The following is a 56938-nucleotide window of genomic DNA, read 5'->3' on the forward strand; positions in this document are numbered from 1 at the left end:
GCGCAGGCTCTCCTCGGTGCGGATGGCCGTGGGCGCCTCCGCGTCGTCGGCCGGGTAGGCGGGGCGGTCGAGCGCGACGAGGAGCGGAGCTCCTCCGGTCTCGTGCGCCGCGAACCACAGCTCCGCGGAGGCCTCGACGAGATCGTCCTCGTGCGCGCTCTGGTCGAGCGCGGCGGCGCTGAGCACCTCGGAGATGGCTTCGTCGTACACGAGCGCGCCCTCGGCGCGCGCGGGCACGGCGGCTCCTCCGGCTCCCTCGGCGGTCGACGTCGAGGGGATGAGCGTGGTTGCTCCCTCCACGGCGAGAGCGGACACGACGTCGGGTCCCGCGGAGCCCTCGGCCGGCCAGTACACGCGCGCCGCCTCCTCGCCGATGGAGAGGAGCTCCTCGAGGGAGGGGTAGGCGGGCTCATCCGGCGCGGCGGGTTCCTCCTCCGCGGCGGGCGTGGCCGACGGCGTCGGCTCCGGTGCCGCGAAGTTCTCGCCGCTCTCGAACGCGCGCAGGCTCGTGGGCGCGAGCGGCGCCGTGAGGCCGGCCTGGATCTGCGGCGTCACGTCGGCGTCGCCGAACTGGAGGGCGAAGCGCTCGTTGGGCAGCTCCTCGAGCCGCTCGAGCCACTCGAGGGCGGCAGCGGGCGCTGCCGTGCCGAGCGCGCGGATCGCCGCCGGGATGGCCGGATCGACCGCGAGCACGGCCGTCGTGCCGGCGACGGCCTCGAGCGCCTGCGACAGCGCGCCGTCGGGGCCGGTCAGGGTGCCGATCTCGTCGGCGGTGAGGAGCCCCGCCGCGGTCGGCGGCGCGGTGATCGGGACGATGACCGAGACCGGCGCGCGCTCGCCGTCGGCGACCACGACGACGCTGCGGCCCTCGACCGCGGACGCGCCTGCGCCGAGCGTCGCGCGCAGCGGGTAGACGCCGGCTGCGAGGCCCTCGAGGCCAGCGACATCCGCCGCGACCGAGAGCTCCTCGGTCGCGCTCGCGCCTCCGCCGACCTCGTCGACCGGTGCGGTCTGAAGCGTCGCGAAGTCTCCGTCGGCGTCGCCCGACGTCAGCCAGGCGTCCAGCGCGGCGCGGTCGCCGAGTGCCGAGCGCGCGATGTCGAGGCGGAGCGTGCCCGCCGGCAGCGCCTCCGCGCCGGGGTTGGCGATCGTCGCCGTCGCGTTAAGGGCGGCACCGGCGCCGAGCACTCCCTGCTGTGCGGGGAGGAGCGAGAGAGCGGGCGCCTGGTCGTCGTCGTCCGCGTCTGCGGGAACGCCGACCCGAGCCTCCTGCCCGCTCTCCTTCGGAGCGGTCACGTGCCGGCGGGGCGCATCGGATGGCTCGGAGGTCGCATCGGGGACCGACGCGAGCGCGGGCTGTGCGCCCAGGAGCAGTGCGAGCAGGACCGCGGTCGGCGCGCCCAGACGTCGCAGACAGCTGCGTGCCTCGGCCGTGCGGCGGTGGGTCATGGACATCCTGCTCATCGGGTCGTGCGAGGGCGCACGGGACCGTTCAATCCTACGAACACGGCTGGACGCGCCCTGCGAGGCGTGCCGCAGTGGTCACCGGGGCCGCAGCGAGCTCTCGCGGACGATGAGGCGCGTCGGCACGATCGTGCGGTCGGCCACGACGTCGCCCGCGAGCAGCGCGAGGAGCAGGTCGACCGCGGTCGAGCCGAGCTCGTCGAAGTCCTGCGCCACCGTCGTGAGCGGCGGCCAGTAGTCCGCCGCGTCGACGACGTCGTCGAACCCGGCGACCGCGAGGTCGTCGCGCCCCGCTGCGTGGGCGGCGTGCAGGGCGCCGAGCGCCATCTGGTCGTTCGCGGCGAAGACCGCGGTCACCGCGGGGTCCGCGACGAGCTCCTCCGCGAGATCGCGGGCGGTCGCGGCCGTCCAGTCTCCGCGCAGAGGACGCGGCGCGGTCGCGCCTCTCGCCGCGAGGGCGGCGCGCCATCCCCGTTCGCGCTCGGCGGCGGCGAACGAGCCCGCGGGACCGGCCAGGTGATGCACGGAGGCGTGCCCCTGCGCGAGGAGGTGCGCCGTGGCGCTCTCGGCGCCGCCGGCGTGATCCGACGAGATGACGGTGAACCGCTCGCTCGTGTCGGCGTCGACCGCGACCACGGGGAACCCGGGCTCCGCGGCCTCGTGGATGCTCGGTGTCGCCTCGTTGAGGACCACGGCACCGTCGACGCCGTGGTCGGCGAGCGCCGCGAACGCCGTGTCGGCGCGCTCGGCGTCCTCCGAGAGCGTCACCACGAGGACCGCGTGGTCGCGGGCCGACGCGGCCTGCGTGACGGCCTCGAGCATGCGGGTGTTGCCGACCGAGGCCAGCGTGCGCACGACGACGCCGATCGTGCGGGTGCGGCCGGTCCGCAGGGCGCGCGCGGTGCGGTTCGGCCGGTAGCCGAGCTGAGCCATGGCCGCCTCGACCCGCGCGCGGGTTGCCGGGTCGACGCGAGGAGACCCGTTGGCGACGCGCGAGACGGTCTGGCCCGAGACCCCGGCGAGTCGGGCGACGTCGGCGGCCGACACCTGCGCCATGGGGTCTCCCTTCTCCTGCGACCCACTTTGCACTAGCATCCATGTTGACGTCAACACGCGCGGCATCGCGCAGGAACGGAGGAGCCATGGTGGCACCGGGGACGACGCTGGGCGCCGGCGTGGTCAAGCGCGTCGCGCGTCTCGCCGACGGGCGCGAGCTCATCTACTACGACGACCCGGGCACGACGCTGCCCGAGGAGAGGCGCATCGACGAGCGCGAGCTCGGTCCGCGGCCCGAGACGGCGACGATGCGTCGCGACGTGCTCACGGGCGATTGGATCTCGGTCGCCGCCGCGCGCCAGAACCGGGCGTTCCTGCCGCCGGCCGAACTCGACCCGCTCGCCCCGCAGACGCCGACGAACCCGTCGGAGGTGCCGAGCCTCTACGACGTCGCGGTCTTCGAGAACAAGTCGCCGTCGTTCGGCCCGGCACTCGACGTCGCCACGGGGGACGCGCCCGCCGCCGTCGACCCGCCGCTCGGCCTCGAGGACCTCGAGGCGCCGGGGCTCGGCCGCAGCCGCACGTCGGTCGGCCGCTGTGAGGTCGTGTGCTTCAGCCCCGAGCGCGAGGGCTCCTTCGGCACGCAGACGGAGACCCGCGCTCGGACCGTCATCGAGGCATGGGCAGACCGCACCGCCGCGCTCTCGGCCCTGCCGGGCATCCGCCAGGTCTTCCCGTTCGAGAACCGGGGCGAGCAGATCGGCGTGACGCTGCACCATCCCCACGGCCAGATCTACGCGTACCCCTACATCACGCCGCGCACGAAGCTCCTGCTGCAGGCCATCGAGCGCGAGGGCGCCGATCTGTTCGAGAGGATCATCGCCTTCGAGCAGCAGGGCCCGCGCGTCGTGCTCGAGGCCGAGCACTGGATCGCGTACGTGCCGTTCGCCGCGCGATGGCCCGTCGAGGTGCACCTCGCGCCACGGCGCCACGCCCCCGACTTCGCCGCTCTCACGGACGTCGAGCGCGACGAGCTCGCCTCGGTGTACCTGCGTCTGCTGCAGGGCGTCGACCGTCTCTACGACACCCCCACGCCGTACATCGCGGCGTGGCATCAGGCGCCCGTCGACGTCGCGAGGGACACGGCGCGGCTGCACCTGCAGCTCACCTCGCCGCGTCGCGCGGCCGACAAGCTCAAGTACCTCGCCGGATCGGAGGCCGCCATGGGAGCGTGGATCGGGGATGTCCCGCCCGAGCAGACCGCAGAGCGACTGCGCGAGGCGGTGGGCGCATGACCGCGCAGCACGAGGCGATCGAGCTTCTCCGCTCGCTCACCGGCGGAGACCCGGTGGGCGTCTGGTCGGCGCCGGGGCGCGCCAACCTCATCGGGGAGCACACCGACTACAACGAGGGCTTCGTGCTCCCGTTCGCGATCGAGCACCGCACGTATGCCGCGGTCGGCATGCGAGGCGACCGCATTCTCCGGGTCGTCTCGACCCTCGACCGGGCCCCGTTCGAGCTGTCGATCGACGCGCTCGCGGCCACCTTCGACGGCGCAGCGGGTCACGCCGTGCAGAGCGGATCGGTGCCCGAGTGGGCCGCCTATCCCCTCGGCGTCGCCTGGGCCGCCCTCGCGGCGACCGGGCGCAGCGCATCCGACGTCGGCGGCCTCGACATCGCCCTCGCATCGGACGTGCCGGTCGGCGCGGGACTGTCCTCGTCGGCGGCGATCGAGGGGGCGACGGCGTCGGCGCTCAGCGATCTGTGGGAGCTCGGGCTCGACGGCCTCTCGATCGCGAAGATCGGGCGGACGGCGGAGAACGAGGCGGTCGGCGCGCCGACGGGCATCATGGACCAGGTGTCGTCGACGCTCGGCCGGCCCGACGCCGCGACCTTCCTCGACTGCCGGACCCTCGCGACGGAGTCCGTCGACCTCGGCTTCGCCCGGGAGGGGCTCGCCCTGCTGGTCATCGACACCCAGGTCACGCACGCGCATTCGACGGGCGGCTATCGCGAGCGCCGGGCCTCGTGCGAGAAGGGCGCGGCCGACATGGGCGTGCCCTCGCTGCGCGACCTGTCGGTCGACGACCTCGCGCGCGCCGAGGAGACGCTCGACGAGGTGACCTTCCGCCGGGTGCGGCACATCGTGACGGAGAACCAGCGTGTGCTGGACACCGTCGCCACGCTGCGCTCGGCCGGGCCGCGGGCCATCGGCGACCTCCTCGTCGCGTCGCACGCGTCGATGCGGGACGACTTCGAGATCTCGGTCCCCGAGCTCGACACCGCCGTCGAGGCCGCGCTCGCGGCGGGTGCGATCGGCGCGCGGATGACCGGCGGCGGCTTCGGCGGCGCGGCGATCGCGCTCGTGGACGCCGATCGGGTCGACGTCGTCGCCGAGGCGGCCCGTGCGGTCTTCGCGGAACGCGGCTTCCGGGCGCCGCACACCTTCACGGTGACGCCGTCGGAGGGCGCGCGTCGCGACGCATAGCCAGCGCATAGGGAGAGGGGCAGATGCGTCGCATCTGCCCCTCTCCCTATGCGCGCGGATGATCCGGGGGATCAGGAGGTGAGCTCGGGGGCCGTCAGCGTCTGGCTGCTGTCGCCCGAGCGCTGCACCTCGATCTTGCGCGGCTTCGCCTTCTCGCTGATCGGGATGAGCACGCTCATCACGCCGTTCTCGTAGGTCGCCGTGATGCGCTCGGTATCGATGCCCTGGCCGAGGTTCAGCTGACGCATGTACGCGCCCGTCGGCCGCTCGCGCGTGATCCACTTCACGCCCTCTTCGCTGCGGCCCGTCCGCTGGGCGCGGATGGTCAGGAGCTGGCCGTCGACATCGATGTCGACGCTTCCGGGATCGATGCCGGGAAGGTCGGCGCTCAGCACGTAGTGGTCTCCATCGCGGTAGAGATCCATCGGCATGAGGCGGGGGCCCTGGCGGTCGAAGAGCTGCTCGGCCACTCGGTCGAACTCACGGAACGGATCGAAGAACATCGCCATCGTGATCGTCCTCCTCTGTTCGCTCGGCGCTGTTCGCAACATCACCTTGAGTCGTATCGACTCATGTTTCAAATTAGCACTCTCAGGTGGAGAGTGCTAAAAGTGCGCTGTGAGCTCCCTTCGAGCTCGCTCGGAGCGGCGCGGGGAAGCGGATGACACGAGCGCGCGGTTGAATGGTCGGGTGAGCCCGCACCCCGATCCCGCCCTGTGCCGCGACCTCGCCGCCGACCTCTCGGCCGCCCGGTTCCGATCCGAGGCGCTGCGCGCGATGTGGGGAGTCGAGGCCGATGACGCGATCGGGCGCGGGCTCCGCGCCCCCGCCCTCCGGGCCATCCGCGAGCGCGACGACGCGCTCGCCGTCCTCGCGCGGCTGCTCGTCTTCGGCGTCGGGCAGCCGCTCGCTGCGGTCGACGCCGCGCTCCCCCGGGTCGGCGCCAGCGGGCTCGTCGCACTCGGACTCGCCGCGGTCGACGCCGACGTCGTCGCGCCGCTCGCGGTCATCCGCCCCCAGTCCTTCCATGACGACCGCGGTCCGGGCGAGTGGCTGCTCGCGAGCGACCTCGACGAGATCGCCCTGGGCGGGGGCGCGCTCGCGGAGGATCACGTGCTCGGCGCGGGCGGCGCATCCCTCACGCTGGCCGGTCTGCAGCTTCCGACTCCCGTGCGGACGGTCCTCGACCTCGGCACGGGGTGCGGCATCCAGGCCCTGCGCGCCCGTCGCTTCGCCGACCGGGTCGTCGCGACGGACATCTCCCGGCGCGCCCTCCGCTTCGCGGAGCTGAACGCGGCGCTCGCGGGCGCGACGGGCATCGAGACGCGGGCCGGGTCGCTGTTCGACCCCGTCGCTGGCGAGGTGTTCGACCGCATCGTGTCGAATCCGCCGTTCGTCATCACGCCGCGGGTCACGGGCGTGCCCGCGTACGAGTACCGCGACGGCGGGCTCGTCGGCGATGCGCTCGTGCAGCAGGTCGTCGCGGGCGTCGGCCGCCACCTCGCTCCGGGCGGAACCGCGCAGTTCCTCGCGAACTGGGAGACGAAGGACGGCGTGCCCGGGCTCGACCGCATGCGCGCCTGGGTCGAGGCGTCCGACGTCGCTCTCGAGGCGTGGGTGATCGAGCGCGAGGAGCTCGACCCGATCGCCTACGCCGAGATGTGGATCCGCGACGGCGGCACGGCCCCCGGCAGCCCCGAGCACGACCGACTCCTCGACGCCTGGCTCGACGACTTCTCGGAGCGAGGCGTCACGGCGATCGGCTTCGGCTACGTGCTCCTGAGGAGGGCGGATGGCGCGCCGCGGCTCGCGCGCTATGAGCGCGTCACGCAGGCGATCCCGTCGGAGGGCGCGCTCGGAACGCACCTCGCGGCGGTGCTCGCGGCGCACGACCGCATCGCGCCCCGCGCCGACGCCGAGCTGCTCGCCCTGCACCTGCGGGCGGCGCCCGACGTCACCGAGTCTCGTCACCACCTCCCCGGCGCCGCGGACCCCAGCGTGATCGAGCTGCGTCAGGGCGGCGGCTTCGGGCGGTCCGTGCAGGCCGACCCGGCGCTCGCCGCGCTCGTCGGCGCGTGCGACGGGGAGCTTGCCCTGGGTCAGATCGTCGCGGCGCTCGCGCAGCTGCTCGAGACGGACGAGGACGCGCTGCGTGCGGGGCTCCTGCCCGCCGTCCGCGAGCTCGTCCTCGACGGCTTCCTCGCCCCCGCCTGACCCCGCCCCCGGGCCCGGGCCCCGCCCCCTGGGTCCCCCGGGTCCGTGAGACTAGCGCTCGTCGCCGAGACCAGTGCACCGGGCGCTGGTCTCGACGACGGACGCTAGTCTCGAGGGCCGCCCTGCGACCGCCCGGTACCCTGGAAGCCATGCTCAACATGGCCGCCGGTCTCGCGCGCCTCGGCGACCTCGCGGCGTCGCCCGTGGTCGCGACCCTCGCGCAGGCGTTCGCCGATGCGGGCCACGACCTCGCGGTCGTCGGCGGACCCGTGCGCGACGCCCTCCTCGGGCGGACGACGAACGACCTCGACTTCACGACCGACGCGCGCCCCGACGACATCCTGCGGATCGTCACGCCGGTGTCCTCCGCGCAGTGGGACATCGGCCGGGCGTTCGGCACGATCGGCGCGCGCGTGCAGGGCGAGCAGGTCGAGATCACGACCTACCGGGCCGACAGCTACGACGGCGAGACGCGCAAGCCGACCGTCGAGTTCGGCGACACCCTCGAGGCCGACCTCACGCGACGCGACTTCACGGTGAACGCGATGGCGCTGCGCGTCCCCGACGTGCGGCTCGTCGACCCGACCGGCGGCGTGGAGGACCTCGTCGCGGGCGTCCTGCGCACGCCGATCGATCCGCGGGTCAGCTTCGGAGACGACCCGCTGCGCATGCTGCGCGCCGCCCGCTTCTCCGCGCAGCTCGGCTTCGCGATCGAGGAGGGCACGCTCGCGGCGATCGCCGACCTGCGCGAGACGCTCGCGATCGTGAGCCCCGAGCGCGTCCAGGGCGAGCTGACCCGCCTCCTCCAGACCGACGACCCCGTGCGCGGGCTGCGCGTCCTCGTCGAGACGGGCCTCATCGACCAGTTCCTCCCCGAGATCCCCGCGCTGCGCCTCGAGGTCGACGAGCACCACCACCACAAGGACGTCTACGAGCACTCCCTCACCGTGCTCGCGCAGGCCATCGAGCACGAGCGCGCGCGCCATCCGGACGCCGAGCCCGATGTGAAGCTGCGCCTCGCCGCCCTCCTGCACGACATCGGCAAGCCGCGCACCCGCAAGCTGGAGCCCGGCGGAGCCGTCTCGTTCCACCACCACGACCTCGTCGGCGCGCGGATGGCGAAGAAGCGGCTGCAGGCGCTGCGCTACGACGGCGAGACGATCGGCTCGGTCTCGAAGCTCATCGAGCTGCATCTGCGCTTCTTCGGCTACGCCGAGGGCGCGTGGACGGATTCCGCCGTGCGCCGCTACGTGCGCGACGCGGGCGACGAGCTTGAGCGCCTGCACATCCTCACCCGCGCCGACGTCACGACGCGCAACCGCCGCAAGGCCGCGCGTCTCGCGCACGCGTACGACGACATCGAAGCGCGCATCGCGGCTCTCCGCGAGCAGGAGGAGCTCGACGCCATCCGGCCCGACCTCGACGGGAACGAGATCCAGCGGATCCTCGACGTGGGCCCGGGCCCGGTGGTCGGCCAGGCGTACCGGTTCCTGCTCGACCTGCGCCTGGATGAGGGCGCGCTGGGCCCCGAGGAGGCCGAGCGACGGCTCCGTGCGTGGTGGGCCGAGCAGGGCTGAGCCGCGTCGGCACGCCTCACAGTCAGCTCCAAACTGGTGCAATAGGCTCGGGAAGACTTCCCCCAGGCCGCATGGCGCCGCCACGAACTGCACTGTGAGGCATCCGTGACCACTTCCGCGTCCGACCGACTGACCATCCTGCTCGGGTGCGACACGTTCTCGCCCGACATCAACGGGGCGGCCCGGTTCGCGGAGCGCCTCGCCGCGGGTCTCGTCCAGCGCGGACACGACGTGCACGTGAGCGCGCCGAACACCGCGTGGAAGCGCACGGCGCCGCGCACCGAGGTCATCGAGGGCCAGCCGATGACCCTGCACCGGCTGCCGTCGGTGCACCTGTGGTGGCACGAGTGGCTCCGATTCGTGTGGCCGTGGCGCTCGAAGCACTACGCGCGCCAGGTCCTCGACGCCGTGAAGCCCGACGTCGTGCACATCCAGTCGCACATCGTCATCGGCCGCGGCCTCGCCCGCGAGGCGCGCAAGCGCGGCATCCCCGTGATCGCCACGAACCACGTGATGCCCGAGAACATCGTCGACTCGACGAAGCTGCCGCCGGCCCTCAACCGCCTCCTCGTCAAGCTCGCGTGGGACGACGCCAAGCGCACGTTCGACCTCACCGCGGCGGTCACGACCCCGACGCGCAAGGCCGCCGACTTCCTCGAGACGACGATCGACATCGCCGGCGTCATCCCCATCAGCTGCGGTATCGACAAGTCGCAGTACACGGCCGACCTCTCCCCCCGCACCGAGAACCGCGTCGTGTTCGTGGGGCGCATCACGACCGAGAAGCACGTGGACGTGCTCCTCCGCGCGATCGCGCGTCTCGATCCCGCCCTCGACGTCAAGCTCGACCTCGTCGGCGACGGCGACCAGCGCCCGCTGCTCGAGCGGCTCGCCGACGAGCTGGGGATCGCCGACCGCGTGACGTTCTTCGGCCACACGACCGACGAGGTGCTGCGCGACGCGCTCACGCGCGCCTCGGTGTTCGCGATCGCCTCGATCGCCGAGCTGCAGTCGATCGCCACCATGGAGGCCATGGCGTCCGGTCTGCCCGTCGTGGCGGCGAACGCGGTCGCACTCCCGCACCTCGTGCACGAGGGCGAGAACGGCTACCTCTTCGAGCCGGGCGACGTCGACGCGCTCGCGGCGCGGCTGACGGATGTGCTCACCGCAGCTCCCGAGGAGCGCGAGCGCATGCAGAGGGCATCCCTGCGGATGGTCGAGGCCCACGACATCACGCGCACGCTCGACACGTTCGAGGCGCTGTACCGGGGCGAAGCGCTCCCCGCCTGACGCCGTGCACATCGTCATCTTCGGCGACCAGCACGTCGAGACGCTGGGCGGGGCGCAGGTCTCGACGCGGCTGCAGCGCAGCTTCCTCGAGCGGGCGGGTCACGTCGTCACCGTCGTCGCGCCCCGGCGCTGGTCGCGCGACCCCGTGAACCGCGACGACCCCGCCTACCTCGACCTGCCGTCCGTGCCCGTCACGTGGGACCGTGAGTACTCGTTCGCCTGGCCGGGTGCCTCGGCCGACGCGTTCATCGACCACGCGCTGACCCGCCGGGTCGCCCAGGGCACGCCGCTGCCCGACCTCGTGCACGTCCAGGCCGACTTCTGGGGCGCGTTCCTGGGGCATCGCCTCGCGCGCCGGCTCCGGGTTCCGGTCGTGCACACCATGCACAACCGGGTCGACGTCGGCATCGAGGCGACCGCGCCCTTCCCGGGTCTCGTCCTCCGGGCGCTCAACGCGTGGCGACGGCGCGCCCTGCCCGGCTCAGGACCGGGCGACGACGGATGGGCGTACCTGCGCGGCCTCGCGCGCGGTGCGTCGGCGGTGACGGCGCCGTCGCGCCACTTCGCGCGGCGGCTCGAGGAGCACGGGGTCTTCGCGCCCGTCGACGTCGTGTGGAACGGCATCGACGACGACGTCCGCGCGCGCGTGCTGCAGGCCGCCCCGATCCTCCGCGCCCCCGGGCGTCCGCGCTTCGTGTGGCTCGGGCGCATGTCGCCCGAGAAGCGGCTCCTCCCCGCGCTCGAGGCCTTCGCCGACGCCGGCGTGCGCGCCGAGCTGGAGGTCATCGGCGGGGGCTTCGAACTTGAGAAGGCGCGGCGACTCGTGGCGCAGCGGGGGCTCGGCGACCGCGTGCGGTTCGCCGGCCGGCTCCCCTACGAGCAGACTCTCGCGCGCATCGCTGCCGCCGACGCCCTCATCCAGACCTCGATCGGCTTCGAGACCCAGGGCATGACGCCGTTCGAGGCAGCGACCCTCGGCACGCCGTCGATCATCAGCGACCCCGACATCGCGGGCGAGTTCGACGGCGGCATCTGGGCGGTGCCCGCGCCCGACGACGAGCCGGGCCGGATCGCGGCGCTCGCCGCGGCCATCCGCACCGCCGCCGACGACATCGCGGCCGGGACCGCGCCCGTCCCGACCGAGCGCGTCGCCCACGAGTTCCTGCAGTCGTCGCGCACGGCGGCGATGGTCGAGGTCTACGAGCGCGTGCTCGGCCGCTGACTCATCCCTGCACGGGGTTCACGCCGGCCGTGTGCGCACGGGTCGCGTCGGCTTCGGACCCGTCCGAGGGCGCGCCGCCGCCCGGGAGCACCGCCGCGGCGACGGCAGCTCCCGCGGCGACGACAAGGGCGGTGACGATGATGACGACGAGCATGGCAGGAACGCTACGGTTGTGCGATTCCTGCCGCGAGTGGCAGGATGGCCACAGATCGTCGCATTTCTGCCAACCGGAGCGCTCATGAAGACCGTCGCGTGCATCGTCCAGGAGGGGTTCGCCCCGTTCGAGTTCGGGCTGGCGTGCGAGGCGTTCGGCCTCGACCGCAGTGCCGACGGCGTGCCGAGCTTCGACTTCCGTCTCGTCTCCCCGACGCCCGGTCTTGTGGCATCCAACCTCGGGTTCTCAATCACGGTCGACGCCGACCTGTCCTTCGCCGACGAGGCCGATCTCGTCGTCGTCACCCCGATCCCCCGGTCGTCGTGGGGCGCGGTCGACGAGCGCGTGTGCGAGGTCATCCGTCGCGCCGTCGCACGCGGAGCGTGGGTGCTCACCGTCTGCAGCGGCTCGTTCGTCGTCGCGGCTTCGGGCGTGCTCGACGGGCGCAGGGGGACGACGCACTGGATGTACGCCGACACGATGCGGCGCATGTACCCGCGCATCGAGGTCGACCCCGACGTCCTCTTCGTGCAGGAGGGCCGCATCATCACGAGCGCGGGCACGGCGGCGGGTCTCGATGCCTGCCTGCACCTCCTTCGACAGGAGATCGGGGCCGAGCTCACGAACCAGATCGCGCGGCGGATGGTCGTCCCGCCGCAGCGCGACGGCGGCCAGGCCCAGTTCATCCTGAACCCGCTGCCGGCGGAGGCGAGCCTGTCGCTCGCGCCGGTCGCCGACTGGGCTCTCGAGAACCTCCACCGCGAGCTGCCCGTCGACGAGCTCGCGCACCGTGCGCACATGTCGCCGCGCACGTTCGCGCGGCGGTTCAAGGCCGATTTCGGCACGACGCCGGCCGCGTGGCTCGCGCGCCAGCGGGTCATCCAGGCGCAGCGCCTGCTCGAGCGGACGGACTGGGGGCTCGACCGCATCGCGGCCGACTGCGGCTTCGGCTCGGCCGCGGTGCTGCGCCAGAACTTCTCGCGCGTGCTCGGGATCTCGCCGGCCGCGTATCGCGCGCGCTTCGCGTGCCCCGAGATGGCAGACGGCGACGAGCGGATGGCCGCAGGGGCCGATCCGCTCGTCGCCGCGTAGCGCGGGGCGTCAGCTCGCGATCGAGATGATGCCGGTCAGGGCGAGCGTGATGAGGGTCGTCCAGCCGACGATCGCGATGCCCTGCCAGAAGAGGATGCGCGCGCGGCCCACGCCGGCGGCGGCGAGCATCGTCGCGGTGAACTGCGTCGGCAGGAGGAGCGGGCCGAGGAGGCTCACGCCAGGGACGCCGTAGCGCACGAGCGCCCGCTGGAACTTCTCCCTGCGGGGCGACGCAGCGGGGGCCGCGACGGCGGTGCCGCCTTCGGTGATCGCGCCGCCGCCCGCGGCGACCGCCACGCGCTCGCGGTGCCGCGTCACGATCGCGCGTCGGGTGCCCGAGCCGAGGAGCACGAGCGCGGCGACGCAGAGGAAGTTGCCGATCGCGCCGGCCGCGGCGGCGATCGCCGGGTGGATGCCGCCGATGATGCCGATCGCCGCGGCGCCCTCGCCCTCGATGAACGGGACGGCGCCCGCGAGGGCGACGATGAGCGGCTGGACGAGCTCCGGGACCTGGGCGACGAGGTTCTGGAAGGTCTCGATGAGGTTCATGCTGTGCTCCTGTCGGCTGTGCTGCGGAGGGGTCTCTCCGGCGATGTCTCCACTCCATCGCGCCGCGGCCGATCGCGGCAGTGCCGAGGTGTCACCGGAGTGCGGGCGAGCTGCACGCGCAGGGGGTGACATCTGTCACGGCCGTACTGTGGTGAGAGTGAAGGCGACATCGGGGGACGCGCGTCGGGGCGCGATCGATCTGACGCGCGGCATCGCCGCGACATGGTGGTACACGATCAGCGCGGTGATCTTCTTCGAGGCCGTGATCGCCCTGCTCTGGACGACGACCTGGGCTGTCGCGAGTGGGGCCGCGTGGCAGGGGCTCCTCGCCGGAGCCGTCGGCGTCGTCTGGGTCGCGTGCACCGTGCCCCTCCTCCTCGTGCATCGGTCGCGCAGCGAGTCGGACCCGCTCGTGGCGAAGCGCCTCGTGCCGCTCGTGCTCGTCGCGGCCGCATCGGGCGCGGTCCTCGGCGTCCTGACGCACAGCTGGCTCCTCGGCCTCCTGCTCCCCGCGCACGCCGTGGTCCTGCTCAACTGGTCTCGCGGCGTCCGCCTGCGACTCGTCATGGCGCTGACGGCTGCGCTCGCGGCGGCATGGTGGGTCGACGCGCGCGGCGGCGGGGGCATCCTCGCGGTCGAGGGGGCGCCGATGCTCGCGGCCTTCTGCGTCATGCTGCCGGGCATGGCCGTCCTGTCGCTGTGGTGGTGGGATGTGCTCGTCGCGCTCGACCGCGCGCGCGTCGCGGAGTCGCGGCTCGCGGCGACGCAGGAGCGGCTCCGAGTCGCGACCGACGTGCACGACCTCCAGGGGCACCACCTCCAGGTGATCGCGCTGCAGCTCGAGCTGGCCGAGAAGCTCATGGACCGCGGCGAGACCGGCGCGGCGCTCGAGCAGGTGCGAGCCGCGCGGGTGAGCGTCGCGGATGCCACGCAGGGCACGCGCGACCTCGCGACGCGCTTCCGGTCGGCGCCGCTGTCGGATGAGCTCGCCAACGCGCGCGACCTCCTGCAGGCCGCGGGGGTCGCGGCGGCGCTCGAGATGCCCGCGGATGCCGACGAGGCGCCCGGCGCCGTGCTCGGGCCCGTCATCAGGGAGACCACGACCAACGTCCTGCGGCACGGCGGGGGGCGGATGGCGCGCCTCTCGCTCGCGCGCGTCGACGGCGCATGGCGCTACGAGATCGCGAACGACCGCGCAGGGGCCGCCGAGGCGCGCGACGGCGCCGGCCTCGAGGGGATCGGACGCCGTGTCGCCGAGGTCGGCGGGCGTCTCGACGTCCGACGGGACCCCGACGCGTTCGCCGTCGTGGTGGAGGTTCCCGAGGAGGTCGTCCGATGATCCGCGTGCTGCTCGCCGACGACGAGGCGATGATCCGCTCCGCGCTCGCGGCGCTCCTGCGCCTCGAGGACGACATCGAGGTCGTGGCCGAGTGCGCCGACGGCTCCGAGGCGGTCGCGGAGGCGCTGCGCGTCGAGCCGGACGTCTGCCTCCTCGACCTCGAGATGCCGGGTCTGGACGGCGTCGAGGTCGCCGCGCAGTTGAGCCGGCGCATCGCGACGCGGTGCGTGGTCGTCACGCGCCATGCGCGGCCGGGCGTGCTGCGCCGCGCGCTCTCCTCGGGCGTCGCGGGGTTCCTGCCGAAGTCGCGCGGCGCGGGCGAGGTGGCCCAGGTCATCCGGCGAGTCGCAGCCGGTGGCCGGTACGTCGACCCGGAGATCGCGGCCGACGCCCTCGCGGACGAGCGCTGCCCGCTCACCCCGCGCGAGCTCGACGTGCTGCGCGTGGGACGACGCGGCGAGACCACGGGGCAGATCGCGCGCTCGCTGTCTCTCGCGCCGGGCACGGTCCGGAACCACATCTCGGTGATCCTCGGCAAGCTCGGGGTCGAGACACGGCAGCAGGCCGTGCTCGTCGCCGAGGAGAGCGGCTGGATCTGAGCCGCGCCCTTCCCCGCGGGTCGGGTGGCTGATAAACTTGAGTCACTTCGACTCAGGTTTAGAGTCACCGTGACTCAGGGAGGACAGGAATGCAGGCGAACCAGATGCCGCAGCAGGAGGAGCAGCAGAGCGCCCTCGAGCAGTTCGGCATCAACCTCACCGAGCGCGCCAAGCAGGGCAAGCTCGACCCCGTGATCGGCCGTGACAGCGAGATCCGCCGGGTGAGCCAGGTGCTCACGCGGCGCACGAAGAACAACCCCGTGCTGATCGGAGAGCCCGGTGTCGGCAAGACCGCGGTCGTCGAGGGGCTCGCCCAGCGGATCGTCGCCGGCGACGTCGCCGAGAGCCTCAAGGGCAAGGAGCTCATCGCCCTCGACATCTCCGCCCTCGTCGCGGGCGCGATGTACCGCGGCCAGTTCGAGGAGCGCCTCAAGAAGGTGCTCCAGGAGATCACGGAGTCCGAGGGTCGCGTCATCACGTTCATCGACGAGCTGCACGTGCTCATGGGCGCGGGCGGCGGCGAGGGGTCGGTGGCCGCGGCGAACATGCTGAAGCCGATGCTCGCCCGCGGCGAGCTGCGCATGATCGGCGCGACGACGCTCAACGAGTACCGCGAGTTCATCGAGAAGGACGCCGCTCTCGAGCGCCGCTTCCAGCAGGTCTACGTGGGCGAGCCGAGCGTCGAGGACACCGTCGCCATCCTCCGCGGTCTCAAGGAGCGCTACGAGGCGCACCACAAGGTCGCGATCTCGGATGGCGCGCTCGTCGCGGCTGCGGGGATGTCGCACCGGTACATCCCGAGCCGGCAGCTGCCCGACAAGGCCATCGACCTCATCGACGAGGCCGCGTCGCGGCTGCGCATGGAGATCGACTCCGCGCCGCTCGAGATCGACGAGCTGCGCCGGCACGTCGACCGCCTGAAGCTCGAGGAGCTCGCGCTCAAGAAGGAGAAGGACGCCGCGTCGAAGGACCGGCTCGAGAAGCTCCGCGAGACGCTCCGCGAGGAGGAGGCGCACCTGAAGGGGCTGCAGGAGCGCTGGGAGGCCGAGCGCGCGTCGCTCAACCGCGTCGGCGACCTCAAGACCCGGCTCGACGCCGCACGCAGCGAGGCCGAGCGCGCGCAGCGCGAGGGCAACCTCGAGCGCGCGTCGCGCCTGCTCTACGGCGAGATCCCGGGTCTCGAGCGCGAGCTCGCGGATGCCGAGAAGGCAGAGCGCAGCGACGAGCGGATGGTCGGGGACCAGGTCACCGACGCCGACATCGCGTCGGTCATCGCGGCGTGGACGGGCATCCCCGTCGGGCGCCTGCTGCAGGGCGAGACGGAGAAGCTGCTCCACCTCGAGGCCGAGCTCGGCAGGCGGCTCATCGGTCAGAAGGAGGCCGTGAAGGCCGTGTCGGATGCCGTCCGCCGCTCGCGTGCGGGCATCAGCGACCCGAACCGGCCCACGGGGTCGTTCCTGTTCCTCGGCCCCACGGGCGTGGGCAAGACCGAGCTCGCGAAGGCGCTCGCCGAGTTCCTCTTCGACGACGAGCACGCCATGGTGCGCATCGACATGTCGGAGTACGGCGAGAAGCACTCCGTCTCGCGCCTCGTCGGCGCCCCTCCGGGCTACATCGGCTACGAGCAGGGCGGGCAGCTCACCGAGGCGGTGCGCCGGCGACCCTACAGCGTTGTGCTGCTCGACGAGGTCGAGAAGGCCCACCCCGAGGTCTTCGACGTGCTCCTGCAGGTCATGGACGACGGGCGGCTGACGGATGGCCAGGGCCGCACGGTCGACTTCAAGAACGTCATCCTCATCCTGACCTCGAACCTGGGATCGCCGATCCTCATCGATCCGACGATCTCGGCCGAGGCCAAGCGCGAGCAGGTGATGCTCCTCGTGCGGCAGGCGTTCAAGCCGGAGTTCGTGAACCGTCTCGACGACATCGTGATGTTCCAGGCCCTCAGCCAGGACGACCTCGCGCAGATCGTCGAGCTGCAGGTCGACGCGCTGCAGGAGCGGCTGGGCGACCGTCGGCTCACGCTCGCGGTGACGCCGGATGCCCGCGCCTGGCTCTCCGAGCGCGGCTACGACCCGGTGTACGGTGCGCGGCCGCTGCGCCGCCTCATCCAGCAGGAGATCCAGGACCGCCTCGCCATGGCCATCCTGTCGGGCGGCGTGCATGACGGCGACACGGTGCGCGTCGACGTCGACGCCGCCGGAGACCATCTCGCCCTCGTGAGCGAGGGCCAGTAGGTCCGGCCGAACGCACGGAGCCGGCCCCGGGAGGATTCCCGGGGCCGGCTCCGTGCGCTCGTCAGGTCAGCGCGCGTCGACGATGACCGTCTCGGCGAGCGGACGGCGCTCGCGCGGCGCGGTCTCGCGCTCGCGGAGCGCCTCGGGGAGGGCGTCGACGTCGCCGAGCTCGCCGAGCGCGACCACGGTCGTCGGGGCGAAGCGCGCGTCGAGCGAGAAGCGCTCGCGCACGACCTCGGGGTCGAAGCCGCTCATCTGGTGGACGACGAGGCCGTCGTGGTGGGCCTGCACCGAGAGGTGCGCGACGGCCTGGCCCAGGTCGTAGACCGCGTGCGTGTTCGCGCGGCCCTCCTCGTTCGCCGTCTCGGCGACCGCGACGATGAGGACGGCGGCGTTCGCGGCCCAGAGCTGGTTGAACTCGACGAGCGACTCGACAACCGACGCATGCTCGGCCGTGCCGCGGCGCGCGACGATGAACCGCCAGGGCTGCACGTTGTAGGCCGACGGGCTCCAGCGGGCGGCCTCGAGGGCGCTCGCGAGCTTGGCCTCGTCGACGGCGCCGGTCGCGTCGTAGGCGCGCGGGCTCCAGCGGTCGGCGAGGACATCGAGGACGGGGTGGTCGGTGGCCGCGGTGCGGTCGAGGGTCGTGGCGCCCATGGCGTGCTCCTTGCTGGTCGGTGGACTCGGTGGGCGCCGTTGCCCGATGGGAGAGGGAACCTCCGCGGGGACGATTGTATTCCGGCGCATGCTCTTCGCCGCGAGCCGACGCAACACGCGGAAACGCGAGACGCCGCCGCCCGCGAGGGCGACGGCGTCTCGCGCGTCGGGCTCAGCCCTTCAGAGCGTCCTTGAGCTTGACGCGCGCGCCCATCCGCAGCAGCGAGTTCTCGTAGATCTTGGCGCCGAGCGCGATCACGAGCACGCACGAGCCGAGCAGCACGACGAGCGAGAGGAGCGGCTCCCACCACTGCGCCTCGTTGAAGAAGAGGCGCAGCGGCATCCCGACCGCGGCCGAGAACGGCACGTACGACAGGATCGTCATGACGAGGGGGTTGTCGCCGAGGAAGATGACGAGGAAGTACGGGATCATCGTCAGGTAGATGAGCGGCGTGAGGGTCGGACCCGAGTCCTCCTGCCGGGAGACGAGCGAGCCCGCAGCGGCGAACATGGCCGCGAGCAGGATGAATCCGAAGAGGAAGAACACGGCGAACCAGACCATGGGCGCGCCGAGCCCCTGGAGGAACTCCGTCTGCCCCGTCACGATGAGGCCCACGACGGCGACCGCGATGAGCACCACGATCTGCGCGAGGGCGAGGATGGTGTTGCCGAGCACCTTCCCCGCGAGCAGCACGCGGGCCGGGATCGCCGAGATGAGGATCTCGACGACGCGGGTCTGCTTCTCCTCGATCACGCTCTGCGTGATGGGCGTGCCGAACGACATCGCGGCCATGAAGAAGACCATGCCGAACACGATCCCGAGGATGTAGCGCAGGGGGCTCTCCTCCCCCGCCCCCGCATCCAGCAGCTCGACCGTCGGCGACAGCGACAGCGCCGCGATGACCGAGGCCGGCGCCTCGCTCTGCGCGATGACGGTGACACCGGTCGGCGACGCGTCGTCCTGCACGGCGGCCGCATCCACCTCCCCCGCCGTGACGAGCTGCTCGGCCTCGGCTCGATCGTCGACCTCGATGACCTCGAGGCCGTCCGCCGCGCGCAGCTGCGCGGCCACGGCCTGCGTCGCGGCGACCGGCGTCGTGCCCCCTCCTGCGGCGGAGAAGCCCATCCACAGCACCGCCGCGAGAGCGCCGAGCACGAGGATGGCGGTCGAGATGAGGAACGCCTTGCTGCGCAGCTTCGCGGCGAGCTCGCGCTCGGCGACGAGCCACACGCTCTGCGCGGTCGTGGGGGCGGGCGCAGGGGTGCGGTGCGTCGACCGCACGCTCGTGGGGGTGCTCACTGGATGACCTCCTTGAAGATCTGGGAGAGCGAGGGGTGCTGGGGCGCGAAGCTCGCGACCGCCCCGAGGTCGACGGCCTTGCGCAGCACGCGCTGCGCCGTGTCGTCGGAGTCGACGTCGAAGACCGCGAAGCCGCCCGCGAAGTCGACCACCTGCACGCCGGGCTCGGCGCGGAGCCAGCCGGCATCGCCATCCGACACGAGCTCGTAGCGGTTCGTCGCGTGCTGCTCGCGGAGGGCATCCCGCCCGCCGGCCGCGCGGATGGTGCCGCCCGCGATGATGACCAGGTCGTCGCACAGGCGCTCGACGACGTCGAGCTGATGCGACGAGAACAGCACGGAGACGCCGTCGGCCGCGCGCTGCTGCAGGACCGACGCGACGGTCTCGACCGCGAGCGGATCGAGCCCCGAGAAGGGCTCGTCGAGGATGAGCACGCGCGGCTCGTGCACGAGCGACGCGGCGATCTGCGCGCGCTGCTGGTTGCCGAGCGAGAGGGTCTCGACGTTGTCGCCCAGGCGCTCGGCGAGGCCGAGCTGCTCGAGCAGCTCGGTGGCCCTGCGGGTGGCCTCCGCCCTGCCGAAGCCGTGCAGGCGGGCGAGGTAGACGATGTGGTCGAGGACCTTCATCTTGGGGTACAGGCCCCGCTCCTCGGGCATGTAGCCGAAGTTGCGGCGCTCCTCCGGCGTGAGCGGCGCGCCGTCGAGCGTGACCTCTCCCCCGTCGCGGGCGAGCAGGCCGAGGACGATCCGCATCGTCGTCGTCTTGCCCGCGCCGTTGCCGCCGACGAAGCCCGTGAGGCGGCCGGGCGCGACGTCGAACGAGACGTCGTCGAGCACCTGCCGCTCGCCGTATCGCTTGGTGATCCCGCGCAGTCTCAGCATCCGCGCTCCCTTCCTCATCGTGTGCTTCACACGCTACGGACGGGCGCGGAGGCGCGCGTCCCCCGCGGGGAGGAACGCGCGCCTCCGTCGCGCGGGGGAGCCGCCTCCCGCGCGAGGCGTCAGGTCAGCCCATGCCGGTGCGCGTATACGACGGCGGCGACACGGTCGCGCGCACCGAGCTTCAGCAGCAGGTTCGACACATGGGTCTTGACGGTCGCCTCGCCGATGTACAGCTCCCGGGCGATCTCGCTGTTGCTCATGGCCCGGGCGAGCAGCCGCAGCACCTCGAGCTCGCGCTCCGTGAGACCCGCCGCAGACGGGTCCGCAGGGCCTGCGAACGCGGCAGGGGCGGACGCCGTGTGCCGCTCGATGACGCGCCGCGTCACCTCGGGAGCGAGCAGAGCGTCGCCTGCGGCGACGACCCGCACGGCGCCCACGAGCTCCTCGGGCCCCGCATTCTTGAGCAGGAATCCACTGGCACCGGCGTCGAGCGCGGAGAAGAGGTAGTCGTCGCGGTCGAAGGTCGTCACGATGACGACCTGAGCCGCCGTTCCGGCCGCGACGATGCGGCGCGTGGCCTCGATGCCGTCCATGTCGGGCATCTGGACATCCATGCAGACGACGTCGGGGCGCAGCTCGGCCGCGCGGGCGACCGCCTCCTCCCCCGTGGCCGCCTCCCCCGCGACGTCGATCCCCGACGCCTCGAGGATCATCCGGAAGCCGGCGCGCATCGTGGCGTGATCGTCGACGAGCAGGACGCGGATGGGCGAGGTCATGACGGCTCCTCCTCTGCGGTGACGGGCGCGGCCAGCGGCACGGTCACGCGCACGAGGTAGCCGCCCTGCTCGCGCGGGCGGAGCTCGAGCTGGCCGCCCGAGGCGATCGCGCGCTCGCGCATCCCCAGCTGGCCGAGGCCTGGACGCGCATCGAGCGCGACGCGGCCGGTGTTGACGACCTCGAGCTCGACGGCGTCCGGGGTGTAGCGCACGCGCATCTCGGCGCGGGCGTCGGGGCCGCCGTGCCGACGGGCGTTGGTGAGCGCCTCCTGCGCGATGCGGTACAGGTTGACCTGCACGAGGTCGGGGACGGGCACCGGGTCGCCCACGACGACGTGCCGCGTGGGCGTCCCCGAGGCGGTCATCACCTCCGCGAGGGCGGGCAGCCCCTCGAGGGTGAGCGTCGAGGGCGCGCCGACCGCGAAGTCGGGATCGCCGTCGAGCGACCGGAGGGTGTCGAGGAGGTGGCGGAGCTCCGCGATCGCCGAGCGCGCCGACTGCTCGACGACCGAGAGGGCGCGGCGCGCCGCCTCCGGGTCGCGCTCGATCACGGTGCGGGCGGCCCCCGCCTGCACGCCCATGGCCGAGACGTGATGGGCGACGACGTCGTGCAGCTCGCGCGCGATCCGCACGCGGTCGAGGGCGACCGCCTGGGCCGCGGTGAGCTCGCGCTCCTCCTCGAGCTCGCGCGTGCGCCGCTGCAGCACCGCGCGGTCGCGCGCGGCGGCATATGCCCGATTGCCCATATAGTAGGCGCCGCCGAAATACGCGGCGTTGATGAGCCACATGAGCAGCATGTAGGCGATGTACGGGGAGAGTCCGCCCGGGAAGTTCTCCTGGAGCGCTTCGGTGTCGGTCGCGCCGACGAAGGTCGTGACGAGCAGCCACACGAACATGCCGACGATGATGACGACGCGCGCGAGCGCGGCCCGGCGTCGATCGTCGACCCAGGCGCCGATCGTGAACATGCCGATGAACATCGTCACCTGGCTGACGTAGATCTCCGGAACCTGGAACGACGTGGCCACGAAGTACGCGGTGCAGATCACGGCCGCGACCGTGACGGGAAACCGTCGGCGCAGCGCGAGCGGCAGGGTCATGAACACGCTCGCGAGGAGCGACCACCCCGCGTTCTCGGGCTCCGTGAGGTACGCGCCGGAGACGGCGGTCAGGGCGATGCTCACGATGGCCGCACCGAAGAGCGCGACCGCGAGGATCGCGTCCTTGCGCAGGTCCCGTGGCGTGACGCGCCGATTCAGCGGCTCTGATTCGTCGATCTCCGCCTCGGGCTCGGCGGGCGCGGTCGTGGCGGTCATCCCTCCACCGTAGGCATTCTGCGCCGTCCGGACATCCGTCGCGAGACGGAAGAACTTGCTCTTGACAAGCGTGCTTGCTTTTAACAAGCTGGTGCCGTGCCGCACAGAGGCGGCGCGAAACCGACCAGAGCGATACGCGAGGAGCACACCGTCATGGCCACTCACATCTTCGTCAACCTGCCCGTCACCGACCTCGACCGCGCGAAGGCGTTCTACGAGTCGCTCGGGACGACGATCGTCCCCGAGTTCACCGACGAGAACGCCGCGTGCGTGAAGTGGGACGAGAACGTCTTCTTCATGGTCCTCAAGAAGGAGTACTTCGCGACCTTCACGTCGAAGTCGGTCGTGCTCGGCTCGGAGGGCGCGCAGGTCATCACCGCACTCAGCCGCGACTCCCGCGAGGACGTCGACGCGATCCGCGCGAAGATCCTCGAGGCCGGCGGATCGGAGAACAAGGATCCCCAGGACTACGGCTTCATGTACTCCGTGAGCATGGCCGACCCGGACGGCAACATCATCGAGTTCCTGTGGATGGACCCGGTGGCGGCGGAGAAGGGCCCCGAGGCCTTCTTCGCCGAGCAGGGAGCCTGATCGCTTGGCAGCACGCAGCTACGGGCAGTACTGCGGCGTGACGACGGCCGTCGAGCTGGTCGGGGAGAGGTGGGCGCTGCTCATCATCCGCGACCTGCTCGTCGGCCCTCGGCGCTACACCGATCTCAAGCAGGGCCTGCCCCGGATCCCCACGAACATCCTCAGCGCGCGGCTCAAGGAGCTGCAGGCGGGGGGCGTCGTGCGTCGCGTGCCCATCGCGCGGTGCGGGCTCGTCTACGAGCTCACGCCGTACGGGCGCGAGCTCGAGCCGATCGTGCTCGCGCTGGGGCGCTGGGGATTCCAGAGCATGGGGGAGCCGGAGGAGGGCGACGCCGTGACGCCGGATTCGCTCACGATGGCTCTGCGCACCGCGTTCCGACCGGATGTCGCCGAGGCTATTCCGAGCACGGCATATGAGCTGCACGTCGGGGACGTCGTGCTGCGCGCCGACGTCGCGGGCGGCCAGCTCGCGGTCTCGCAGCTCGCACCGCCTACGCCCCCCGTCGGCGGGGCGACCCCGAGTGGCGAACCGGACGCCGTCATCGTGGCGGGTCCGGGCATCCGCGGTGTGATCTCGGGCGAGATCGCGCCGCAGGACGCGATCGATCGGCAGATCGCGCACCTCCTCGTGGGCGACGTCTCGCACCTCGAGCGCTTCGCGAGGACCTTCCACATCGACCCCGGCCGCTCGACCGCCACGGCGGAGGCGGCCTGACCCCAGGAGGAGCTCATGGACGAGCAGACGAGCACGCGAGGCCGCATCCGCATCGACCTCTTCACGACCCTCGACGGCGTCGCGCAGGCGCCCGGCGGCCCCGAGGAGGACCCCTCGGGTGCGTTCCCCTTCGGCGGCTGGCAGGCGCCGCTGTTCGACGAGACCGTCGGCCGCGAGGTCGGACAGGCCATCGACGCCATGGATGCGCTGCTGCTCGGCCGGCGCACCTACGACATCTTCGCCGGCTACTGGCCGCACCACACGACGGGTGAGAACGGGCCGATCGGGCGGAAGTTCGACGCCGTGCCCAAGTACGTCGCCTCCCGCGGCGAGCCCGATCTCTCATGGCAGGGGAGCGCGCGCATCGGCGACGATCTGGAGGCCGACATCGCGGCCATCCGCTCGCGTCACGCGCTCACCGCCGTGATCGGCAGCATCGACTTCGTACAGACGCTGCTCTCGCGTCAGCTCTTCGACGAGCTCTGCCTCTGGGTGTACCCGGTCGTGCTCGGCCGCGGGAAGAAGGTCTTCCCGGATGGCGCGGCGCCGGCGACCCTGCGGCTCACGGCGCCGCCGGTGGCGGGGGAGAGCGGAGCGGTCCTGCTGCGGTACGCGCCGGTCGATCTCGAGGTGCGCACCGGGACCTTCGACTGAGTGACCGGAGGGCGCGCGCCGATAGGCTCCTCCGGTGGAGTTCACGGCGCGGCGCATCCTCATCGCCGGGGTGTCCGGCTCGGGCAAGTCGACGCTCGCCGCGCGCATCGCGGAGCGGACGGGCATCCCGCACGTCGAGCTCGACGATCTCCACTGGGGCCCTGGCTGGCAGCCCCGGCCGACGTTCGCTGCCGATGTCCGCGACCTCGCGGCGCGCGACGCGTGGGTGACGGAGTGGCAGTACGCGGGCGCGCGGCCTGTCCTGCTCGCCCGCGCGGAGGCGGTGGTCTGGATCGACCTGCCCACGCGCGTCACGATGGCGCGCGTCATCCGCCGGACCATCCGGCGCCGGATCCGGCGCGAGCGCCTGTGGCGGGCGGGGAACGTCGAGCCGCCGATCCTCTCCGCGCTCGTCGACCCCGACCACATCGTGCGGTGGGCGTGGCGAACACGCGACAAGTACCGCACGGGCGAGGAGGCGCTGCCCGCGCGCCTGGAGAGCCGACCCGACGTGACGCTCGTGAGGCTGCGCACCGCGCGCGAGGTCGCGGACTGGCTCGACGCGCTCGGCTGATCAGCCGAAGATCATCGGCACGTCGTCGTCCTCCGCAGGAGAGAGGTCGAGGTCCACGACGACGGGCACATGATCGCTCGGGGAGTCGCCCTTGCGCTCCTCGCGCTCGATGAACGCACCCGTGACGGCGTCGGCGAGCGCCCGGGAGCCGAGGATGAAGTCGATGCGGATTCCCTGGTCACGCGGGAACTTCAGGCGCTGGTAGTCCCAGTATGTGTAGCCGGAGGGGACGAGCGGGCGGACGACGTCGGAGACGCCGGCGGTCTCGAGCGCGAAGAAGGCGTCGCGCTCGGGCTGCGAGACGTGCGTCGAGACGCCCGGCACGATGTCCGGGTCGCCGTTGTCCTCGTCGAACGGGATGATGTTGAAGTCGCCCACGAGCGCGAGCGGGAGGTCGGGCTCCGCCGCGAGCTGGGCGCGCGTCGCCTCGCGGAGCGCCTCGAGCCACCGCAGCTTGTACTGGTAGTGGGGGTCGTTCAGCGAGCGGCCGTTCGGGACGTAGAGGCTCCAGACGCGCACGCCTCCGACGAGCGCCGAGATCGCGCGCGCCTCGTGCGGAGCGTCGTCGCCGTCGTACCCCTTCTTGAACCCGGGCATCCCCGCGAAGGCGTGCTGCACATCCTCGAGGGGCTCTCGACTGGCGATCGCGACGCCGTTCCACTGATTGAGCCCGTGCGCCTCGACGTGGTAGCCCGCCGCCTCGAACGCGGCGTACGGGAACTGCTCGGGCTTGCACTTGATCTCCTGCATGGCGAGCACGTCGATGTGCTGGCGCTCGGCGAACGACACGATGCGGTCGACGCGCGCGCGGATCGAGTTCACGTTCCAGGTGGCAAGGCGCATGCTCCCAGCCTATTTCCCGCCGCGGACACGGCCGTCGCTCGTCGGGGCCGTCGCTTGTTGGGGGCGCTTGTCGGGGGCGTCGCCCTGTCGGGGTCGCGGTTTGCGTCCGGAATCGGCAGTTGGGGGCCGCCAAGTGCGACCTGGACGGGGGTGGGTGCTGTCCGGGTCGCGACTTGCGTCCGGAATCGGCAGTTGGGGGCCGCCAAGTGCGACCTGGACGGGGGTGAGTGCCGTTCCGGTCGCGGTTTGCGTCCGGAATCGGCGGTTGGGGGCCGCCAACTGCGACCTGGGCGGGGTGGGTGCCGTCAACGGCGCCGTCGCCGTCCTCCGCGGCAGCCCATCGTCTCTAAGCTGGAGCGCATGGCCATCGCATCCACGCCCGAACTCGAAGCCGACCGCCAGGAGCTCATCCGGCTCATCAAGGAGGACGCGGTCTTCCACGGCGACTTCACGCTCTCGAGCGGCAAGAAGGCCACGTACTACGTCGACATGCGCAAGCTCACGCTCGATCACCGCGCGGCACCCGCGATCGGCCGCATCATGCTCGACCTCATCCGCGATATCGACGGCGTCTCGGCGGTCGGCGGGCTCACGCTCGGTGCGGACCCCATCGCCAATGCGGTCGTGCACGCCTCGGTGGCTGCGGGCACGCCCGTCGACGCCTTCGTCGTCCGCAAGGAGCCCAAGGACCACGGTCGCGGGCGCCAGATCGAGGGGGCCGAGGTCGAGGGCAAGCGCGTCGTCGTGCTCGATGACACGGTGACCACGGGCGGATCGCCGCTCAAGGCCGTCGAGGTGCTGCGCAAGGCGGGCGCCGAGGTGGTCGCGGTCGCGACGATCGTCGACCGGCGGACGGGGGCGCAGGAGCGCATCGAGGCCGAGGGCCTCCGCTGGCTCGCGGCGATCGACCTCGACGACCTGGGGCTCGAGGCCCAGTAGTCACAGCGGCGATCGCGGTCGCCGCTACGCTGTGGGGTGCCCGCGCCTCGGGCCATCCGCAGAGGAGCTCTCATGACCCGCATCGCGCTCGCCGTCGACCTCGGCGGCACCAAGATCGACGCCGCGCTCATCGACGACGAGGGCGCGATCCTCGCGCCCAGCCGGAACCGTCGACCCACGGGGCCCGCCATCACGCCCGACGGCCTCCGCGCGGCCGTGACCGACGTCGTCTCCCGTGCGCTGGCGCACCTGCCCGAGGGCGCGGAGTTCGCGGGCGCCGGCATCGGCAGCGCAGGGCCGATCGACCTCGCGACCGGCTCCATCCATCCGGTGAACATGCCCGGCGTGCACGGCTTCGGTCTCGTCGAGGCGGTTCGCGATGCCGTCATCGCCTCGAGCGGGGAGTTCGATCCGATCGTCCGTCTCCGGCACGACGGCGGATGCCTCGCGCTTGCCGAGTCGTGGCTCGGCGCCGCCGCGGGCGCGCGCGCCTCCCTGTCGCTCGTGGTCTCGACGGGCGTGGGCGGGGGAGTGGTGATGGGCGGCATCCCCATCGGAGGGGCGTCGGGCAACGCCGGCCACCTCGGCCAGATGCACGTCGGCGAGCTGACCGTCGAGGAGATCGCGGCGGGCCCCGCGAGCGTCCGCTGGGCGCAGCTGCAGGGATGGCACGGCGAGACCGGCGAGGACCTCGCGCGCTCGGCAGCGGAGGGCGACCGCATCGCCCGCGCGGCGATCGAGCGGTCGGCGAAGACGGTCGGCCAGGCGCTCGCGGACGCGTCGTCGCTGCTCGACCTCGAGGTCATCGCGATCTCCGGCGGCTTCTCGAACGTGTCCGACGACTACGTCGACCTCGTCGCGGCGGCGCTGCGCGACTGGGCCGCCCTGCCGTACGCGCAGCGCACCCGTGTCGTCCGCAGCGCGCTCGGCGGCGATGGGCCGATCATCGGCGCCGCCGCGCTCGTGCTGCGCGCCTGACCCGTACGCGGAATCGGAGTGCTGGGGCTGGTGTAGACCCGCGGGACCGACACGCGCACACGCGCCCCGGCCATCCGATTCCGGTGACGCCGCGACCCGCTCAGGCCCGGCGGTAGGCGGCGCGCATGCGCGGCGTCGTCAGGAGCACGCCCACGCCGAGCATGAGAGCGGCGAAGGCGAGCTGCTCGACGGTCATCCAGAGCGGGTAGATCCCGGGGATGGCGGCGATCGCCAGGGTGACGCACGGGAAGATGAACGAGAACAGGCGCATGCGCGAGTGGGCCCAGTACCAGCCCTGCTCGGCGCGGAACGAGAAGTAGCCGAGCCCGCCGGTGAGTCCGAGCACGACCGCGCTGCGCATCCACACCATGAACGGCTCCGGCATGCCCTGCATGGTGAGCCAGAAGGCGATCCCGAGCGCGCTCACGCCGAGCATGATCGCGACCCCGAGGAGCACGCGCACGACGAGCCAGTCGCGGTGCAGGGTCGGATCGGCGAGGCGCACGGCGGGCACGCGGATGTCGCGCTGGCGCCCGGCTGCGAGTCGGTCGATGCGCAGCAGCACCTCGTTCAGACTCACGTCTGAGATCGTACCCGCGGGTCTGCGGCGGACCCCGGGAGGAGCCTCGACGTCGAGACGCCGCCGCGCCGCCTAGTCTGTGGAGCATGAGCGACCCGCACGCCCGCGAGCCCGTGGCCGCCGACTCCCGCCTGGAGCGGACGGTCGGCAATCGCGTGCGGCACCATCGGCTCGCCGCCGGCCTCACGGCGAGCGACCTCGCCGCGCGCTCGGGCCTGTCGCCCGCGATGATCTCCCGCATCGAGTCGGCGACCACCTCCGCAAGCCTCACGACCATCCATCGCCTCGCTCGCGCCCTCGAGGTGCCCGTCGCCTCGCTCTTCCGCGGCGCGGACGCACCGCGCGCCGCGATCGTCGTCAAGGCAGGTGGGGGCACGGAGTCTGTGCGTGCGGGAAGCCGCCAGGGGCACCGCTACGCGAGCCTGGGAAACCTGCTGTCGACGAGCGGACCCTCCCTCGAGCCGGTCATCGTGACGCTCAACGCCGAGGCGGCCGAGTTCCCTCTCTACGAGCACGCCGGAATCGAGTTCCTCTACATGCTCGAGGGCGCTGTCCTCTTCCGCCACGGTGACGACGAGCACGTGCTCGAGGCGGGGGATTCCATCCTCCTCGACGCCGAGACCCCGCACGGCCCGACGGCCGTGATCGCCGGCCCTGCTCGCTTTCTGTCGGTCAATCCGGCAGGCGCCTGACACACGCGTGTAACACCGGACGTTTTACTGTCGGTAAATTAGTTGCGTTGGCCGCAAGATGGCAGACGCGCATGCGACGGACCCACCCTGTCCGACGACGACCGATCGTCCTCTGGAGCACCCGTGCCCGAAAGCACCCTGTCCCGCGTCGCCATCTGGGACGGCACCCGCCCCCTGGGCGCCGGTCGCCTGTCGTGGAACGGCGACGAGATCATTGCCGTCGAGGCCGAAGCGGCGGACGAGACCCCGCGCTTCGCGGTCATCCCCGGGCTCATCGACACGCACGTCCACCTCGGCGGCTACGCCGGCCCGGGCGAGCAGCCGTGGGGATCTCCCTGGTCGCTCGTCACACCCGATGCCGAGAAGGTCTTCCACATCGCGGCACAGGCTCAGCGCGCGATGCGCGCGGGCGTCACGACCGTGCGGGACCTCGCGGGCGACGCGCTGCAGCTCGCCGTGAGCCGGGTCTTCGACGACGGGGTGCAGATCGGCCCGCGCGTGCGGGTCCACGGCCAGGTCGGCATGACGGCCGGGCACGGCGACCTCTTCATCCCGCCTCACTACCCGCATCGCCCTCCCGTGGCCGACAGCCCAGACGAATGCCGCAAACTCGTGCGCCAGTGGGCTCGCCAGGGCGCGCACGGCATCAAGATCTACGCGTCGGGCGGCGTGCTCTCGATGGGGGACCGGGTCGGATGGCGGAATCAGACCGACGAGGAGATCCGCACGGTCATCGACGAGGCGCACGCACTCGCGATGCCCGTCGCGGCGCACAGCCATGACGCCGCGAGCGCACGCCGCGCGCTCGAGGCCGGCGTCGACTCGATCGAGCACGGCACGGGGCTCGTGCCGGAGCTGTGGCCCCTGGTCACCGGCCGCGACGTGCCCGTCGCCCCGACGCTGCTGATCAACGACCGGCTCGCGGATGGCACGGTGCCGGTGAGCGCCGAGGCGCGCGAGAAGGCGGCGGCGGTCGTCGCCGAGCGCGACGCGAACTTCGCGGACGCCGCCCAGGCGGGCGTGCGCTTCGTGCTCGGCACCGATGCGAACGGCGTCATGGTGCGCTTCGGCGAGCAGCACGCCGAGGTGCGTCTGATGGCGCGCATGTTCGGCTGGTCTGCTGAGCGCGCCCTCGTGTCCGCGACGAGCGACGCGGCCGACGCGATCGGGATGGGTGACCGCATCGGCCGTCTGCGGCCCGGTTTCGCCGCCGACTTCGTCGTGGTCGACGGCCGTCCGTGGGAGGACGCCTCGCACATCGACGTCGACCGCATCGTCGCCGTCGTCTCCCGCGGACGCCTCGTCGCCGGCTCCCTGCCCTCCTGACCCCCCTGCACCACCTCCCCTCGAGAGGATCCACCGTGAACTCATCACCTACGCGCCGCGTGGCGCTCGTCGCCGGCTCCGTCTTCGCGCTCGGCGCGCTCCTCGCCGGCTGCGCCGCGGGCGGCTCTGAGTCCCAGGGCGGCGGCACGCTCGTCTTCGCCGTCGAGACCGACCCGAGCTGCATCGACCCCCAGCAGCCCACGGTGACCCAGGCGCTCTACATCGGGCGCCAGGTCGTCGACTCGCTCGTCGACCAGGATCCCGAGACGGGCGAGATCGTCCCGTGGCTCGCGGAGTCGTACGAGTCGGCCGACGACATGACCTCCTTCACGTTCACCCTGCGCGACGACGTCACCTTCAGCGATGGGACGGCGCTCACGAGCGACGTCGTCAAGGCGAACTTCGACGCGATCGTCGAGATGTCGGCGGACGGCTCGACGGCGACGCTCGCCGGCCAGTACCTCGCGGGGTACAGCGGCACGGAGGTCTCCGATGACCAGACGTTCACCGTGTCGTTCGACGCTCCCAACGCCGCGTTCCTGCAGGGAGCGAGCACGATGAGCCTCGCCATCGTGTCTCTCGCCACCACGGAAGAGACGCCGGAGGCGCGCTGCCAGGATGGCGTGATCGGCACCGGGCCGTTCGTCTACGACTCCTACGCACCCAACAGCGAGGTCTCGATGGATCGTCGCGAGGGCTACGCCTGGGCGTCCCCGCTGCGCGGTCACGAGGGCGACGCCTACCTCGACCGCATCGAGTTCGCCGTCGTCACGGAGGACAGCGTGCGCGTGGGCGGGCTGCAGTCGGGCGAGTTCGACATCGTCGGAGAGCTGCCGTACGCCGATGAGCCCCGCATCTCGGAGGAGGGCTACTCGATCTACGCGAAGGCGAACCCGGGCATCCCGACGAGCCTCATCCCCAACCTCGAGAGCGCCGTCCTCGCCGACGACGCCGTGCGCCAGGCCATCCAGCTCGGCATCGATCGCTCCGAGATCACCGAGACGCTCGGCTATGCCGGCGGTGACGTCCCGACCAGTGCGCTCTCGAGCGGCACCTCCGGATACTCGAGCCAGTCGGATGCTCTCGCCTATGACCCGGACGCCGCCATCGCGGTGCTCGAGGCGGCAGGCTGGACGGAGGGAGCGGACGGCATCCGCGAGAAGGACGGCCAGCGTCTCACCTTCACGGCGACCGGCTTCTATGAGCAGCAGATGATGGAGCTCATCCAGCTGCAGCTGAAGGAGATCGGCGTCGACATGCAGATCGACTTCACCGACGCAGGCGGGTTCTTCGGCGCGATTGCGGAGCGCAGTTACGACGTGCTGTTCGCGGCGCTCACGCGCACCGGCCCCGACGCGCTCGCCGTGATGTTCGAGCAGGCAGCGCCGTCGCACTGGGCCGTCGTGGACGACGCCGACCTGGAGGCGATGCTCGTCTCGCAGGCGGCGACGAGCGACGAGACCGCGCGTCAGGCCATCCTCGACGACATCCAGGCGACCGTGATCGACCAGGGCTACCTCTTCCCGATCCTCGAGGTCTATCAGCTGCACGCGTCCCAGCCGGAGGTGACGGGCTTCGCGTTCGACTCGGCGTCGCGCTTCCACCTCTACGATGTGGAGCTCGGCTGACATGACCGCGGCGGGAACGTCACGGGGCGCCGACCTCCTCAGGCGGATCGGCGCGCCCCTCCTCCAGTTCGTCTTCGTGGTCTGGGCGACCTACACCGTGACGTTCCTGCTCATCCGCGTCCTGCCCGGCGATCCCGTGCTCGCCGCGCTCGCGGTGCAGTCGGGAGATGCGACGACCGTCGACCCCGAGCAGCTCGCGGCGCTGCGTGAGGAGGCCGGGCTCGCGGGCGGCCTCCTCGAGCAGTACCTCTCGCAGCTCGGCGGACTCCTCACGGGAGACCTCGGCACGTCGCTCGCCACGGGGCGGCCGGTCGCGCAGATGATCGCGGACGTCGTGCCGGGCACACTCGTCGTCGCGGCGCTCGCGCTCGTCATCGGGGTCGCGATGTCATTGGTCATCGGCTTCCTCGCGTACCTCTCGCCGTGGCGCTGGCTGCGCGAGACCCTCGTCCAGCTGCCGCCCCTCGGCGTCGCCGTGCCTGCGTTCGTCACGGGGCTCGTGCTCATCAGCGTGTTCTCGTTCGGGCTCGGATGGCTGCCCGCCTCGGGCGCGCGCTCGCCGCTCAGCGTCGTGCTTCCCGCCGTCACGCTCGCCCTCCCCGTCGGCGCCATCTTCTTCCAGGTCTTCTCCGCGGCCATCCGCGAGGCCGAGTCGAGCGCGTACGTCTTCACGGCCGATGTGAAGGGCCTCTCGCGACTCGCCGTCTTCGGGCGGCACATCCTGCGGAACGCGCTGCTGCCGTCGGTGACGAGCATCGGCCTGCTCATCGGCTTCCTCGCCGGTGGAACGGCGGTCGTCGAGACAGTGTTCTCGCGCGACGGCATCGGGCGCGTCGTCGTCGCCGCCGTGCAGGCGCGCGACGTCAACGTCATCCAGGGCGTCATCATCGTCGTCGCGGTGGTCTACGCGCTCACGGCGCTGCTCGTCGACCTGTCGTACCCGCTGCTCGATCCGCGGCTGCGCCCCCGCGGGCGGACACGCTCCGTGCGCGCGGAGCCGGCTTCCGCGGTCGCCGCGGTCGACACCCCCGCTCGGAAGGAGGAGCTCCGATGAGGGCCCGCCTGCTGCGTCCGACGACGCTCCTTTCTCTCGCGATCGTCGCGCTCGCCGCGGTCATGGCCCTTGCGCCGCAGCTGCTCGCGCCCGGCGATCCGCTCGCGGGAGATCCGTCCGTCCGTCTCCTCGCGCCGGGCGGCGGGCACCTCTTCGGCACCGACGCGCTCGGCCGAGACGTCTACACGCGCGTCGTGCACGGGGCCTTCCTGTCGCTCGCGGCCGCGACGGCCGCGGTGCTCGTGGGAGGTCTCGTCGGGGGAGCGGTCGGCCTCGTGTGCGGCGCCCTGCGCGGACGCGTCGGGCGCGTCGTCGACTTCATCGTCATGCGGTTCGTCGACGTGCTCATCGCCGTGCCCGGCATCCTGCTCGCTCTCATCGTCGTCGCCACGCTGGGGTTCGGCGCGTGGAGCATCGCGCTCGGCGTCGGCCTCGGCGCCGCCGGCAGCTTCGCCCGCGTCATGCGCGCGCAGGTGCTGCGCGTGCGCGGCGAGGAGTACGTCGAGGCGGCGTCGACGCTCGGCGTGAGCCCTCTCGCCGTCCTCGGCCGGCACATCCTGCCGAATGCGATGCGTCCTGTGCTCGCGATGGCCGCACTCGAGCTGGGCACGGCCATCCTGTCGGTCTCGACGATCAGCTTCCTCGGGTTCGGCGCGCAGCCGCCCGCGCCGGAGTGGGGCGCTCTTGTCAGCGACGGCCGCGACTACATCGCCACCGCCTGGTGGCTGACGGTGCTCCCGGGTGCCGTCATCGTCTGCGTGGTGCTCGCCGTCACCCGCATCGCGCGCGTGATCGGAGTGGAACGATGAGCGACGACATCCTCCGGGTAGAGGGCCTCCAGGTCGCCTACCGCACCGGGCGGCGCGAGGTGGAGGCGGTGCGCGGCGTCGATCTACGCGTGCCGCGGGGAGGCATCGTCGCGCTCGTGGGCGAGTCGGGCTCGGGCAAGAGCAGCGTCTCGCAGGCGCTCGTGCGCCGACTGCCGGAGAACGGACGGATCGCGGGCGGTGCGGTGCGCTTCGCGGGCCTCGACCTCGCGCGGGTGCGCGAGCGAGAGCTGCGGCGCATCCGCGGCGGACGCATCGGCTTCGTGCCACAGGACCCCAACGCCTCTCTCAACCCCGTCCTGCGCATCGGCGAGCAGATCGCCGAGGGCCTGCGCCTGCACGTGCGGATGACTCGGGCGGATGCCGCCGCGCGCGCCGTCGAGATCCTCGGCGAGGTGGGTCTGTCGCGGCCGGAGCTGCGCGCGCGCCAGTACCCGCATGAGCTGTCGGGCGGCATGAAGCAGCGCGTGCTCATCGGCATGGCGTGGAGCTGCGACCCGGAGCTCGTCATCGCCGACGAGCCCACGAGCGCCCTCGATGTCACCGTGCAGCGTCGCGTGCTCGACCAGATCGAGGAGCTCGCGGCATCTCGCGGCACCGCCGTGCTGCTCGTGACGCACGACCTCGGCGTCGCGAAGGACCGCGCTGACCGCGTCGTCGTGATGCAGCAGGGGCTCGTCGTCGACGAGGGCACGACCGACGAGGTGCTGGGATCCCCGCGCACCGGCTACACGCGCGAGCTCGTCGCGGCGGCGCCGGGGCTCACCAGTCGTCGCCTCGAGCCGACGATCGTCGGCGACTCGACGCCGGCGCCCGACGGGCCGCCGCTCCTCGAGATCGAGGGCCTGCGGAAGACGTTCGGCGACGTCGTCGCAGCCGACGGCGTCTCCTTCGCGGTGCCGGAGGGCGAGACGGTCGCACTCGTGGGCGAGTCGGGATCGGGCAAGACGACGACGGCGCGTATGGCCGCGCGCATTGTCGACGCCGACGGCGGGCGGATCCTCTTCCGAGGCGCTGACATCACGGCCCTTCGCGGCGCGGGGCTGCGCGAGTGGCGGCGCGAGGTGCAGGTCGTCTATCAGAACCCGTTCGGCAGCCTCGACCCGCGGATGAGCATCGAGCGGATCGTCTCCGAGCCGCTGCGCGCCTTCGGCATCGGCAGCAGGGCGGAGCAGGCTCGGCGCGTGCGCGACCTCCTCGCCTCCGTGCGGCTCCCCGGTGACGTGGCCGAGCGCCTGCCGGCCGAGCTCTCGGGGGGACAGCGGCAGCGGGTCGCGATCGCCCGGGCGCTCGCGCTGCAGCCGAAGATGCTCGTGCTCGACGAGCCCGTCTCGGCACTCGACGTCTCGGTGCAGACGCAGATCCTGCAGGTTCTCGTCGACCTGCAGGCGCAGCTCGGGCTCGGCTACCTGTTCATCACGCACGACTTCGGCGTCGTCCGGCAGATCGCCGACCATGTCGTGGTGATGCGGGCGGGGCGCGTCGTCGAGCAGGGACCCGCGTCCCGAATGCTCGTGACTCCTGGTTCGGATTATGCCCGCGAGCTGCTCGAGGCGGTGCCGGGGAGCGTGCCGTCGCGACGATGACCTGAGGCGCTCAGTCGTCGTCGCGGTTGCGGCGGATGTACTGCCAGACGAACGCGACGAGGGTGCCGGCCGTGATGACGAACGTCGCGGCGAAGAGCAGGTCGCGCTCGGACATCCTCAGACCCCCGCGTCGAGCTCGGCGCCGCCCTCGCCCTCGACCTCGGGGTCGAGCAGCTCCGCGACCGAGGTGACGATCTCGTCGGGCCGGAACGGGTACTGCTCGATCGAGGTCCGCGTACTGATGCCGGTCATGACGAGCACGGTGTGCAGCCCCGCCTCGATGCCCGCGACGATGTCGGTGTCCATGCGGTCGCCGATCATGCCCGTGTTCTCGCTGTGCGCGCCGACCCGGTTGAGGGCCGACCGGAACATCATCGGGTTGGGCTTGCCGACGATGTAGGGCTCCTTGCCGGTCGCCTTCGTGATGAGCGCGTTGATCGCGCCCGTCGCGGGCAGCACGCCCTCAGCGCTCGGCCCGGTCGCGTCGGGGTTCGTCGAGATGAAGCGGGCGCCGTTGTTGATGAGGCGCACGGCCTTCGTGAGCGCCTCGAACGAGTAGTTCCGGGTCTCGCCGACGACGACGTAGTCGGGATTCGTCTCGGTCATGATGAACCCGGCCTCGTGCATCGCCGTGAGGATGCCGGCCTCGCCGATGACGAACGCCGAGCCGCCGGGGCTCTGCTGCTTGAGGAACGCCGCCGTCGCGAGGGCGCTCGTCCAGATGTGCTCCTCGGGGACGTCGATGCCCGAGCCGCGCAGACGGGCCGCGAGGTCGCGGGGCGTGAAGATCGAGTTGTTCGTGAGCACGAGGAACGGCGTGCCGGTGTCGCGCCACTGCGCGAGCAGCTCGGACGCGCCGGGGATGGGCTGCTCCTCGTGCACGAGGACGCCGTCCATGTCGGTCAGCCAGCACTCGATCTCGTCGCGTCGCGCCATGGCATCAGCCTAGAGAGCGCGCGGCTCGGCCGCGACGCTCCGCGCGCCGGACGCGGTTTCCGGCGCGCGCTCGCGGCATGCTCCCGAAGGCATGCCGTTCGGCGTATCTTCGTCTCGTGACCGAACACGCGCCCCGGAGCTGGGATCCGGCGCGCCTGCCGGATCAGACCGGCCGCACCTACCTCATCACGGGCGCCAACGCGGGTCTCGGCTACTTCGCGAGCGAGCAGCTCGCGCGCGCAGGCGCTCACGTCATCCTCAGCGGGCGCAGCCCCAACAAGCTCGCCGCGGCGCACGACGCACTCGAGGCTCGGGTGCCCGATGCCTCGGTCCAGACTCTCCTCCTCGACGTGAGCAACACCGGGTCGATCCGCGCGGCGGCCGCGAGCGTGCGCGGCGGCCTCTTCAAGCGGCAGCGCCTCGACGGCGTGCTGCTGAACGCGGGCATCGTCCACACCCCGCGGCAGCGGGAGACGACCCGCGACGGCCGCGAGCTCGTCCTCGCGACGAACGCCCTCGGGCACTTCGTGCTCGCCGCCGAGCTGCTGACGACGCTGTCGAAGTCGGCGAGCCGCACCTGGACGCCGCGCATGGTGTGGCTCGGCAGCATGTCGACGCGCATGGGCGCATACGACCCCGTCGACATCCAGCTCGAGCGCGGGTACCACGCGTATCGCGCCTATGTGCAGTCGAAGGTCGTCGTCCAGGCGCTCGGAATCGAGGCCGACGTCCGCCTGCGCGACGCCGGCGTGCCCGTCGAGAGCGTCGTCGCGCATCCCGGGTACTCGATCGGCGGACGCACGCCGCGCGTGCAGGGCGTGAACGAGCCGAGTGCGTGGAAGCGCTTCAAGGACGGCCTCCAGGCCCCGATCGCGCAGTCCAAGGAGCGCGGGGCGGCCTCGCTCGTGCGCGCGCTCGTCGACCCCGCCATCACGGGCGGCGAGTACTGGGGGCCGCGGCTCATCACGCGGGGTGAGCCCACCCGGCAGCAGCCCTCGCGCACGTCGTCGGACCCCGAGGTGCGTCAGCGGATCTGGGAGACGTGCGAGCGGCTCTCGGGCATGGAGTGGCCCTTCGCGCGCGCGGCGCGCGTGGCCGGCCGCTGACGCGTCAGCTGCCCGCGATCCCGGCCTCGTAGGCGAGGATCACGAGCTGCACGCGATCACGCGCCCCGAGCTTCTGCAGAAGCCGCCCGATGTGCGTCTTCACGGTCGACGACGCGAGGTAGAACCGCGCGGCGATCTCGTCGTTCGTGAGGCCCTCGGCGATGGCCGCGAAGATCTCGCGCTCTCGCGGCGTCAGCGCATCGAGCTCGGCGGATGGCCGCGGTGCGGCGTGCGCGGTGAACTGCTCGATCATCCGGCGGGTGACGCTCGGCGCGAGCGCGGCGTCGCCCGCGTGCACGGCGCGGATCGCGCCGAGGAGGTCGGCCGGCAGCGCGTCCTTGAGGAGGAAGCCGCTCGCGCCTGCGCGCAGGGCAGCGAACGCGTACTCGTCGAGGTCGAAGGTCGTGAGCACGAGCACCCGGGGGAGGGGCCCCGCGGCCGCGATCCGCTCGGTCGCCGCGATCCCGTCGAGCCGCGGCATGCGCACGTCCATGAGGATGACGTCGACCCCGCCGTCGCTGGCCACGGCCACGGCGTGCTCGCCGTCCTCGGCCTCGGCGACCACCTCGATGTCGGGCTGGGCGTCGAGCACCATCCGCAGCCCCATCCGCACGAGCTGCTGGTCGTCGGCGATCGCGACGCGGATCCGCTCCCCGGTCATCCCTGCTCCTCCTTCAGCTGCGCGCGCAGCAGCCATCCGCCATCCGCCGTCGGCCCCGCGTCCACGTGACCCGCGTACAGAGCGGCGCGCTCCCGCACCCCGATGATGCCCGTCCCGCGCCCGGGAGGCGCTGTGCTCTGCCGCGCGGGCGCGTCGTTGCGCACCTCGACGGTCACGATCCCGTCCTCGCGGCGGATGGTCACGGCCGCGTACCGCGCGCCCGGCGCGTGCCGGAGGGCGTTCGTGAGGCCCTCCTGGACGATGCGGAAGACCGCGAGCTGCAGCGCGCGGTCGGCGATCGGCGTGCCGATCCGCGTGAGGCGGACGGGGAGGCCCGTCTCGCGGAAGCGCTCGGCGAGGACCTCGAGATCCGCGTCGCCCGGCTGCGGGGCGAGCTGCGCCGCCTGGTCGGGGGCGCGCAGGACGCCGAGCAGACGTCGCATCTCGGCGAGCGACGACCGGCCGGTCTCAGCCACGAGGCGCATGGCTTCGGCGGCGCGCGGCCCGCCCGTCTCGGCCTGCGCCGCCGCCCCCTCGGACAGGGTCACCATCACCGTGAGACTGTGCGAGACGATGTCGTGCATCTCCCGCGCGATGCGCGCCCGCTCGTCTGCGACCGCGAGCTGCGCGCGCTGGTCGCGCTCGCGCGCGAGGTCGGCGGCCCGCGCGATGATCGCGTCGATGTACCGGCGGCGGTTGCCGACCGAGAGCCCGAGCAGGGTCGGGACGAGGTAGACGATCGCGTTCGGGACGGCCGTGGCCGCGGGGCTGATGTCGGGGTCCTCCGGGAGCACGGCACCCGAGAGGGTGAGCCACGTCGCCACGCCGGAGACGATCACCGTCACCGCCGCCACGATCCCGTAGCCGATCCAGGTGCGCCGCGGGGTGCTGTGGACGCCCAGCGCGTAGAGCGCGACGAAGACGGCGAGATGGCCGCCCATGCTGAAGGGGAGCGGCAGGACGGCCAGGCTGCCGCACACGATCGCGGCGATAAGGGGGCGCTCGCGCCGCACCACGAGCGCGACCGAGCCGACGGCGATGGAGGAGGCGGCGCCCGCTGCCGACCATCCGTCGAGGGGGAAGTCCTCCGGGACCGCGGCCGCGAGGACGAGCGTGAGCAGGGCCGGCGCGATCTGGCACGTGAAGACGATGAGGACGTCGACGATCCGCGGATGGCGATCGACCCATCGCCGGATGACGCCGGGAGGGCGGGGGAGGGCGAGGTCCAGCCCGCCCGTCCTCGTCCCCTCTGCGCTGCTCACGTCTCCGACCCTATGCGGATGGCCCCGTCCCGCGCGGGACGGGGCCATCGGCCCGATGAGCGGATGGTCACGCGTCGCGGCGGCGGACCACGGCCATCCCGGCGACGAGTGCCGCGATCGGCCACGCGAAGGCGATCGCGATGTCGCGGACGGTCTCGCCGTCGACGTCTGCGTTCGGCGTCATGAGGGCGTCGCCGGCGGGTGCCATGAGCGCGTCGTGGATCGTCGGCGCCCATTCGAACGGCAGCGTCAGCAGCACGGTCGGGAGCACGAGGAGGAACACGAGCACGAGCGTGACCGACCAGGTCTCGGAGCGCAGGAGCGCCGCGACGCCGAGGGACAGCACGCCGACGAGCGCCGTGAACAGCGCCGCGCCGACGATCGGCAGCAGGATGGCCGTGAGCGCGTCGTCGAGGGCGGGCTCGACGCCCCAGACGGCGCCGACGGCGACGACGCCCGCGAACGACAGGAGCAGCGAGGCGAGCGACCACGCGAACGTGCTCACGGCGACGACCACGGCCTTCGCGCCGACCGTCGCGACGCGGCGCGGTGCCGCGGCCAGCTGGGTGCGGAGCGAACCCGTCGCGTGCTCCTTCGCGAAGACGCCCACGCCCACGAGCACGGCGATGATCTGCGCGACGGTCGCGGCACCGAGGGTCATCATGAGCGCGGGCGGCGCGCCCGCCGGGTCGCCGTTCACGGCGAGGAGCAGGGCGGTCATGCCGACCGAGACGGCGAGCACGAGCACGGTCCCGACGACGAGCGAGGCGATCGTGCCGCGCAGACTCGTCAGGCCGATCCACTCGGCGCGGACGAGGCGGGAGAAGGTCAGGCGCGGGGCGCCGAGAGAGGCGGTGCGGCGCGGAGCCGCGGCAATGGCGGTCATGGGAACTCCGTTCAGGCCGCGAGAGCGGCGGGGTCGCTGCGGTACTCGACGGCGTCGCCGGTGAGAGCCAGGTAGGCCTCCTCGAGCGAGCCGCGCAGGGGGACGAGCTCGTGCACGTCGATGTCGGCGTTCACAGCGACGCGCGTGATCTGCGCCGCGGGCAGGCCCTCGACGTCGAGCGTGTCGGCGGCCGCCTGGGTGATGGCGACGCCCGGGTCGGCGAGGAGAAGCCCCAGCCGGCGCGCGTCGGACGAGCGGACGCGCGTGCGCTCGCGCTCGGATCCGCGCAGGAAGTCGCCCACGGGCGCGTCCGCGAGGATGCGGCCCTTGCCCAGGACGATGATGTGGTCGGCGGTCTGCGCCATCTCGCTCATGAGGTGCGAGGAGAGGAAGATCGCGCGCCCCTCGGCCGCGAGGGAGCGGACGAACCCGCGCACCCAGTGCACGCCCTCGGGGTCGAGGCCGTTGACGGGCTCGTCGAGGATGAGCGTGTGCGGGTCGCCGAGCATGGTCGCGGCGATCCCGAGGCGCTGGTGCATGCCGAGCGAGAAGCCGCCGATGCGACGCCTCGCGACTCCGGCGATGCCCGTGAGCTCCATGACCTCGGCGACCCGGGCCATCCCGATGCCGTGCGTCGCGGCGAGCATGCGCAGGTGCGCCTCCGCCGTGCGCCCCGGGTGCACGGCCTTCGCGTCGAGGAGCGCTCCGACCTCGGTCATGGGAGCGGCGTGCTGCGCGAACGGGCGCCCGTTCACCGTGACCGAGCCGGCGTCTGGCCGGTCGAGGCCGACGATCATGCGCATGGTGGTCGACTTGCCCGCGCCGTTGGGCCCGAGGAAGCCGGTGACCTGCCCCGGCCGCACCTCGAACGAGATGCCGTCGACGGCGGTCTTGGCGCCGAAGCGCTTCGTGAGGTTCTCTGCCGTGATCATGCCTCCGACGCTACGGAGGACAGGTGCCCTGCCGCGTCGGCGCGGAGGCGGATGTTCGCGGGGCGGTGCGGTACTGCGGTACTACGCCGTCAGCCAGATCACGTCGGCCGCACCTTCGGGCAGCACGACGTCGTCGCCGTCGAGCAGCACGCCGCGCTCGGTGACCGCCACCTCGCGGCCGACGTCGATGCCGGCGCCCTCGATCTCGCGCAGGAGCTCGGGGTCGCGGTCGCGCACGCGCAGCACCCGGCCGACGTGCCCGACCGGAGCATCCGCGAGCAGGACGAAGGCCTCGCGCTCGATCTGGCCCTCGGCATCCGGGATCTTGTCGCCGTGCGGGTCGAGCGACGGGCGCCCGAGGCGCTCGTCGATCCGCTCGAGCAGCCGGTCGCTCAGCGCGTGCTCGAGGACCTCGGCCTCGTCGTGCACCTCGTCCCAGCCGTAGCCCATCTCGCGCACGAGCCACGTCTCGATGAGACGGTGCCGGCGGATGATGCCGATCGCGCGACGCTCGCCCTCCTCCGTGAGCCGCACGGCGCCGTAGGGCACATGCGAGACAAGGCCGGCCGCCGCGAGCTTCTTCACCATCTCGGTCACGCTCGACGGGGCGACGCCGAGCTTCCCGGCGAGCACCGACGGCGTGATGGGGTCGTCCTGCCACTCGGTGTGCGAGTACACCGTCTTGAGGTAGTCGTCCGCCGCGGGTGAAGCCACGCGATCAGCCTACGGCGACGCGCGGACGTGCTGAAAGAGCTAATGTCTTGACAAAAGGGATGAGCATTCGTAGCGTGGTGTGGTCCCGTTCCCGCGACGTCGTCGTCGCCCGTGCCCCGGAGGTCGTCGATGACCGCATCCCCCGTCCGCGAGATCGGCGTCGGACTCGTCAGCGTCGGCTGGATGGGCCGACTGCACAGTCGCGCCTACCGGTCGGTCCCCTTCGTCTACCCCGAGCTCGGTCTGCGGCCGCGCCTCGTCCAGGCCGCGGATACCGCGGAGGCGGGCCGCTCGTACGCGACGGATGTGCTGGGCTACGAGAGCGCCGTGGCGGACTATCGCGAGGTGCTCGCGAACCCCGACGTCGACGTCGTCTCGATCTGCGCGCCGAACTTCCTGCATGCCGAGGTGGGCGTCGCGGCCGCGCGGGCGGGCAAGCACATCTGGATCGAGAAGCCCGCGGGCCGCGGCGCGCACGAGACCGCGGCCATCCGCGACGCCGTCGTCGACGCGGGCGTGCAGTCGGCCGTCGGCTTCAACTACCGCCAGCCGCCGGCCATCCAGCGGGCGCGCCAGCTGATCGGGGAGGGCGCCCTCGGCCGGATCACGAACGTGCGCGGTCGCTTCTTCGGCGGCTTCAGCGCCGACCCGCAGTCGCCGCGCGCATGGCGCTTCGTGCGCGAGACGAGCGGATCCGGCGTGCTCGGCGACCTCATGGGCCATCTCGTCGACCTCGTGCACTTCCTGCTCGGCCCGATCGGCTCGGTGACCGCGTCGACCGGCACGTTCATCACGGAGCGCCCGGGCCTTGCCGGGACGCCCGACGAGGGGCGGATGCTCCCGGTCGAGAACGACGACTACGCGAACATGCTGCTGCGCTTCGACGACTCCGCGCTCGCCGCGGGTGCGCTCGGCACGCTCGACGCCTCGTGGCTCGCGGTCGGACCCAAGGCCGAGTACGCGATCGAGGTGTTCGGCACCGAGGGCTCGCTGCGCTGGGACTTCGAGCGCCTCAACGAGCTCGAGCTCGCCATCCGCCGCCCCGGCGAGAGCCTCGGGTACACCCGGCTGCTCGCCGACGAGACCTTCCCCGAGTTCGCGCGCTTCCAGCCGGGGTCCGGGACGTCGATGGGCTACGACGATCTCAAGACGATCGAGGCGAAGAAGTTCCTGCTCGCGGTGGCGGGTCAGCCATCCGATACTTCGACCATCCACGACGGGCTCGCGTCGGCGCAGGTGCTGACCGCGGCCGAGGAGTCGGCCGCCTCGGGGCAGTGGGTCGAGACCCCCGTCGTCCCTGGACACACGGGTCACGTGCGCTGAGCGGGCTCGGGCAGCGGCCCGTGTTGCGTGGGTGTGCGTGTGCGTGTCCGTGTGCGGATTCGGATGGCTGGGGCTGGTGTCGCCGGGTGGGGTCGACACGCGCACACGAGCCCCACGAGCCCGACAGGAGGACCGGGCGCCGGGGCCGTGTTGCGCTGACACCCGGTAGCCTCGTCCGGTGACGGACCCGCAGCCCGAGCCCCACCGCGAGGCGTCGACGCACGGCGTCGGGCCCTGGCCCGGCGCGTGGCCCGAGGGCGATCACTACGACCCCGAGCTCCTCGCGAACGGCGATTCGCGCAATGTCGTCGACCGGTACCGCTACTGGCGCATGGAGGCGATCGTCGCCGACCTGGACACGCGCCGCCATCCGTTCCATGTCGCGATCGAGAACTGGCAGCACGACATGAACATCGGGTCGATCGTGCGCAGCGCCAACGCGTTCCTCGCCGAGTCGGTGCACATCATCGGCCGCAAGCGCTGGAACCGGCGCGGCGCGATGGTGACCGACCGCTACCAGCACGTGGTCCACCATCCGGATGTCGCGTCGTTCGCGGCCTGGGCCGCGAAGGAGGGGCTCCCGATCATCGCGGTCGACAACGTGGGCGACGCCGTGCCCGTCGACAGGGCCGAGCTGCCAGAGCGCTGCGTGCTCCTCTTCGGCCAGGAGGGGCCGGGTCTGACGGACGAGGCGCTCGCCGCGGCGTCGGGGCACATCGAGATCACGCAGTACGGCTCGACGCGCTCGATCAACGCCTCCGCGGCCGGCGCGATCGTGATGTACGAGTGGGCCCGGCGATACGCGCGTGACGCGTGATGCCACCCCTCGACGCGACCCGCGCGCGGGCGTAGCGTGAGCGGCGTCAGCGACCGTCGACGCCGAAGGAGTCCGAAATGGCCGAGCTCGCCCGCATCCAGCCGTGCCTGTGGTTCGACGACAACGCGCGGGAGGCGATGGAGTACTACGTCTCCGTCTTCCCGAACTCGCGCATCCGAAGCATCGAGGAGTACCCCGACGAGAAGCTCGACGCCCACTTCACGGGCATGAGCGGGAAGGTCCTCAACGGGCAGTTCACGCTCAACGGGGTCGACTTCGTGTGCCTCGACGGCGGACCGCTCTTCACCTTCAACGAGGCCGTCTCGTTCGTCGTCTCGTGCGACGGGCAGGAGGAGATCGACCGCTACTGGGAGGCGCTGTCGCACGTGCCCGAGGCCGAGCAGTGCGGATGGTGCAAGGACCGGTTCGGGGTCAGCTGGCAGATCATCCCGCGCAACATGGGCGAGCTCGTGAGCAGCCCCGCGGCCATCCAGGTGATGATGCAGCAGAAGAAGGTCGTGATCGCCGAGCTCGAGAGCGCCTGAGCTACGCGGCCTGCTCCATCCAGGCCCGGCCGCGGATGCGCGCGCCGAGCGTGACGCCGCGCGCGAGCATGTAGACCCCGTAGTAGGTCGCGGAGAGCCACGCGAGCGCTCCCGGTCCGGATGGCGAGAGCCACGCGAGCGCGATGAGCGCGGGCAGGTAGGGGAGGAGGTTCAGGCCTCCCGCGATCGCGAGGTAGCGTGCGTCGTTCGCGCCCATGAGCACGCCGTCGAGCACGAACACGAAGGCGCCGATCGGCTGCGAGACCGCGAGCACGAGGAGCGCGGGCTGGATGTCGGCGGCCACCTCCGCGTCGCCCGTGAAGACGACGCCGATGACGCCCGACAGCGCCGCGATGACGACTCCGGCCGCCACGCCGCCCCACACGCCCCACAGCACGGTCCGGCCGAGCACGGCGCGCACCTGCCGCGGGTCCCTCTCGCCGAGCGCCTTGCCGACGAGCGCCTGCGCGGCGATCGCGAGCGCGTCGAGCGCGAACGCCGTCGTGGAGAAGATCGTGAAGACGACCTGCCATCCGGCGAGCTCGCGCGTGCCGAGGTCGGTCGCCACCCAGACCGTGCCGAGCGTCGCGACGCGCAGGCTCACGGTGCGCAGGAACATCCATCCGCCCGAGCGGGCGGAGCCGCCGAGCCCCTCGCGGTGCGGACGGATCGTCGCGCGGTGGCGTCGCGCGAGCCGCCCGATGACGACGACGTAGGCGCCGACCATGCCCCACTGCACGAGGACGGTTCCGGCCGCCGACCCGGCGACGCCCCATCCGAGCCCGTAGATGAGCAGCCAGTTCACCCCGGCGTTGAGCGTGAAGCCCGCGCCCGCGATCCATAGCGGCACGATCGTGTTCTGCAGCCCGCGCAGGAGGCCCGTCGCGGCGAACACGATGAGCATCGCGGGAAGACCCCACATCGAGATCCCGAGGTACGCCTCGGCGTGCCCGGCGACCGCGGCGTCCGGCGAGAACGCCGCGACGAGCGCGGGGACGGCGAAGGTCCCGGCGACTGCGAGGACGGCGCCGATGCCGAGCGCGAGCCACATGCCGTCGATGCCGACCGAGACGGCCGCGCGGACGTCTCCCGCGCCGAAGCGGCGCGCGACCGCGGGGGTCGTGGAGTACGCGAGAAACACCATGAGGCCCACGATCGTGGTGAGGACCGCGGACGCGATGCCGAGGCCCGCGAGCTCGTCGATGCCGAGGTGCCCGACCATGGCGGCATCCACCGCGAGGAAGAGCGGCTCGGCGATGAGCGAGCCGAGAGCGGGGAACGCGAGCCGCAGGATGTCGCGGTCGAGGGAGCGGCGGGCGGTCACCATCCGAGCCTAGGACGGAGGCGGGACGCGAGCGCGGCGCCCGCGTCCGGGGCTGTGCATACGATGGAGCGCATGACGGCTGCATCCCTCCCCTCCGGTATCGCCCTCGACGAGCTCAGTGAGGAGATCCGGCCGCAGGACGACCTGTACCGCCACGTCAACGGCGCCTGGATCGATCGCACGGAGATCCCGGGCGACAAGGCGCGCTGGGGCGCCTTCCACCAGCTCGCCGAGCAGGCCGAGAAGGACGTGCGCGCGATCGTCGAGGAGGCGCAGGCCGCCGAGCCCGGCACCGAGACGCGCAAGGTGGGCGACCTCTACTCGAGCTTCATGGACACCGAGCGCATCGCCGCGCTCGGGGCCGCTCCGCTCGTCCCGCTCCTCGAGCGCGTCGACGCGGTCTCCGACGTGGCATCGCTCCTGCGCACCGCGGGCGAGTTCGACCGCGAGGGTCTGGGCGGCCCGATCGGCGTGTTCGTCGAGCCCGACCCGGGCGACCCCACGCGCTACGTCCCGTTCCTCGTCCAGTCGGGCATCTCGCTCCCCGACGAGAGCTACTTCCGCCTCGAGAACTTCGAGGGCACGCGCGCGGCGTTCCGCCGTCACGTGGAGCGCCTGCTCGAGCTCGCGGGCGTCGACGACGCCGCGGGCCAGGCCGAGCGCCTCTACGCGCTGCAGAAGGACATCGCGTCGCATCACTGGGACAACGTCCGCAGCCGCGACGCCGTCGCGACCTACAACCTGAAGTCGTGGGACGAGATCCAGCAGCTCGCGGGCGTCGACCTCGCGCCGTGGCGCGACGCGGTCGCGCCGGGCAGGCCCGAGGTGTTCGCCGAGGCGGTCGTCTACCAGCCCTCGGCGCTCGAGGGCCTCGGCTCGCTCCTCGTCGCCGAGCGCCTCGACGACTGGAAGGCGTGGCTGCGGTTCCAGGTCGTGCACGCCCTCGCGCCGTACCTGTCCGACGACTTCGTCGATGAGAACTTCGCCTTCTACGGCACCGAGCTCACCGGCGTGCCGACCATCCGCGAGCGCTGGAAGCGCGGTGTGTCGCTCGCGGAGGGAGCGCTGGGCGACGCGATCGGCCGCGTCTACGTCGAGCGGCACTTCCCGCCGAGCGCGAAGACCGCGATGGACGAGCTCGTCGCGAACCTCACCGAGGCGTACCGCCAGAGCATCTCGACGCTCGAGTGGATGAGCCCTGCGACGCGCGAGAAGGCGCTCGAGAAGCTCGACACCTTCACCCCGAAGATCGGCTATCCCGCGAAGTGGCGCGACTACGACGCCGTCGAGATCACCGCGACCGATCTCATCGGCAACGTCCGCCGCACGAACATCGCCGAGCACGACCGGCAGCTCGGCAAGGTCGGCAAGCCGATCGACCGCGACGAGTGGTTCATGACGCCGATGACCGTGAACGCGTACTACAACCCGCTCATGAACGAGATCGTCTTCCCCGCGGCGATCCTGCAGCCGCCGTTCTTCGACGCCGATCGCGACCCCGCGGCGAACTACGGCGGCATCGGCGGCGTCATCGGGCACGAGATCGGCCACGGGTTCGACGACCAGGGGAGCCGCTACGACGGGACCGGGGCGCTCAACGACTGGTGGACCGAGGAGGACCGCGCCGCCTTCGAGGAGCGCACCCGGTCGCTCATCGAGCAGTACAACGCCCTCGTCCCGCAGGGCCTCGACGCGTCGCACACCGTCAACGGAGCGCTCACGATCGGCGAGAACATCGGCGACCTCGGCGGTCTCGGCATCGCCCTCAAGGCCTACGAGCTCTCGCTCGGCGGCGAGGAGGCGCCGATCGTCGACGGCCTGACCGGTGTACAGCGCCTTCTGCTGTCGTGGGCGCAGGTGTGGCAGCAGAAGTCGCGCGAGGCCGAGACCATCCGCCTCCTCACGATCGACCCGCACTCGCCCAACGAGTTCCGGTGCAACCAGATCGTGCGCAATGTGGACGCGTTCTACGCCGCCTTCGACGTCCAGCCGAGCGACGCGCTGTGGCTCCCCGAGGACCAGCGCGTGACGATCTGGTGAGAGTTCGCTGAGGGCGGCTCCCGCGCGGGCATAATCGAGACACACCTGCATCCATCGCGGAGCGGGCGTCGCCGAGAGCCCCCCGACGTCGCCGCTCGCGGGTGCGAGCGGATGGGAAGGGACCCGTGGCCATCGAGCCTCAGAAGGAAGCCGTCTCGCTGCGCGGCGAGCGTCGGGAGGCGCGCCGCCTGCGTCGCCGTGCCATCCTGCAGCCGACCTTCACCGCGACGCTCCGCTCGATCGAGGCCCTCGTCGCGGCGGACGCCCGTGCCGGCGTGCACGTCGTCGACCTCGACCGCGAGACGGTGCTGCTGAGCGGAGACGACCACGTGACCCTGCCGGTCGGCGGCGTGGGCACGGTGCCGCTGCTCATCGAGGCCGCCGCGCAGTTCGACGCCGGAGAGCTGGATCCCGACGAGATCGTCGCGCGGGATCCGCTCGACCCCGTGCGGATGTCAGGGGTGTGGCGGCACCTGCGCACGCGCGAGCTCCCCGCCGGCGACCTCGCGATCCTCGCCGCCACGACCGACGACGCGCTCGCCGCGAACGCCCTGCTGGACCGGGTCGGGCACGAGAGGGTGACCCGGCGCTTCGTCTCACTCGGGATGCCGCGGTCGGCTCTGCTCGACCACTTCCGCGAACGGCGAGGGCCGGATGATGCCCCGCACGTCGCGCTCGGAACGGCGCGCGAGTTCGCGCGGCTCTTCGCCGACATCGTGTCGGGTCGCGTCGTGAACGCCGCGGTGAGCGCGCAGGTCGCGGAATGGCTGACGCAGGGTCACGATCTCAGCCTCGTGGGCAGCGCGACGGGGCTCGACCCGTTCGCTCACGACGACGACCCCCACGGGCTCCTCTTCCTCAATCGCACGGGCAGGGCGCCCGACGTGCGCGCCGAGGCCGGCGTGCTCGCGGGAGCGCGCGGCGCCGTGGCCTACGCGCTCTTCGTCGAGTTCGACGACGCCGGGATCCTGCACCGCGACCGTGCGCACGAGGCGTTCCGGGCACTCGGCCGCGAGCTCATGGAGTACGTCGTCTGAGGCACTCCCGTCGCCTGACGGCCCCGCGCGCACCGGGAGTTCACCGACATCCGTAGGCTGGACGGGTGCGGTTCGAATCGGGTGCCCCTGACGTCCGGCCCTTCCAGGTCGATCTCCGCGGGGTCGTCGACCTCCTGAGCCGCCACATCTACTCCAGCCCCCAGGTCTTCCTGCGCGAGCTGCTCCAGAACGGCCGGGACGCCATCCGGGCGCGCCGCGACCTCGACGGAGGAGCTCCCGCCGGCATGCTCGAGATCGAGCCGGCCGCCTCCGGACGTCCCTTCCGCTTCCGCGACAACGGCGTGGGCCTCACGGCCGAGGAGGCCGCCGAGCTGCTGTCGACCGTGGGGCGCTCGTCGAAGCGCGACGACCTCCTGCAGGCCCGACGCGCGGACTACCTCGGCCAGTTCGGCATCGGCCTGCTGAGCTGCTTCATGGTGGCCGACCGGATCGTGGTGCGCAGCCGATCGGCGAAGGGCGCGCCCGCGATCGAGTGGATCGGCGACGCATCGGGGCAGTTCGGCATCCGGGAGCTCGACCCGGAGGAGACCGCGCGGATGGCCGTGGGCACCGAGATCGTGCTGGAGCCGCGCCCCGACGACGCGGCTCTGCTCGCGCCCGACCGCGTCCGGGCCCTCGCGACGCGCTTCGGGCAGTACCTGCCGGTCTCGGTCGCCATCCGCAACGACGACGCCACGCTCGACACCGTCACCCGCACGCCCGTCTTCCTCGGGGCCGCGGCGGATGAGCCGTCCGACGAGCTCCTCGCGCTGGGCACGGAGCTGCTCGGCCGGCGGCCGCTCGACGTCATCCCGCTCTCCGTCCCGGGGACGGGGACGGAGGGTGTGGCGTTCGTGCTCCCGTTCGCGCCGCCGCCCGGTGCGCGCCAGGCGAGCACGGTGCACCTGGGTCGGATGCTCGTGAGCGAGCACCTGGACGGCCTGCTGCCCGACTGGGCCTTCTTCGCCCGATGCGTGCTCGACACGACGGGGCTCTCGCCGACCGCGAGCCGCGAGGCCTTCGTGGAGGACCCCGCGCTCGAGCACACGCGCGAGCAGCTGGGTGCCGCCATCCGCGCGTGGATCCTGCGGCAGGCGACCACCCGGCCGTGGAAGTTCCAGGAGTTCCTCGCCGTGCACCAGCTCGCGCTCAAGGCGATGGCGGCTCACGACGACGAGCTCGCGCGCACGGTGCTGCCGTGGCTGACCGTCGAGACGTCGGCGGGCGACATGACCATCGCCGACCTGACCCGGCGGCACGACGCGGCGCGCTACGCCGAGACGGTCGACGAATTCCGCCAGGTCGCGGCGATCGTGCCGTCCGACGCTCCCGTCGTGAACGGCGGATACGCGTACGACGCCGCGCTGCTGCGGCGGCTGCCCGAGCTGCTGGACTTCCCCGTCTCGCGGGTCACCGCGAGCGAGCTCCTCGACGAGCTCACGCCGCCTCCGCTCGCCGAGCGGGCGAGGGCCGTCGCGCTCGAGGAGCGGGCCACGGCCGCGCTGGCCGAGGTGGGCTGCTCGGTCTCGGCTCGCGGGTTCGCTCCCGCTGAGCTGTCCGCGCTCTGCGTCGTGGATCCCGAGGTCGTGCGCCGCATCGAGCGCGACAGCGCGCGCGAGGTCGCATCCGGCGGGATCTGGGGCGACGTGCTCGGCGACGTGAGCGCCCTCATCGAGGAGCGCCGTCGCGAGGACGGCAGGGAGGCCGCGACCGTGCGCCTCTGCCTGAACTGGACGAGCCCGCTCGTCGCGCGCCTCGCGGCGCTCGGCGACGACCTCGTCTTCGACCGCACGGTCAAGCTGCTGTACGTGCAGGCGCTGCTCGCGTCGCATCGGCCGCTCACCGCGGCCGATCGCCGGATGCTGACGTCGGCGATGAACGACATGGTGACCCTGAGCGTCGGGATCGCCGGAGACCTCGAAGGGGAACAGGCATGAGCGCACCCGGAAGCCGCAAGGCGCGGAAGATCGAGCGGCTTCTCGAGGAGGCGGCGGAGCTTCCGGTCGGACCGGAGGAGCGCGCGCTGCTCGACGAGGCCGTGCGGCTCGCCGACGAGGCGGGCGAGGAGGAGCTCGCCTATCGCGCGCGCATGCACCTCACCCCGTCGGCGCACATGGCGGGCGACACCGACACGATGCTCGCGTCGTTCGGATGGTGCGTCGGCAAGCACGATGCGGACCCCGTGCGCTTTCCGATCGACCCCGGCGTGCACGTCGACCTGCTGTTCCAGTACAAGTGGATGGCCGGGCGGCTCGCGAGCAACAGCCGGTTCCCGCGGGAGCGCGTCACCGCGCTGCACGCCGACATGGAGCGGCGCTATCGCGAGGCCGGCGTCGGCCAGACCGGCGTCCTGCAGTCCCGACACGACGTCGCGCTGCTGCTCGGCGACCCGGATGCGGCCGCGCGCTTCCTCATCGAGCGCGACGGACTCGAGCGAGACGACTACTCGCACTGCGAGGCGTGCGTGCGCTCGAGCGACGCGACCTTCGCCCAGCTGCGGGGAGACGATGCCGAGGCCATCCGGCTGTGGGAGGAGATCCTCGAGCAGGGCCTCTCGTGCGGGGAGGAGCCCGAGTTCGCCGAGTCGGAGGCGCTGCTCCCGCTTCTGAGGGCGGGGCGCGTCGAGGAGGCGCTCGCCGCCCACGCCCGCAGCTACCGCGCGGCCCGGACCAACCCGGACGGCTTCCCCATCATCGCCAACCACCTCGTCTTCTGCGCGGTGACCGGCAACCTCGCGCGCGGGCTCCAGCTGCTCGAGCGGCACATCGACGGGCTCGCGCACGACCCCTTCCACGAGGCGAACCACTTCTCGGGACTCGCCGCCGTCGGCGTCCTCCTCGACGCGGTCGTCGAGGCGGGGGAGGGAGCGACCCGGGTGCGCGGCTCCGACCATCCGACCCTCGAGCCGCTCCTGGGCGCCGCGGACGGGCCGCGGACCGCGGGCGAGCTGCGGGATGCGGCGTGGTCGGCCGCCGAGACGATCGCGGCGCGCTTCGACGCGCGCAACGGGAACGACTGGTTCGCCCGCACGCTGGCCGGCAAGCGGGCCCTGAGCGCGCAGCGCTGGGAGGCGCCGTTCGGCGGTGAGAGCTACGCGCCGCCCGTCGTCGACGACGCGGAGCCCGCTGACGCGGCCGGATGGCTGACGCGCGCCCGTCGGCGCCTCTTCGCGGCCGACCTCGATGGCGTGCGGGCGGCCGTCGCCGCAGGCCTCGCGCTCGGAGAGGGCGACCACGATGCCGAGCTGCATCGCGTGCTCCTCTACGCGCAGCTCGAGAGCGGCGACGACGAGGCCGCCCGGGCCACTCTGGCCCTGCGGACCGCGGCCCTGCGCGCCCACGGTCTCACCGAGCACGCGGACCTCGAGGAGCGTCTCGGCCTGCTGCTGCTCGGCCGGTGCACCCCCGACGACATCCCGACGCTCGAGGCGGAGATCGAGCGCGCACGCGCCGCGCACCTGCCGGCGACGGTCGTCGCCGACCTGCTCATCACGATCGGCGCCGCCCGCCTGCGCGCCGCGCAGCCCGAGGCCGCGCTCGCCGCTCTCGACGAGGCGGAGGTGCTTCTCCCCGCCGACGACCCGCTCCTGCTGCGCCACGCGCTCGAGAGCGAGCGGCTCCAGGCGCTCATCCAGCTCGGACGAGCGGAAGAGGCCGACGCGCTCGCCGCGTCGCGCATCGACGACCGCGCGAACGCCGGGTGGCCGCTGTTCTCCGAGCTACGCCTGCGCGCCCAGGTGCTCGGCGGTCAGGGGCGCTTCGACGAGGCGCTGGGCTTCGCGGAGCGGCTTCTCGCGGAGTCGGTCGCGATCGACGTCGCGGGCCTCATCGCGTCGTCGGCACAGCTCACCGCCATGATCCTCAGCGACCTCGGGAGGCCCGAGGAGGCCGCGGCGCGCATCGAGTTCGCCCTGCGCCATGCCGAGCGGGCTGAGCTGCCCACGGTCGGCCTGCGGTTCAACCTCGCGCGCATCCAGCTCGAGGCGGGTCAGGCGGCCGCCGGCCTGGAGAACCTCGAGACGGTCTACCTCGAGGAGAAGGCGACGGGCGCTGCTCCCGAGGCGGTGGCCGAGACCGGTCTCCATCTCGGGCACGCCGCCCTCGCGAACGACGAGCCGGGGATGGCGTATCGCGCATGGAGCGAGGCGATCGACCTCGCGGAAGGGGCGGAGGCCTTCGGGCTGGCCGCCGAGGCGGGCTCCGCACTCGGCGAGCTGCTGCTCCGCTTCGGCGACCCCGACGCGCGCGACGTGTTCGAGCGCGCGCTCGAGCACGGGCGGCGCGTCGAGGGCTTCCGGGGGATGCCCGCGCTCCTGCACGGGATGGGCCGCGCGCGGCTGATGGGCGGCGACGAGGCGGGATTCGCGGACCTCGACGCGGCGACCGCCCAGGCGGAGGCCGAGGACGCGGTCTGGTACGCCGCGAACGTGCAGGACACGAAGGGGCGCTTCCTCGTCGACGCCGGCCGCCTCGACGAGGGCGTGCGCGTCCTCCTCGCCTCGGCCGACGTGCTCGCGCGCGAGGGCGACGTCATGACGGCAGCGGGCGGCGAGGTGTACGCCGCGCGCGGTCTGGCGGCGGCCGACCGCGCGGACGAGGCCGTCGCGGTGATGGCGAGCGCCCGCGATCGGGTGTCCGTCGGCACGGCAGCGCACACGGGGATCAGCCTCGAGCTCGCCGACCTGCTCGACGGGCTGGGCCGCGGCGCCGAGGCGGCGCAGGTGCGCGCGAGCGTCGCGTAGGGGCCGCTGCGCACGGGTGCCCAGGTACCGCTCAAGGCCTGCGTGGCAGGATGGAGCGAATGAGCGGAACTGAGAAGAGCCGCCGTGAGCAGAGCGCGCCCCTGAAGCCATCGGGGCCCGCCGACGCGGCGAAGAGAATCGTCCGTGACATCGCCGACCCGGCACCGCAGGGAGTCCACCCGGCGCTCATCCCCGGCATCGGGGTCGAGCAGACCGGCCGTGATTTCCGGACGGACCGGGTCGTCTTCGGTGCGGCGATCGTCGTCACGATCGCGTTCATCGTCTGGGGCGTTGCGGCAGGAGACAACCTCGCGGGCACCGCCTCGAGCGTGCTGTCGTGGGTCATCGAGTACGTCGGGGTGTTCTTCACCGTCATCGCGACGGTGGTCCTGGCCTTCATGCTGTACATCGGCTTCAGCCGGTTCGGCCGCATCCGGCTGGGGCGCGATGACGAGGAGCCCGAGTTCTCGGTGTTCTCCTGGATCTCGATGCTCTTCGCCGCCGGGATGGGCATCGGCCTCGTCTTCTGGGGCGCAGCCGAGCCGCTGACCTTCTTCGAGTCGCCTCCTCCGAACACGGCGGAGGCGGGCACCGTCGAGGCGATGCACACGGCCCTGACCCAGGTGCTCTACCACTGGGGCCCGCAGGCCTGGTCGTTCTACGCGCTCGTCGGCGGCGCGATCGCGTACGGCGCGTATCGCCGCGGGCGCACGCCCCTCATCTCGTCGATCTTCGCGCCGCTCCTCGGCGAGCGGCGGACGACGGGTCCGGTCGGACGCACGATCGACGTCTTCGCGATCATCGTCACGCTGTTCGGGACGGCCGCGTCGCTGGGCCTCGGCGCGCTGCAGATCGGCCACGGCGTCGAGCTCATCTCGGGCATCGGCGAGGTCGGCAACGGCCTCCTCATCGGCGTGATCGCGGTGCTCACGGCGGCCTTCATCGCTTCGGCGGTGTCGGGCGTCTCGCGCGGCATCCGCGCGCTCTCGAACATCAACGCCGTCGTCGCGCTGCTCCTGGCGTTCTTCGTCTTCTTCGTCGGCCCGACGATGCTCATCATCAACATCATCCCGTCGGTCGCCGCGCAGTTCCTCACCGACTTCACGACGATGGCCGCGCGCTCGGGCTCGCAGGGGCCCGAGGTGCAGGCGTTCCTCTCGGGCTGGACGATCTTCTACTGGGCCTGGTGGATCTCGTGGTCGCCCTTCGTGGGCATGTTCATCGCGAAGATCTCGCGCGGCCGCACGCTGCGCCAGTTCGTGTCGGTCGTCGTCGTGGTGCCGTCGGTCATCTCGTTCATCTGGTTCGCGATCTTCGGGACGACCGCGATCGACCAGCAGATGAACGGCGCCGGGCTCGAGGTCTCGCCGCCCGAGAGCGTGCTCTTCGGCGTGCTCGGCAACCTCCCTCTCGCGGGCGTGACGACGGTCATCCTCGCGGTGCTCGTCGCGATCTTCTTCGTGACCGGCGCCGATTCCGCCTCCCTCGTGATGGGAACGCTGTCGCAGCGCGGCAACCCCGAGCCGACGCGCTGGGTGACGATCGTCTGGGGCGCCCTCGTCGGCGTCATCGCGGCCATCCTCCTCGTGTCGGGCGAGGAGGGGAGCGGCCTGACCGCCCTGCAGAACGTGACGATCATCGCCGCGCTGCCGTTCGCGGTCATCATGGCGCTCATGATGGTGGCGTTCATGAAGGACCTGCACCGCGACCCGCTCATCCTCCGCGACGAGTACGCCGAGCGCGCCGTCCGCCACAGCGTGCGCACGGGTCTCGAGGAGTACGGCGACGACTTCGCGCTCGTCCCCGCGCCGTACGACCACTCGAGCGACGACCTCGCGTGGGTCGAGCCGGTCGTGGACGAGGAGTTCACGGAGCTCTACGCCAAGACCGAGGCGATGCCGATCGTCTCCGGCGAGAGCGAGCCCGATCTCGGGGGCTCGGCCGCGCCGGGCGGCGACCGCCTTCCCGAGGACGAGCGCGACGAGGAGCGCGACGACGAGGAGCGCAGGGCGGGGGTCTGACGACCCCGAATGCGACAGGGGCTCGGCTTCGGCCGGGCCCCTGTCGCGTTCCGGAGGTGCGCTACGGGCGCGCTCCGACCATCCGCTCGCGCACCTCGCGCCGCAGGACCTTTCCGACGAGCGAGCGCGGCAGCTCGTCGACGACGTCGATGCGCCGCGGCACCTTGTAGGCGGCGAGGTGCGTGCGGCAGAAGTCGCGCAGCGCCTCGGGCTCCGCGGCCGCGCCCTCGCGCAGCACGACCGATGCGCCCACGGACTCCCCGCCCTGCCCGCGCGGGAGCGACACGACCGCCGCGTCGACGACGTCGGGATGCGACAGGAGCGTCTCCTCGACCTCGCTCGGCGAGACGTTGAACCCGCCCGTGATGATGAGCTCCTTGAGCCGGTCGACGATCGTCACGAACCCGTCAGGCGAGACGGTCGCGATGTCGCCCGTGCGCAGCCATCCGCCCTCGAGCAGCGCCGCGCGCGTCTCGGCGGGGCGCTGCCAGTAGCCCGAGAACACCTGCGGCCCGCGCAGGAGCAGCTCGCCCGCCTCGCCCGGAGGCAGGTCCTTCGTCGGGTCGTCGGGGTCGACGACGCGGATGTCGGTGCTCGGGAACGGGACGCCGACCGTCCCGGGGCGGCGCGTGGGTCCCATCGGGTTGCCGAGCGCGACGGGGGAGGACTCCGTCATGCCGTAGCCCTCGACGAGCACGCCGCCGCTGATCTCCTCCCAGCGGCGGACGGTCGCCGTCGGCAGGCTCATGGCACCCGAGATGGCGAAGCGGATCGAGCGGAGGTCGATCGCGCCCTGCGCGGCCGCGCGCGCGAGACGGTCGTAGATCGGCGGAACCGCCGGCAGGAACGTCGGCGGGCTCGTGCGCGCGGCCTTCGTGACGAGGTCGACGTCGAACGTCGGGAAGAGCACGAGGCGCGCGCCGATGCTCATCGCGAAGGTGAGGCAGAGCGTCATGCCGTACGCGTGGAACAGGGGGAGGACCCCGTAGAACGTCTCCGCACCCGGTCGGAGCCCTGGCACCCACGCCTCGCCCTGCATCGCGTTCGCGCGGAGGTTCCGGTGCGTGAGCATGGCGCCCTTGGGCGAGCCGGTCGTGCCGCTCGTGTACTGCAGGAGCGCGATGTCGTCGAGCGCGGGGCGGGGCGTCCGCCGCGACAGGCGGCGCGCGCCGACGATCGACTCCCAGGTCGTCACCCGGCGGGCGGATGGCCGGTGCGTAAGCTTCGCGCGGGCGGCGCGTGCCGACGGGAGGGGAAGGCGGAGGCCCAGCCGCATCGCGAACGGGAGCGCGCGCGTCAGGTCGACGCTCACGATGCCCTCGACGCGCACGTCGTCGGGGAACCCCGCGACGGTGTCGTGCACCCTGTCCCACACGATCGCGAAGCGCGCGCCGTGGTCCTCGAACTGATGACGCAACTCGCGCGCGGTGTACAGCGGGTTGTGCTCGACGACGA

Annotated in this window: 51 protein-coding genes (2 of these 51 only partly in view); 31 read left to right on the forward strand and 20 right to left on the reverse strand. The window is 72.4% G+C overall.

The window, feature by feature from the left end; all coding sequences use genetic code 11:
- Together PKE79_RS04910 and PKE79_RS04915 are read right to left on the reverse strand one after the other, a co-directional pair.
- Positions 1–1449, reverse strand: the 5' portion of a protein-coding gene (locus PKE79_RS04910; RefSeq protein WP_271172548.1) for a DUF6049 family protein. Its footprint begins 816 nt before the window's first position; only the first 1449 of its 2265 coding nucleotides appear in the window; it begins with the start codon at positions 1447–1449; the stop codon falls past the left edge of the window.
- A gap of 93 nt (positions 1450–1542) precedes the next feature.
- Positions 1543–2520 carry a LacI family DNA-binding transcriptional regulator gene (locus PKE79_RS04915; RefSeq protein ID WP_271172549.1) on the reverse strand — a complete coding sequence of 326 codons (978 nt, stop codon included), beginning with the start codon at positions 2518–2520 and terminating at the stop codon, positions 1543–1545.
- A gap of 86 nt (positions 2521–2606) precedes the next feature.
- On the opposite strand from PKE79_RS04915, the gene galT reads away from it, so the two are divergent.
- Both galT and galK read left to right on the forward strand, forming a co-directional pair.
- Positions 2607–3755, forward strand: coding sequence for a galactose-1-phosphate uridylyltransferase (gene galT / locus PKE79_RS04920; RefSeq protein ID WP_374727755.1), 1149 nt, complete (start codon positions 2607–2609; stop codon positions 3753–3755).
- The gene (gene galK / locus PKE79_RS04925; protein ID WP_271172551.1) at positions 3752–4948 is read left to right on the forward strand and encodes a galactokinase; all 1197 of its coding nucleotides are present in this window, start codon (positions 3752–3754) and stop codon (positions 4946–4948) included. The genes galT and galK overlap by 4 nt, the downstream gene beginning before the upstream one ends.
- A 71-nt stretch (positions 4949–5019) precedes the next feature.
- Here galK and PKE79_RS04930 read toward each other — a convergent pair whose 3' ends face one another.
- Positions 5020–5457, reverse strand: coding sequence for an Hsp20/alpha crystallin family protein (locus PKE79_RS04930; RefSeq protein ID WP_271172552.1), 438 nt, complete (start codon positions 5455–5457; stop codon positions 5020–5022).
- A gap of 181 nt (positions 5458–5638) precedes the next feature.
- On the opposite strand from PKE79_RS04930, the gene PKE79_RS04935 reads away from it, so the two are divergent.
- The 4 genes from PKE79_RS04935 (at position 5639) to PKE79_RS04950 (ending at position 11251) form a co-directional block, all read left to right on the forward strand.
- On the forward strand, positions 5639–7162 hold the full coding sequence (locus PKE79_RS04935; RefSeq protein WP_271172553.1) for a DUF7059 domain-containing protein: 1524 nt from the start codon (positions 5639–5641) through the stop codon (positions 7160–7162).
- A gap of 149 nt (positions 7163–7311) precedes the next feature.
- On the forward strand, positions 7312–8739 hold the full coding sequence (locus PKE79_RS04940) for a CCA tRNA nucleotidyltransferase (protein ID WP_271172554.1): 1428 nt from the start codon (positions 7312–7314) through the stop codon (positions 8737–8739).
- 105 nt (positions 8740–8844) lie between these two features.
- Positions 8845–10029, forward strand: coding sequence for a glycosyltransferase (locus PKE79_RS04945; RefSeq protein ID WP_271172555.1), 1185 nt, complete (start codon positions 8845–8847; stop codon positions 10027–10029).
- A gap of 4 nt (positions 10030–10033) precedes the next feature.
- On the forward strand, positions 10034–11251 hold the full coding sequence (locus PKE79_RS04950; protein ID WP_271172556.1) for a glycosyltransferase: 1218 nt from the start codon (positions 10034–10036) through the stop codon (positions 11249–11251).
- A gap of 1 nt (position 11252) precedes the next feature.
- On the opposite strand, the gene PKE79_RS04955 is transcribed toward PKE79_RS04950, so the two are convergent.
- Positions 11253–11405, reverse strand: a complete 153-nt coding sequence (locus PKE79_RS04955; protein WP_271172557.1) for a hypothetical protein — start codon at positions 11403–11405, stop codon at positions 11253–11255.
- 84 nt (positions 11406–11489) lie between these two features.
- Here PKE79_RS04955 and PKE79_RS04960 point away from each other — a divergent pair, with 84 nt between their 5' ends.
- On the forward strand, positions 11490–12497 hold the full coding sequence (locus PKE79_RS04960; RefSeq protein WP_271172558.1) for a GlxA family transcriptional regulator: 1008 nt from the start codon (positions 11490–11492) through the stop codon (positions 12495–12497).
- Between the two features lie 9 nt (positions 12498–12506).
- Here the strand turns inward: PKE79_RS04960 and PKE79_RS04965 are convergent, their stop codons facing one another.
- Positions 12507–13046, reverse strand: a complete 540-nt coding sequence (locus tag PKE79_RS04965; protein WP_271172559.1) for a small multidrug efflux protein — start codon at positions 13044–13046, stop codon at positions 12507–12509.
- A 157-nt stretch (positions 13047–13203) separates the two neighbouring features.
- On the opposite strand from PKE79_RS04965, the gene PKE79_RS04970 reads away from it, so the two are divergent.
- The 3 genes from PKE79_RS04970 to PKE79_RS04980 all read left to right on the forward strand — a co-directional run bounded on the left by PKE79_RS04970 (position 13204) and on the right by PKE79_RS04980 (position 17221).
- Positions 13204–14385 carry a sensor histidine kinase gene (locus PKE79_RS04970; protein ID WP_271172560.1) on the forward strand — a complete coding sequence of 394 codons (1182 nt, stop codon included), beginning with the start codon at positions 13204–13206 and terminating at the stop codon, positions 14383–14385.
- Complete coding sequence (locus PKE79_RS04975) at positions 14382–14984, forward strand: response regulator transcription factor (protein ID WP_271172561.1); 603 nt, start codon at positions 14382–14384, stop codon at positions 14982–14984. The genes PKE79_RS04970 and PKE79_RS04975 overlap by 4 nt, the downstream gene beginning before the upstream one ends.
- A gap of 89 nt (positions 14985–15073) precedes the next feature.
- Positions 15074–17221 (forward strand): ATP-dependent Clp protease ATP-binding subunit, encoded by a 2148-nt coding sequence (locus tag PKE79_RS04980; RefSeq protein WP_271172562.1) that lies wholly within the window; start codon positions 15074–15076, stop codon positions 17219–17221.
- 66 nt (positions 17222–17287) lie between these two features.
- On the opposite strand, the gene PKE79_RS04985 is transcribed toward PKE79_RS04980, so the two are convergent.
- From PKE79_RS04985 to PKE79_RS05005, 5 genes are all read right to left on the reverse strand, one after another.
- Positions 17288–17878, reverse strand: coding sequence for a nitroreductase family protein (locus tag PKE79_RS04985; RefSeq protein WP_271172563.1), 591 nt, complete (start codon positions 17876–17878; stop codon positions 17288–17290).
- A gap of 172 nt (positions 17879–18050) precedes the next feature.
- Positions 18051–19178 (reverse strand): ABC transporter permease, encoded by a 1128-nt coding sequence (locus tag PKE79_RS04990; RefSeq protein ID WP_271172564.1) that lies wholly within the window; start codon positions 19176–19178, stop codon positions 18051–18053.
- Complete coding sequence (locus PKE79_RS04995) at positions 19175–20059, reverse strand: ABC transporter ATP-binding protein (protein WP_271172565.1); 885 nt, start codon at positions 20057–20059, stop codon at positions 19175–19177. The genes PKE79_RS04990 and PKE79_RS04995 overlap by 4 nt, the downstream gene beginning before the upstream one ends.
- 119 nt (positions 20060–20178) lie before the next feature.
- Positions 20179–20835, reverse strand: a complete 657-nt coding sequence (locus PKE79_RS05000; RefSeq protein WP_271172566.1) for a response regulator — start codon at positions 20833–20835, stop codon at positions 20179–20181.
- Positions 20832–22151 carry a sensor histidine kinase gene (locus tag PKE79_RS05005; RefSeq protein ID WP_271172567.1) on the reverse strand — a complete coding sequence of 440 codons (1320 nt, stop codon included), beginning with the start codon at positions 22149–22151 and terminating at the stop codon, positions 20832–20834. Before PKE79_RS05005 ends, PKE79_RS05000 begins: the two co-directional genes overlap by 4 nt.
- A gap of 153 nt (positions 22152–22304) precedes the next feature.
- On the opposite strand from PKE79_RS05005, the gene PKE79_RS05010 reads away from it, so the two are divergent.
- The 4 genes from PKE79_RS05010 to PKE79_RS05025 are packed head-to-tail and all read left to right on the forward strand — an operon-like array spanning position 22305 to position 24685.
- Positions 22305–22742 carry a VOC family protein gene (locus PKE79_RS05010; protein ID WP_271172568.1) on the forward strand — a complete coding sequence of 146 codons (438 nt, stop codon included), beginning with the start codon at positions 22305–22307 and terminating at the stop codon, positions 22740–22742.
- Between the two features lie 4 nt (positions 22743–22746).
- Complete coding sequence (locus PKE79_RS05015) at positions 22747–23457, forward strand: winged helix-turn-helix transcriptional regulator (protein WP_271172569.1); 711 nt, start codon at positions 22747–22749, stop codon at positions 23455–23457.
- A 15-nt stretch (positions 23458–23472) separates the two neighbouring features.
- Complete coding sequence (locus PKE79_RS05020; protein WP_271172570.1) at positions 23473–24111, forward strand: dihydrofolate reductase family protein; 639 nt, start codon at positions 23473–23475, stop codon at positions 24109–24111.
- A gap of 34 nt (positions 24112–24145) precedes the next feature.
- Positions 24146–24685 (forward strand): P-loop NTPase family protein, encoded by a 540-nt coding sequence (locus PKE79_RS05025; protein WP_271172571.1) that lies wholly within the window; start codon positions 24146–24148, stop codon positions 24683–24685.
- On the opposite strand, the gene PKE79_RS05030 is transcribed toward PKE79_RS05025, so the two are convergent.
- Positions 24686–25528 (reverse strand): exodeoxyribonuclease III, encoded by an 843-nt coding sequence (locus PKE79_RS05030; protein ID WP_271172572.1) that lies wholly within the window; start codon positions 25526–25528, stop codon positions 24686–24688.
- A 360-nt stretch (positions 25529–25888) separates the two neighbouring features.
- Between PKE79_RS05030 and pyrE the strand changes: the two genes are divergently transcribed.
- Both pyrE and PKE79_RS05040 read left to right on the forward strand, forming a co-directional pair.
- Entirely contained in the window at positions 25889–26467 is a 579-nt protein-coding gene (gene pyrE / locus PKE79_RS05035; RefSeq protein ID WP_271172573.1) for an orotate phosphoribosyltransferase, read from the forward strand.
- A 72-nt stretch (positions 26468–26539) separates the two neighbouring features.
- Positions 26540–27445 (forward strand): ROK family protein, encoded by a 906-nt coding sequence (locus PKE79_RS05040; RefSeq protein WP_271172574.1) that lies wholly within the window; start codon positions 26540–26542, stop codon positions 27443–27445.
- 100 nt (positions 27446–27545) lie between these two features.
- Here PKE79_RS05040 and PKE79_RS05045 read toward each other — a convergent pair whose 3' ends face one another.
- On the reverse strand, positions 27546–28025 hold the full coding sequence (locus PKE79_RS05045) for a hypothetical protein (protein WP_271172575.1): 480 nt from the start codon (positions 28023–28025) through the stop codon (positions 27546–27548).
- 86 nt (positions 28026–28111) lie between these two features.
- Between PKE79_RS05045 and PKE79_RS05050 the strand changes: the two genes are divergently transcribed.
- The 6 genes from PKE79_RS05050 (at position 28112) to PKE79_RS05075 (ending at position 35138) form a co-directional block, all read left to right on the forward strand.
- Positions 28112–28717: a helix-turn-helix domain-containing protein gene (locus PKE79_RS05050; protein WP_271172576.1), complete on the forward strand. Its 606-nt coding sequence runs from the start codon at positions 28112–28114 to the stop codon at positions 28715–28717.
- 123 nt (positions 28718–28840) lie between these two features.
- On the forward strand, positions 28841–30043 hold the full coding sequence (locus PKE79_RS05055) for an amidohydrolase family protein (protein ID WP_271172577.1): 1203 nt from the start codon (positions 28841–28843) through the stop codon (positions 30041–30043).
- A gap of 35 nt (positions 30044–30078) precedes the next feature.
- The gene (locus tag PKE79_RS05060) at positions 30079–31671 is read left to right on the forward strand and encodes an ABC transporter substrate-binding protein (RefSeq protein ID WP_271172578.1); all 1593 of its coding nucleotides are present in this window, start codon (positions 30079–30081) and stop codon (positions 31669–31671) included.
- A gap of 1 nt (position 31672) precedes the next feature.
- A complete protein-coding gene (locus PKE79_RS05065; protein WP_271172579.1) occupies positions 31673–32725 on the forward strand; it encodes an ABC transporter permease in 1053 nt (350 codons plus the stop codon).
- Positions 32722–33534 carry an ABC transporter permease gene (locus PKE79_RS05070; RefSeq protein ID WP_271172580.1) on the forward strand — a complete coding sequence of 271 codons (813 nt, stop codon included), beginning with the start codon at positions 32722–32724 and terminating at the stop codon, positions 33532–33534. The genes PKE79_RS05065 and PKE79_RS05070 overlap by 4 nt, the downstream gene beginning before the upstream one ends.
- Positions 33531–35138 (forward strand): dipeptide ABC transporter ATP-binding protein, encoded by a 1608-nt coding sequence (locus PKE79_RS05075; RefSeq protein WP_271172581.1) that lies wholly within the window; start codon positions 33531–33533, stop codon positions 35136–35138. The genes PKE79_RS05070 and PKE79_RS05075 overlap by 4 nt, the downstream gene beginning before the upstream one ends.
- Positions 35139–35255: 117 nt before the next feature.
- Here PKE79_RS05075 and PKE79_RS05080 read toward each other — a convergent pair whose 3' ends face one another.
- A complete protein-coding gene (locus PKE79_RS05080) occupies positions 35256–36074 on the reverse strand; it encodes an HAD-IIA family hydrolase (protein ID WP_271172582.1) in 819 nt (272 codons plus the stop codon).
- Between the two features lie 116 nt (positions 36075–36190).
- Between PKE79_RS05080 and PKE79_RS05085 the strand changes: the two genes are divergently transcribed.
- Complete coding sequence (locus PKE79_RS05085) at positions 36191–37180, forward strand: SDR family NAD(P)-dependent oxidoreductase (RefSeq protein ID WP_271172583.1); 990 nt, start codon at positions 36191–36193, stop codon at positions 37178–37180.
- Positions 37181–37184: 4 nt separating this feature from the next.
- Here the strand turns inward: PKE79_RS05085 and PKE79_RS05090 are convergent, their stop codons facing one another.
- The 5 genes from PKE79_RS05090 to PKE79_RS05110 form a co-directional block, all read right to left on the reverse strand.
- A complete protein-coding gene (locus PKE79_RS05090; protein WP_271172584.1) occupies positions 37185–37841 on the reverse strand; it encodes a response regulator transcription factor in 657 nt (218 codons plus the stop codon).
- Positions 37838–39103 (reverse strand): sensor histidine kinase, encoded by a 1266-nt coding sequence (locus tag PKE79_RS05095; protein WP_271172585.1) that lies wholly within the window; start codon positions 39101–39103, stop codon positions 37838–37840. Before PKE79_RS05095 ends, PKE79_RS05090 begins: the two co-directional genes overlap by 4 nt.
- A 67-nt stretch (positions 39104–39170) precedes the next feature.
- Positions 39171–39989 (reverse strand): ABC transporter permease subunit, encoded by an 819-nt coding sequence (locus PKE79_RS05100; RefSeq protein ID WP_271172586.1) that lies wholly within the window; start codon positions 39987–39989, stop codon positions 39171–39173.
- Between the two features lie 11 nt (positions 39990–40000).
- The gene (locus tag PKE79_RS05105; protein ID WP_271172587.1) at positions 40001–40921 is read right to left on the reverse strand and encodes an ABC transporter ATP-binding protein; all 921 of its coding nucleotides are present in this window, start codon (positions 40919–40921) and stop codon (positions 40001–40003) included.
- Positions 40922–41002: 81 nt separating this feature from the next.
- Positions 41003–41635, reverse strand: a complete 633-nt coding sequence (locus PKE79_RS05110; protein WP_271172588.1) for a metal-dependent transcriptional regulator — start codon at positions 41633–41635, stop codon at positions 41003–41005.
- Positions 41636–41764: 129 nt separating this feature from the next.
- Between PKE79_RS05110 and PKE79_RS05115 the strand changes: the two genes are divergently transcribed.
- The 3 genes from PKE79_RS05115 (at position 41765) to PKE79_RS05125 (ending at position 44320) form a co-directional block, all read left to right on the forward strand.
- The gene (locus PKE79_RS05115) at positions 41765–42958 is read left to right on the forward strand and encodes a Gfo/Idh/MocA family protein (RefSeq protein ID WP_271172589.1); all 1194 of its coding nucleotides are present in this window, start codon (positions 41765–41767) and stop codon (positions 42956–42958) included.
- Positions 42959–43136: 178 nt separating this feature from the next.
- Positions 43137–43775 (forward strand): TrmH family RNA methyltransferase, encoded by a 639-nt coding sequence (locus PKE79_RS05120; RefSeq protein ID WP_271172590.1) that lies wholly within the window; start codon positions 43137–43139, stop codon positions 43773–43775.
- Between the two features lie 77 nt (positions 43776–43852).
- On the forward strand, positions 43853–44320 hold the full coding sequence (locus tag PKE79_RS05125; protein WP_271172591.1) for a VOC family protein: 468 nt from the start codon (positions 43853–43855) through the stop codon (positions 44318–44320).
- Position 44321: 1 nt separating this feature from the next.
- On the opposite strand, the gene PKE79_RS05130 is transcribed toward PKE79_RS05125, so the two are convergent.
- Positions 44322–45647 carry an MATE family efflux transporter gene (locus PKE79_RS05130; RefSeq protein WP_271172592.1) on the reverse strand — a complete coding sequence of 442 codons (1326 nt, stop codon included), beginning with the start codon at positions 45645–45647 and terminating at the stop codon, positions 44322–44324.
- 69 nt (positions 45648–45716) lie between these two features.
- Here PKE79_RS05130 and PKE79_RS05135 point away from each other — a divergent pair, with 69 nt between their 5' ends.
- The 5 genes from PKE79_RS05135 to PKE79_RS05155 all read left to right on the forward strand — a co-directional run bounded on the left by PKE79_RS05135 (position 45717) and on the right by PKE79_RS05155 (position 55483).
- On the forward strand, positions 45717–47684 hold the full coding sequence (locus PKE79_RS05135; RefSeq protein ID WP_271172593.1) for a M13 family metallopeptidase: 1968 nt from the start codon (positions 45717–45719) through the stop codon (positions 47682–47684).
- Positions 47685–47809: 125 nt separating this feature from the next.
- Positions 47810–48721, forward strand: a complete 912-nt coding sequence (locus PKE79_RS05140; RefSeq protein ID WP_271172594.1) for a serine hydrolase — start codon at positions 47810–47812, stop codon at positions 48719–48721.
- A gap of 65 nt (positions 48722–48786) precedes the next feature.
- Complete coding sequence (locus PKE79_RS05145; protein WP_271172595.1) at positions 48787–50658, forward strand: HSP90 family protein; 1872 nt, start codon at positions 48787–48789, stop codon at positions 50656–50658.
- Entirely contained in the window at positions 50655–53462 is a 2808-nt protein-coding gene (locus tag PKE79_RS05150) for a hypothetical protein (RefSeq protein WP_271172596.1), read from the forward strand. The genes PKE79_RS05145 and PKE79_RS05150 overlap by 4 nt, the downstream gene beginning before the upstream one ends.
- A gap of 59 nt (positions 53463–53521) precedes the next feature.
- Positions 53522–55483 carry a BCCT family transporter gene (locus PKE79_RS05155; protein ID WP_271172597.1) on the forward strand — a complete coding sequence of 654 codons (1962 nt, stop codon included), beginning with the start codon at positions 53522–53524 and terminating at the stop codon, positions 55481–55483.
- Positions 55484–55544: 61 nt separating this feature from the next.
- Here the strand turns inward: PKE79_RS05155 and PKE79_RS05160 are convergent, their stop codons facing one another.
- Positions 55545–56938: the 3' portion of a long-chain-fatty-acid--CoA ligase gene (locus tag PKE79_RS05160; protein ID WP_271172598.1), read on the reverse strand. It continues 307 nt past the right edge of the window; only the last 1394 of its 1701 coding nucleotides appear in the window; the start codon falls outside the window, past its right edge; it ends in the stop codon at positions 55545–55547.

This window comes from Microbacterium barkeri (genome assembly GCF_027921765.1).
Classification (GTDB): domain Bacteria; phylum Actinomycetota; class Actinomycetes; order Actinomycetales; family Microbacteriaceae; genus Microbacterium; species Microbacterium barkeri.

What these genes read in the sequence shown, in the direction of transcription:
- PKE79_RS04915 (WP_271172549.1), bottom strand. Translation starts at nt 2,520, where the DNA reads ATGGCGCAGGTGTCGGCCGCCGACGTCGCCCGACTCGCCGGGGTCTCG.
- galT (WP_374727755.1), top strand. Translation starts at nt 2,607, where the DNA reads ATGGTGGCACCGGGGACGACGCTGGGCGCCGGCGTGGTCAAGCGCGTC.
- galK (WP_271172551.1), top strand. Translation starts at nt 3,752, where the DNA reads ATGACCGCGCAGCACGAGGCGATCGAGCTTCTCCGCTCGCTCACCGGC.
- PKE79_RS04930 (WP_271172552.1), bottom strand. Translation starts at nt 5,457, where the DNA reads ATGGCGATGTTCTTCGATCCGTTCCGTGAGTTCGACCGAGTGGCCGAG.
- PKE79_RS04940 (WP_271172554.1), top strand. Translation starts at nt 7,312, where the DNA reads ATGCTCAACATGGCCGCCGGTCTCGCGCGCCTCGGCGACCTCGCGGCG.
- PKE79_RS04955 (WP_271172557.1), bottom strand. Translation starts at nt 11,405, where the DNA reads ATGCTCGTCGTCATCATCGTCACCGCCCTTGTCGTCGCCGCGGGAGCT.
- PKE79_RS04960 (WP_271172558.1), top strand. Translation starts at nt 11,490, where the DNA reads ATGAAGACCGTCGCGTGCATCGTCCAGGAGGGGTTCGCCCCGTTCGAG.
- PKE79_RS04965 (WP_271172559.1), bottom strand. Translation starts at nt 13,046, where the DNA reads ATGAACCTCATCGAGACCTTCCAGAACCTCGTCGCCCAGGTCCCGGAG.
- PKE79_RS04975 (WP_271172561.1), top strand. Translation starts at nt 14,382, where the DNA reads ATGATCCGCGTGCTGCTCGCCGACGACGAGGCGATGATCCGCTCCGCG.
- PKE79_RS04980 (WP_271172562.1), top strand. Translation starts at nt 15,074, where the DNA reads ATGCAGGCGAACCAGATGCCGCAGCAGGAGGAGCAGCAGAGCGCCCTC.
- PKE79_RS04985 (WP_271172563.1), bottom strand. Translation starts at nt 17,878, where the DNA reads ATGGGCGCCACGACCCTCGACCGCACCGCGGCCACCGACCACCCCGTC.
- PKE79_RS04995 (WP_271172565.1), bottom strand. Translation starts at nt 20,059, where the DNA reads ATGCTGAGACTGCGCGGGATCACCAAGCGATACGGCGAGCGGCAGGTG.
- PKE79_RS05000 (WP_271172566.1), bottom strand. Translation starts at nt 20,835, where the DNA reads ATGACCTCGCCCATCCGCGTCCTGCTCGTCGACGATCACGCCACGATG.
- PKE79_RS05005 (WP_271172567.1), bottom strand. Translation starts at nt 22,151, where the DNA reads ATGACCGCCACGACCGCGCCCGCCGAGCCCGAGGCGGAGATCGACGAA.
- PKE79_RS05010 (WP_271172568.1), top strand. Translation starts at nt 22,305, where the DNA reads ATGGCCACTCACATCTTCGTCAACCTGCCCGTCACCGACCTCGACCGC.
- PKE79_RS05020 (WP_271172570.1), top strand. Translation starts at nt 23,473, where the DNA reads ATGGACGAGCAGACGAGCACGCGAGGCCGCATCCGCATCGACCTCTTC.
- PKE79_RS05030 (WP_271172572.1), bottom strand. Translation starts at nt 25,528, where the DNA reads ATGCGCCTTGCCACCTGGAACGTGAACTCGATCCGCGCGCGCGTCGAC.
- pyrE (WP_271172573.1), top strand. Translation starts at nt 25,889, where the DNA reads ATGGCCATCGCATCCACGCCCGAACTCGAAGCCGACCGCCAGGAGCTC.
- PKE79_RS05040 (WP_271172574.1), top strand. Translation starts at nt 26,540, where the DNA reads ATGACCCGCATCGCGCTCGCCGTCGACCTCGGCGGCACCAAGATCGAC.
- PKE79_RS05050 (WP_271172576.1), top strand. Translation starts at nt 28,112, where the DNA reads ATGAGCGACCCGCACGCCCGCGAGCCCGTGGCCGCCGACTCCCGCCTG.
- PKE79_RS05065 (WP_271172579.1), top strand. Translation starts at nt 31,673, where the DNA reads ATGACCGCGGCGGGAACGTCACGGGGCGCCGACCTCCTCAGGCGGATC.
- PKE79_RS05070 (WP_271172580.1), top strand. Translation starts at nt 32,722, where the DNA reads ATGAGGGCCCGCCTGCTGCGTCCGACGACGCTCCTTTCTCTCGCGATC.
- PKE79_RS05075 (WP_271172581.1), top strand. Translation starts at nt 33,531, where the DNA reads ATGAGCGACGACATCCTCCGGGTAGAGGGCCTCCAGGTCGCCTACCGC.
- PKE79_RS05080 (WP_271172582.1), bottom strand. Translation starts at nt 36,074, where the DNA reads ATGGCGCGACGCGACGAGATCGAGTGCTGGCTGACCGACATGGACGGC.
- PKE79_RS05090 (WP_271172584.1), bottom strand. Translation starts at nt 37,841, where the DNA reads ATGACCGGGGAGCGGATCCGCGTCGCGATCGCCGACGACCAGCAGCTC.
- PKE79_RS05100 (WP_271172586.1), bottom strand. Translation starts at nt 39,989, where the DNA reads ATGACCGCCATTGCCGCGGCTCCGCGCCGCACCGCCTCTCTCGGCGCC.
- PKE79_RS05105 (WP_271172587.1), bottom strand. Translation starts at nt 40,921, where the DNA reads ATGATCACGGCAGAGAACCTCACGAAGCGCTTCGGCGCCAAGACCGCC.
- PKE79_RS05115 (WP_271172589.1), top strand. Translation starts at nt 41,765, where the DNA reads ATGACCGCATCCCCCGTCCGCGAGATCGGCGTCGGACTCGTCAGCGTC.
- PKE79_RS05125 (WP_271172591.1), top strand. Translation starts at nt 43,853, where the DNA reads ATGGCCGAGCTCGCCCGCATCCAGCCGTGCCTGTGGTTCGACGACAAC.
- PKE79_RS05130 (WP_271172592.1), bottom strand. Translation starts at nt 45,647, where the DNA reads ATGGTGACCGCCCGCCGCTCCCTCGACCGCGACATCCTGCGGCTCGCG.
- PKE79_RS05135 (WP_271172593.1), top strand. Translation starts at nt 45,717, where the DNA reads ATGACGGCTGCATCCCTCCCCTCCGGTATCGCCCTCGACGAGCTCAGT.
- PKE79_RS05150 (WP_271172596.1), top strand. Translation starts at nt 50,655, where the DNA reads ATGAGCGCACCCGGAAGCCGCAAGGCGCGGAAGATCGAGCGGCTTCTC.
- PKE79_RS05155 (WP_271172597.1), top strand. Translation starts at nt 53,522, where the DNA reads ATGAGCGGAACTGAGAAGAGCCGCCGTGAGCAGAGCGCGCCCCTGAAG.